At 71.1% G+C, this 57,671-nt stretch carries 45 protein-coding genes and 1 tRNA gene (2 of these 46 only partly in view); 29 read left to right on the forward strand and 17 right to left on the reverse strand.

Going from position 1 to position 57,671, the window contains the following annotated elements:
• On the reverse strand, positions 1–527 hold the 5' portion of the coding sequence (locus PV682_RS07615) for an ADP-ribosylglycohydrolase family protein (RefSeq protein ID WP_319725366.1). Its footprint begins 499 nt before the window's first position; only the first 527 of its 1,026 coding nucleotides appear in the window; the start codon lies at positions 525–527; its stop codon lies off the left edge, out of view.
• A 265-nt stretch (positions 528–792) separates the two neighbouring features.
• On the opposite strand from PV682_RS07615, the gene PV682_RS07620 reads away from it, so the two are divergent.
• From PV682_RS07620 to PV682_RS07630, 3 genes are all read left to right on the forward strand, one after another.
• A complete protein-coding gene (locus PV682_RS07620; RefSeq protein ID WP_319725369.1) occupies positions 793–1,524 on the forward strand; it encodes a VIT1/CCC1 transporter family protein in 732 nt (243 codons plus the stop codon).
• A gap of 375 nt (positions 1,525–1,899) precedes the next feature.
• Positions 1,900–6,492, forward strand: coding sequence for a glutamate synthase large subunit (gene gltB / locus PV682_RS07625; protein WP_319725371.1), 4,593 nt, complete (start codon positions 1,900–1,902; stop codon positions 6,490–6,492).
• Positions 6,485–7,945: a glutamate synthase subunit beta gene (locus PV682_RS07630; RefSeq protein ID WP_319725374.1), complete on the forward strand. Its 1,461-nt coding sequence runs from the start codon at positions 6,485–6,487 to the stop codon at positions 7,943–7,945. Before gltB ends, PV682_RS07630 begins: the two co-directional genes overlap by 8 nt.
• Before the next feature lie 141 nt (positions 7,946–8,086).
• Here the strand turns inward: PV682_RS07630 and PV682_RS07635 are convergent, their stop codons facing one another.
• Positions 8,087–8,941 (reverse strand): aldo/keto reductase, encoded by an 855-nt coding sequence (locus tag PV682_RS07635; RefSeq protein WP_319725376.1) that lies wholly within the window; start codon positions 8,939–8,941, stop codon positions 8,087–8,089.
• A gap of 60 nt (positions 8,942–9,001) precedes the next feature.
• Between PV682_RS07635 and PV682_RS07640 the strand changes: the two genes are divergently transcribed.
• The 3 genes from PV682_RS07640 to PV682_RS07650 all read left to right on the forward strand — a co-directional run bounded on the left by PV682_RS07640 (position 9,002) and on the right by PV682_RS07650 (position 12,273).
• Entirely contained in the window at positions 9,002–9,343 is a 342-nt protein-coding gene (locus tag PV682_RS07640; protein WP_319725612.1) for a MerR family transcriptional regulator, read from the forward strand.
• 63 nt (positions 9,344–9,406) lie between these two features.
• Positions 9,407–11,020: a cytochrome bc1 complex cytochrome b subunit gene (gene qcrB, locus PV682_RS07645; RefSeq protein ID WP_319725378.1), complete on the forward strand. Its 1,614-nt coding sequence runs from the start codon at positions 9,407–9,409 to the stop codon at positions 11,018–11,020.
• Positions 11,021–11,115: 95 nt separating this feature from the next.
• Positions 11,116–12,273, forward strand: a complete 1,158-nt coding sequence (locus tag PV682_RS07650; protein ID WP_319725380.1) for an acetyl-CoA C-acetyltransferase — start codon at positions 11,116–11,118, stop codon at positions 12,271–12,273.
• A 4-nt stretch (positions 12,274–12,277) separates the two neighbouring features.
• Here the strand turns inward: PV682_RS07650 and PV682_RS07655 are convergent, their stop codons facing one another.
• Positions 12,278–13,150 carry a hypothetical protein gene (locus PV682_RS07655; RefSeq protein WP_319725382.1) on the reverse strand — a complete coding sequence of 291 codons (873 nt, stop codon included), beginning with the start codon at positions 13,148–13,150 and terminating at the stop codon, positions 12,278–12,280.
• Positions 13,151–13,245: 95 nt separating this feature from the next.
• Here PV682_RS07655 and PV682_RS07660 point away from each other — a divergent pair, with 95 nt between their 5' ends.
• From PV682_RS07660 to PV682_RS07680, 5 genes are all read left to right on the forward strand, one after another.
• Positions 13,246–13,563, forward strand: a complete 318-nt coding sequence (locus PV682_RS07660; protein WP_109363058.1) for a chorismate mutase — start codon at positions 13,246–13,248, stop codon at positions 13,561–13,563.
• An 83-nt stretch (positions 13,564–13,646) separates the two neighbouring features.
• Positions 13,647–16,118, forward strand: a complete 2,472-nt coding sequence (gene pepN, locus PV682_RS07665; protein WP_319725387.1) for an aminopeptidase N — start codon at positions 13,647–13,649, stop codon at positions 16,116–16,118.
• A 147-nt stretch (positions 16,119–16,265) separates the two neighbouring features.
• Positions 16,266–17,798 (forward strand): pyridoxal phosphate-dependent decarboxylase family protein, encoded by a 1,533-nt coding sequence (locus PV682_RS07670; protein WP_319725389.1) that lies wholly within the window; start codon positions 16,266–16,268, stop codon positions 17,796–17,798.
• Positions 17,795–19,201: a lysine N(6)-hydroxylase/L-ornithine N(5)-oxygenase family protein gene (locus PV682_RS07675; protein ID WP_319725391.1), complete on the forward strand. Its 1,407-nt coding sequence runs from the start codon at positions 17,795–17,797 to the stop codon at positions 19,199–19,201. The genes PV682_RS07670 and PV682_RS07675 overlap by 4 nt, the downstream gene beginning before the upstream one ends.
• Before the next feature lie 60 nt (positions 19,202–19,261).
• Positions 19,262–20,236 carry a phage baseplate protein gene (locus tag PV682_RS07680; RefSeq protein WP_319725394.1) on the forward strand — a complete coding sequence of 325 codons (975 nt, stop codon included), beginning with the start codon at positions 19,262–19,264 and terminating at the stop codon, positions 20,234–20,236.
• A 47-nt stretch (positions 20,237–20,283) separates the two neighbouring features.
• On the opposite strand, the gene PV682_RS07685 is transcribed toward PV682_RS07680, so the two are convergent.
• On the reverse strand, positions 20,284–22,080 hold the full coding sequence (locus tag PV682_RS07685) for a bifunctional metallophosphatase/5'-nucleotidase (protein ID WP_319725396.1): 1,797 nt from the start codon (positions 22,078–22,080) through the stop codon (positions 20,284–20,286).
• A 131-nt stretch (positions 22,081–22,211) separates the two neighbouring features.
• Between PV682_RS07685 and PV682_RS07690 the strand changes: the two genes are divergently transcribed.
• Positions 22,212–22,883: an SIMPL domain-containing protein gene (locus PV682_RS07690; RefSeq protein WP_319725398.1), complete on the forward strand. Its 672-nt coding sequence runs from the start codon at positions 22,212–22,214 to the stop codon at positions 22,881–22,883.
• Positions 22,884–23,006: 123 nt separating this feature from the next.
• Complete coding sequence (pyk, locus tag PV682_RS07695) at positions 23,007–24,443, forward strand: pyruvate kinase (RefSeq protein ID WP_319725400.1); 1,437 nt, start codon at positions 23,007–23,009, stop codon at positions 24,441–24,443.
• Positions 24,444–24,522: 79 nt separating this feature from the next.
• Here the strand turns inward: pyk and PV682_RS07700 are convergent.
• A tRNA-Leu gene (locus PV682_RS07700) sits at positions 24,523–24,597 on the reverse strand.
• A gap of 100 nt (positions 24,598–24,697) precedes the next feature.
• Between PV682_RS07700 and PV682_RS07705 the strand changes: the two genes are divergently transcribed.
• A complete protein-coding gene (locus PV682_RS07705) occupies positions 24,698–25,351 on the forward strand; it encodes an ANTAR domain-containing response regulator (RefSeq protein ID WP_319725402.1) in 654 nt (217 codons plus the stop codon).
• A 70-nt stretch (positions 25,352–25,421) separates the two neighbouring features.
• Here PV682_RS07705 and PV682_RS07710 read toward each other — a convergent pair whose 3' ends face one another.
• The 7 genes from PV682_RS07710 to PV682_RS07740 all read right to left on the reverse strand — a co-directional run bounded on the left by PV682_RS07710 (position 25,422) and on the right by PV682_RS07740 (position 34,394).
• Positions 25,422–26,138, reverse strand: a complete 717-nt coding sequence (locus tag PV682_RS07710; protein ID WP_319725404.1) for an ABC transporter ATP-binding protein — start codon at positions 26,136–26,138, stop codon at positions 25,422–25,424.
• Positions 26,135–26,977, reverse strand: a complete 843-nt coding sequence (locus tag PV682_RS07715; RefSeq protein ID WP_319725406.1) for an ABC transporter ATP-binding protein — start codon at positions 26,975–26,977, stop codon at positions 26,135–26,137. The genes PV682_RS07710 and PV682_RS07715 overlap by 4 nt, the downstream gene beginning before the upstream one ends.
• Before the next feature lie 5 nt (positions 26,978–26,982).
• Entirely contained in the window at positions 26,983–28,803 is a 1,821-nt protein-coding gene (locus PV682_RS07720) for a branched-chain amino acid ABC transporter permease (protein WP_319725408.1), read from the reverse strand.
• A 5-nt stretch (positions 28,804–28,808) separates the two neighbouring features.
• Positions 28,809–29,738: a branched-chain amino acid ABC transporter permease gene (locus tag PV682_RS07725; protein ID WP_055719615.1), complete on the reverse strand. Its 930-nt coding sequence runs from the start codon at positions 29,736–29,738 to the stop codon at positions 28,809–28,811.
• A 112-nt stretch (positions 29,739–29,850) separates the two neighbouring features.
• A complete protein-coding gene (locus tag PV682_RS07730; protein WP_319725409.1) occupies positions 29,851–31,083 on the reverse strand; it encodes a branched-chain amino acid ABC transporter substrate-binding protein in 1,233 nt (410 codons plus the stop codon).
• 495 nt (positions 31,084–31,578) lie between these two features.
• Complete coding sequence (locus PV682_RS07735; RefSeq protein WP_319725411.1) at positions 31,579–32,052, reverse strand: hotdog fold thioesterase; 474 nt, start codon at positions 32,050–32,052, stop codon at positions 31,579–31,581.
• A gap of 62 nt (positions 32,053–32,114) precedes the next feature.
• Positions 32,115–34,394: an FdhF/YdeP family oxidoreductase gene (locus PV682_RS07740; protein ID WP_319725413.1), complete on the reverse strand. Its 2,280-nt coding sequence runs from the start codon at positions 34,392–34,394 to the stop codon at positions 32,115–32,117.
• 345 nt (positions 34,395–34,739) lie between these two features.
• Between PV682_RS07740 and polA the strand changes: the two genes are divergently transcribed.
• A complete protein-coding gene (polA, locus tag PV682_RS07745) occupies positions 34,740–37,466 on the forward strand; it encodes a DNA polymerase I (RefSeq protein WP_319725414.1) in 2,727 nt (908 codons plus the stop codon).
• Between the two features lie 40 nt (positions 37,467–37,506).
• On the opposite strand, the gene PV682_RS07750 is transcribed toward polA, so the two are convergent.
• Positions 37,507–38,337, reverse strand: coding sequence for a DUF4184 family protein (locus tag PV682_RS07750; RefSeq protein ID WP_319725415.1), 831 nt, complete (start codon positions 38,335–38,337; stop codon positions 37,507–37,509).
• A 313-nt stretch (positions 38,338–38,650) separates the two neighbouring features.
• Between PV682_RS07750 and PV682_RS07755 the strand changes: the two genes are divergently transcribed.
• The 3 genes from PV682_RS07755 to PV682_RS07765 all read left to right on the forward strand — a co-directional run bounded on the left by PV682_RS07755 (position 38,651) and on the right by PV682_RS07765 (position 41,706).
• Entirely contained in the window at positions 38,651–40,429 is a 1,779-nt protein-coding gene (locus PV682_RS07755) for a lytic transglycosylase domain-containing protein (protein ID WP_319725416.1), read from the forward strand.
• A gap of 145 nt (positions 40,430–40,574) precedes the next feature.
• Positions 40,575–40,709, forward strand: a complete 135-nt coding sequence (locus PV682_RS07760; protein ID WP_107103858.1) for an SPW_0924 family protein — start codon at positions 40,575–40,577, stop codon at positions 40,707–40,709.
• A 10-nt stretch (positions 40,710–40,719) separates the two neighbouring features.
• Complete coding sequence (locus PV682_RS07765; protein ID WP_319725419.1) at positions 40,720–41,706, forward strand: DUF3068 domain-containing protein; 987 nt, start codon at positions 40,720–40,722, stop codon at positions 41,704–41,706.
• 5 nt (positions 41,707–41,711) lie between these two features.
• On the opposite strand, the gene PV682_RS07770 is transcribed toward PV682_RS07765, so the two are convergent.
• Positions 41,712–44,510, reverse strand: coding sequence for an ATP-dependent RNA helicase (locus PV682_RS07770; RefSeq protein ID WP_319725420.1), 2,799 nt, complete (start codon positions 44,508–44,510; stop codon positions 41,712–41,714).
• 46 nt (positions 44,511–44,556) lie between these two features.
• On the reverse strand, positions 44,557–45,375 hold the full coding sequence (locus tag PV682_RS07775) for a class I SAM-dependent methyltransferase (RefSeq protein ID WP_319725422.1): 819 nt from the start codon (positions 45,373–45,375) through the stop codon (positions 44,557–44,559).
• Positions 45,376–45,772: 397 nt separating this feature from the next.
• Here PV682_RS07775 and rpsA point away from each other — a divergent pair, with 397 nt between their 5' ends.
• The 5 genes from rpsA to PV682_RS07800 all read left to right on the forward strand — a co-directional run bounded on the left by rpsA (position 45,773) and on the right by PV682_RS07800 (position 51,555).
• On the forward strand, positions 45,773–47,269 hold the full coding sequence (gene rpsA / locus PV682_RS07780; protein ID WP_055718046.1) for a 30S ribosomal protein S1: 1,497 nt from the start codon (positions 45,773–45,775) through the stop codon (positions 47,267–47,269).
• Positions 47,270–47,443: 174 nt separating this feature from the next.
• Positions 47,444–49,024 (forward strand): NAD(P)/FAD-dependent oxidoreductase, encoded by a 1,581-nt coding sequence (locus tag PV682_RS07785; protein WP_319725423.1) that lies wholly within the window; start codon positions 47,444–47,446, stop codon positions 49,022–49,024.
• A gap of 90 nt (positions 49,025–49,114) precedes the next feature.
• Positions 49,115–50,053, forward strand: coding sequence for a PAC2 family protein (locus PV682_RS07790; protein ID WP_055718044.1), 939 nt, complete (start codon positions 49,115–49,117; stop codon positions 50,051–50,053).
• A 405-nt stretch (positions 50,054–50,458) separates the two neighbouring features.
• A complete protein-coding gene (gene coaE, locus PV682_RS07795) occupies positions 50,459–51,064 on the forward strand; it encodes a dephospho-CoA kinase (protein WP_319725425.1) in 606 nt (201 codons plus the stop codon).
• Positions 51,065–51,168: 104 nt separating this feature from the next.
• Positions 51,169–51,555, forward strand: coding sequence for a tetratricopeptide repeat protein (locus PV682_RS07800; protein WP_055718042.1), 387 nt, complete (start codon positions 51,169–51,171; stop codon positions 51,553–51,555).
• Positions 51,556–51,616: 61 nt separating this feature from the next.
• Here the strand turns inward: PV682_RS07800 and PV682_RS07805 are convergent, their stop codons facing one another.
• Entirely contained in the window at positions 51,617–51,874 is a 258-nt protein-coding gene (locus PV682_RS07805) for a DUF6343 family protein (protein ID WP_055718051.1), read from the reverse strand.
• Between the two features lie 89 nt (positions 51,875–51,963).
• Here PV682_RS07805 and PV682_RS07810 point away from each other — a divergent pair, with 89 nt between their 5' ends.
• From PV682_RS07810 to pip, 5 genes are all read left to right on the forward strand, one after another.
• Positions 51,964–52,884, forward strand: a complete 921-nt coding sequence (locus PV682_RS07810; RefSeq protein WP_319725427.1) for an acyltransferase domain-containing protein — start codon at positions 51,964–51,966, stop codon at positions 52,882–52,884.
• 92 nt (positions 52,885–52,976) lie between these two features.
• Complete coding sequence (locus tag PV682_RS07815; protein WP_319725429.1) at positions 52,977–53,654, forward strand: class I SAM-dependent methyltransferase; 678 nt, start codon at positions 52,977–52,979, stop codon at positions 53,652–53,654.
• A 176-nt stretch (positions 53,655–53,830) separates the two neighbouring features.
• Positions 53,831–54,271, forward strand: a complete 441-nt coding sequence (locus tag PV682_RS07820) for a DoxX family protein (RefSeq protein WP_319725430.1) — start codon at positions 53,831–53,833, stop codon at positions 54,269–54,271.
• 122 nt (positions 54,272–54,393) lie between these two features.
• Positions 54,394–55,185: a uracil-DNA glycosylase gene (locus tag PV682_RS07825; protein WP_319725432.1), complete on the forward strand. Its 792-nt coding sequence runs from the start codon at positions 54,394–54,396 to the stop codon at positions 55,183–55,185.
• A gap of 37 nt (positions 55,186–55,222) precedes the next feature.
• A complete protein-coding gene (pip, locus tag PV682_RS07830) occupies positions 55,223–56,173 on the forward strand; it encodes a prolyl aminopeptidase (protein WP_319725434.1) in 951 nt (316 codons plus the stop codon).
• Between the two features lie 31 nt (positions 56,174–56,204).
• Here the strand turns inward: pip and PV682_RS07835 are convergent, their stop codons facing one another.
• Complete coding sequence (locus PV682_RS07835; protein WP_319725436.1) at positions 56,205–56,903, reverse strand: GntR family transcriptional regulator; 699 nt, start codon at positions 56,901–56,903, stop codon at positions 56,205–56,207.
• 147 nt (positions 56,904–57,050) lie between these two features.
• Between PV682_RS07835 and PV682_RS07840 the strand changes: the two genes are divergently transcribed.
• Positions 57,051–57,671: the start of an NCS1 family nucleobase:cation symporter-1 gene (locus PV682_RS07840; RefSeq protein ID WP_319725437.1), read on the forward strand. It continues 822 nt past the right edge of the window; only the first 621 of its 1,443 coding nucleotides appear in the window; it begins with the start codon at positions 57,051–57,053; its stop codon lies beyond the right edge, outside the window.

Raw genomic sequence — 57,671 nt, forward strand, 5'->3', positions numbered from 1 at the left:
GTGGCCACGCCTGCGGCTACCGCCTGGCCGCCGTAGATGCCTTCGCCCTCGTGGCTCACCGAGCCGTCGATCGCGGCGAGGCGGGCCGCTTCCGCCGGGCGGCCTGCCGCGAAGACGCCGAAGACGGCCGCGCGCATCGCGAGGCCGTCGCTCCAGGCGTGGCGGTGCTGGGCGGTGACGGGGGCGGTGAGGCCGCGGCGGAGGTTCTCGAGGGTGCCGCGTTCGCTGAAGCCGGCGCCTCGGAAGGGGCCTTCGTCGCGGTCGGCGATCCAGGCGTGCCAGGCGGATTCGACGTGGGCGGGGGTGAGGGCGGAGCCGTGGCGGGCGAGGAGGAGGCCGGAGAGGATCGCGTACTCGGTGTCGTCGGTGCCGGCGGGGGTGTCGGTGACGTACCCGGTGATGCGGCCCCAGCGGGCGCGGATCTCGGAGGGCTTCATGTTCTCCGCCGGGGCGCCGAGGGCGTCGCCCACGGCGAGGCCGAGCAGGGCGCCTCTCGCTCGTTCACGCAGCGCTGCGATGGATGCCATACGTGAACCTCCGGGGGAGAGGGGCGGGTCAGTGATCAGATCTGTCCCACCATTGGCGGTTGACCTCAGCCTGGAAGCCCCTTTTGTCACCCGGACGACTTTTGAGCGGGACCCACAACTAATGAGCGTCTGGCGGTAAAACCGCAGGTTAGCCCAGCCTTTCCTTGCTGGCGGGCGGGGAATCATCGACATAGTCTCGGTGCTGTAGAGAATTAGAACTTGTCCAAAGTTAGCTTTGGCTTAGCTTGCCCGGGATGGAAAGAACATGGCTCTCATCGACGTCGAGGCGCCGCTGCACGAGGCGCACCGCGACAACCACACCCACCGTGACGTCAACGGCGGCTGGCTCAGGCCGGCGGTGTTCGGGGCGATGGACGGGCTGGTGTCCAACCTCGCGCTGATGACCGGCGTCGCGGGCGGCGACCTGGGGCACCAGGCCGTCGTCCTCACCGGACTCGCGGGCCTCGCGGCGGGCGCCTTCTCGATGGCGGCCGGCGAGTACACCTCCGTCGCCTCGCAGCGGGAGCTGGTGGAGGCGGAGCTGGACGTGGAGCGCGCGCAACTGCGCAGGCACCCGGCGGACGAGGAGGCCGAGCTGGCCGCGCTGTACGAGGCGCGGGGCGTGGACGCGCCGCTCGCCAAGGAGGTCGCCCGGCAGCTGTCGCGCGACCCCGAGATGGCGCTGGAGATCCACGCGCGCGAGGAGCTGGGGATCGACCCCTCGGACCTGCCCTCGCCGCTGGTCGCCGCCGTCTCGTCGTTCGGGGCGTTCGCGATGGGCGCGCTGCTGCCGGTGCTGCCGTACCTGCTGGGGGCGAGCGCGCTGTGGCCGGCCGTGCTGGTGGCGCTGCTGGGGCTCTTCCTGTGCGGGGCGGTCGTCGCGCGCGTGACCGCGCGGACCTGGTGGTACAGCGGGCTGCGGCAGTTGGCGCTGGGAGGCGCGGCGGCGGGTGTGACGTACGTCCTGGGCACTCTGTTCGGTACGGCCGTAGGATAAGGGGGCTGCTAGGTATGCGAGGGACCGTATAAATAGCCGTTACTCGCTGGTTTCGGATGCGTGACCACGGGGCATGAGCCGTAAGCGCTGTGGGCAACGACGCCTGTGGCATACGCGCGGGATGGGTGAAGACGCCCCTTCCGTACTCCCCCAGGAACGACGGACACCGATCTGTCCCGCTCGCTCCCACACATTTTCAGCCGCCCCGCGCGGCACCCGCCGCGACCCCACGGCGTCCACATGTTGGAACGGTTTATCCACTTCCCGAGAACCGTCCCATCATGTAACCTGCACGAAATTTTGCACTTACGCAGAGGGCCAACGTCGTCCCTCGGCAACGCAGATATGCCACTTGAGACGACGACGGGAGAGCCGATGCGTACGCCGCGCCAGCCGTCCCAGCACTCCGCGAATGGCCAGAACTGGTCCTTCATGGATGCTCGCCCTGCCGCGCAGGGTATGTACGACCCCCGTAACGAGCACGACGCCTGCGGCGTCGGCTTCGTGGCCACCCTCACCGGCGAGGCGAGCCACACGCTGGTCGAGCAGGCGCTGACCGTTCTGCGCAACCTCGAACACCGCGGCGCCACCGGCTCCGAGCCCGACTCGGGCGACGGCGCGGGCATCCTGACCCAGGTCCCGGACGCCTTCTTCCGCGAGGTCACCGGATTCGAGCTGCCCGCGGCCGGTTCGTACGCCGTCGGCATCGCCTTCCTCCCCGAGGACGGCACCGAGGACGCCGTCTCGCGGATCGAGACGATCGCCGGCGAGGAGGGCCTCACCGTCCTCGGCTGGCGTGAGGTCCCCGTCGCCCCCGGCCTGCTCGGCGCCACCGCACGCTCCACGATGCCCGCCTTCCGCGAGGTCTTCGTCGCCGACGGCGAGTCCGAGGGCATCGTCCTCGACCGCAAGGCGTTCGCGCTGCGCAAGCGCGCCGAGCGCGAGGCCGGCGTCTACTTCCCGTCGCTGTCCGCGCGGACCATCGTCCACAAGGGCATGCTGACCACCGGCCAGCTGGAGCCGTTCTTCCCGGACCTCTCCGACCGCCGCTTCGCCTCGGCCGTCGCGCTCGTCCACTCCCGGTTCTCCACGAACACCTTCCCGTCGTGGCCGCTCGCCCACCCCTACCGGTTCGTCGCGCACAACGGCGAGATCAACACCGTCAAGGGCAACCGCAACTGGATGGTCGCCCGCGAGTCGCAGCTCGTCAGTGATCTGTTCGGCGACAAGGGCATCGAGCGGATCTTCCCGATCTGCACCCCCGACGCCTCCGACTCCGCCTCCTTCGACGAGGTCCTGGAGCTGCTGCACCTCGGCGGGCGCTCCCTGCCGCACTCCGTGCTGATGATGATCCCGGAGGCGTGGGAGAACCACGACTCGATGGACCCGGCCCGGCGCGCGTTCTACCAGTTCCACTCCACGCTGATGGAGCCCTGGGACGGCCCCGCCTGTGTCACCTTCACCGACGGCACCCAGGTCGGCGCGGTCCTCGACCGCAACGGCCTGCGCCCCGGCCGCTACTGGGTCACCGACGACGGCCTCGTCGTCCTCGGCTCCGAGGTCGGCGTCCTGGACATCGACCCCGCGAAGGTCGTCCGCAAGGGCCGCCTCCAGCCCGGCAAGATGTTCCTCGTCGACACCGCCGAGCACCGCATCATCGAGGACGACGAGATCAAGGCGTCCCTCGCCGCCGAGGCGCCGTACGCGGAGTGGCTGGAGACCGGCGAGATCGAGCTCGGCGACCTGCCCGAGCGCGAGCACATCGTCCACACCCACGCCTCCGTCACCCGCCGCCAGCAGACCTTCGGGTACACCGAGGAGGAGCTGCGCGTCATCCTCGCCCCGATGGCGAAGGCCGGCGCCGAGCCGATCGGCTCGATGGGCACCGACTCGCCGATCGCGGCGCTCTCCAGCCGCCCCCGGCTGCTGTTCGACTACTTCACGCAGCTCTTCGCGCAGGTCACCAACCCTCCGCTGGACGCCATCCGCGAGGAGCTGGTCACCTCCCTGCGCTCCTCGCTGGGCCCCCAGGGCAACCTGCTGGAGCCGAGCGCGGCCTCCTGTCGTACCGTCACCCTGCCGTTCCCGGTGATCGACAACGACGAGCTGGCCAAGCTCATCCACATCAACGCCGACGGCGACATGCCCGGCTTCAAGGCCGCGACCCTGTCGGGCCTGTACCGGGTCAGCGGGGGCGGTGAGTCCCTCGCCGCGCGCATCGACGAGATCTGCGCCGAGGCCGACGCCGCGATCGACAACGGCGCCCGCCTGATCGTCCTCTCGGACCGGCACTCCGACGCCGAGCACGCGCCGATCCCCTCGCTGCTGCTGACCGCCGCCGTCCACCACCACCTCATCCGCACCAAGCAGCGCACCCAGGTGGGCCTGCTGGTCGAGGCCGGGGACGTCCGCGAGGTCCACCACGTCGCCCTGCTGATCGGCTTCGGCGCCGCCGCCGTCAACCCGTACCTGGCGATGGAGTCCGTCGAGGACCTCGTCCGCGCGGGCACCTTCCTCTCGGACATCGAGCCCGAGCAGGCCATCCGCAACCTGATCTACGCGCTCGGCAAGGGCGTCCTCAAGGTCATGTCCAAGATGGGCATCTCGACCGTCGCCTCCTACCGGGGCGCCCAGGTCTTCGAGGCCGTCGGCCTTGAGGACGCGTTCGTCGAGAAGTACTTCAACGGCACCGCCAGCAAGATCGGCGGCGTCGGCATCGACGTCGTCGCCCAGGAGGTCGCAGCGAGGCACGCCAAGGCGTACCCCGCCTCCGGCATCGCCCCGGCGCACCGCGCGCTGGAGATAGGCGGCGAGTACCAGTGGCGCCGCGAGGGCGAGCCGCACCTCTTCGACCCGGAGACGGTCTTCCGCCTCCAGCACGCGACGCGCTCCGGCCGCTACGACATCTTCAAGAAGTACACGGACCGCGTGAACGAGCAGTCCGAGCGCCTCATGACGCTGCGCGGGCTCTTCGGCTTCAAGAGCGAGCGGCCGTCGATCTCGATCGACGAGGTCGAGTCCGTCGAGGACATCGTCAAGCGCTTCTCCACCGGCGCCATGTCCTACGGCTCGATCTCCCGCGAGGCCCACGAGACCCTCGCCATCGCCATGAACCAGCTGGGCGGCAAGTCCAACACCGGTGAGGGCGGCGAGGACCCGGAGCGCCTGTACGACCCGGCGCGCCGTTCCTCGATCAAGCAGGTCGCCTCCGGCCGCTTCGGCGTGACGAGCGAGTACCTGGTCAACGCGGACGACATCCAGATCAAGATGGCCCAGGGCGCCAAGCCCGGCGAGGGCGGCCAGCTGCCCGGTCACAAGGTCTACCCGTGGGTCGCCAAGACGCGTCACTCGACGCCGGGCGTCGGCCTCATCTCGCCGCCGCCGCACCACGACATCTACTCCATCGAGGACCTGGCTCAGCTGATCCACGACCTGAAGAACGCGAACCCGCAGGCGCGGATTCACGTGAAGCTGGTCTCCGAGGTCGGCGTCGGCACGGTCGCGGCGGGTGTGTCCAAGGCGCACGCGGACGTCGTCCTGATCTCCGGCCACGACGGCGGTACGGGTGCCTCGCCGCTGACGTCTCTCAAGCACGCCGGTGGTCCCTGGGAGCTGGGGCTCGCCGAGACGCAGCAGACGCTGCTGCTCAACGGCCTGCGCGACCGGATCGTCGTCCAGACCGACGGGCAGCTCAAGACCGGCCGTGACGTCGTCATCGCCGCGCTGCTCGGCGCCGAGGAGTTCGGTTTCGCGACCGCGCCGCTCGTCGTCTCCGGCTGCGTCATGATGCGCGTCTGCCACCTCGACACCTGCCCCGTCGGCATCGCCACGCAGAACCCCGTCCTGCGCGACCGGTTCGCGGGCAAGGCCGAGTACGTCGTGAACTTCTTCCGGTTCATCGCCGAGGAGGTCCGCGAGCTGCTGGCCGAGCTGGGCTTCCGGTCGATCGAGGAGGCCGTCGGGCACGCCGAGCTCCTTGACGTCGAGCGGGCCGTGGACCACTGGAAGGCGCAGGGCCTCGACCTGGCCCCGCTGTTCCACGTCCCCGCGCTGCCCGAGGGCGCCGTGCTGCACCAGACGGTCGCCCAGGACCACGGCCTGGAGAAGGCCCTCGACAACGAGCTGATCAAGCTCGCCGCCGACGCGCTCGCCGCCTCCGACGCGACGTCCGCGCAGCCGGTGCGCGCACAGGTCAAGGTCCGCAACATCAACCGCACCGTCGGGACGATGCTCGGGCACGAGGTGACGAAGAAGTTCGGCGGCGCCGGCCTGCCCGACGACACCATCGACATCACCTTCACCGGGTCCGCCGGCCAGTCCTTCGGCGCCTTCCTGCCGCGCGGTGTCACGCTGCGCCTCGAAGGCGACGCGAACGACTACGTCGGCAAGGGCCTCTCCGGCGGCCGGGTCGTCGTCCGCCCCGACCGGGGCGCCGACCACCTCGCCGAGTACTCGACCATCGCGGGCAACACCATCGCGTACGGCGCGACGGGCGGGGAGCTGTTCCTGCGCGGGCGTACCGGTGAGCGGTTCTGTGTCCGCAACTCCGGGGCGCTGGTCGTCTCCGAGGGCGTCGGCGACCACGGCTGCGAGTACATGACCGGCGGTCACGCGGTCGTCCTCGGCGAGACCGGGCGCAACTTCGCGGCCGGCATGTCCGGTGGCATCGCGTACGTCATCGACCTGAACCGGGACAACGTCAACTCCGGGAACCTCGGCGCGATCGAGGAGCTGTCCGACGACGACAAGCGGTGGCTGCACGGCGTCGTGCGCCGCCACGCCGAGGAGACCGGGTCCACGGTCGCCGAGAAGCTGCTCGCCGACTGGGACGCGTCCGCCGAGCGCTTCACCAAGATCATTCCCAGTACGTACAAGGCAGTGCTCGCCGCCAAGGACGCCGCCGAGCAGGCGGGACTCTCCGAGTCCGAGATCACCGAGAAGATGATGGAGGCGGCGACCAATGGCTGACCCGAAGGGCTTCCTGAACCACGGCCGTGAGGTCGCCAAGTCCCGTCCCGTCGACGTGCGCCTGAAGGACTGGAACGAGGTCTACGTCCCCGGTTCGCTGCTGCCGATCATCTCGAAGCAGGCGTCCCGCTGCATGGACTGCGGCATCCCGTTCTGCCACAACGGCTGTCCCCTCGGGAACCTCATCCCCGAGTGGAACGACTACGCGTACCGCGAGGACTGGACGGCCGCGTCCGAGCGGCTGCACGCCACGAACAACTTCCCCGAGTTCACCGGGCGGCTCTGCCCGGCTCCCTGCGAGTCGGCGTGCGTCCTGGGCATCAACCAGCCCGCCGTCACCATCAAGAACGTCGAAGTCTCCATCATCGACAAGGCGTGGGACGCCGGTACGGTCGCCCCGCAGGCGCCCGAGCGGCTCTCCGGCAAGACCGTCGCCGTCATCGGCTCGGGCCCGGCCGGGCTCGCCGCCGCGCAGCAGCTCACCCGGGCCGGTCACACCGTCGCCGTGTACGAGCGCGCCGACCGCATCGGCGGTCTGCTGCGGTACGGCATCCCCGAGTTCAAGATGGAGAAGCGGCACATCAACCGGCGCATCGAGCAGATGCGCGCGGAAGGGACCCGCTTCCGGACGGGGATCGAGATCGGCCGCGACCTCAAGGCGACCGATCTCAAGAAGCGGTACGACGCCGTCGTCATCGCTGCCGGGGCCACCACCGCGCGCGATCTGCCCGTCCCCGGGCGGGAGTTGAAGGGCATCCACCAGGCGATGGAGTACCTGCCCCTCGCGAACAAGGTGCAGGAGGGCGACTACGTGACGTCCCCCATCACCGCCGAGGGCAAGCACGTCGTCGTCATCGGCGGCGGTGACACCGGGGCGGATTGCGTCGGCACCGCGCACCGCCAGGGCGCCGCGTCCGTCACGCAGCTGGAGATCATGCCGCGCCCCAGCGAGGACCGTCCGGCCGGGCAGCCCTGGCCGACCTTCCCCATGCTGTACAAGGTGACCTCCGCGCACGAGGAGGGCGGCGAGCGGGTCTACTCCGTCTCCACGACCCACTTCGAGGGCGACGAGGAGGGCAACGTGCAGTGGCTGCACCTCGTCGAGGTCGAGTTCGTCGAGGGCAAGCTCACCCAGAAGCCCGGCACCGAGCGGAAGATCCCCGCCCAACTCGTCACGCTCGCCATGGGGTTCACCGGCACGGACCGGGAGAACGGGCTCGTGGAACAGTTCGGGCTCGACCTGGACGAGCGCGGGAACATCGCCCGCGACGCCGAGTTCCAGACGAACGTGCCCGGCGTGTTCGTCGCCGGTGACGCCGGGCGCGGACAGTCCCTCATCGTCTGGGCCATCGCCGAGGGCCGCTCCGCCGCCCGCGGCTGCGACCGGTTCCTCACGGGCGCCAGCGACCTGCCGGCCCCGATCCGCCCGACGGACCGCTCCCTGATGGTCTGACGGCCTCACAAGACGTCCCGTACAAAGGCGTACGGAACACCAGACGGCGCCTGCCCAACTGTCCCCGACCGGACGACAGGGCAGGCGTCGCCGCACGTCCGCACGAGGTCCAGGAGACCGCGCCCACGCGGGCGCGCGGCGTCATCCGATCCGCTTGAACTGTTCCTCGGTGAGCCGCAGTCGGAGCGCCGCCACGTTCTCCGCGAGGTGGGCGGGCGAGGACGTGCCGGGGATCGGGACGACGTTCGGGGCGCGGTGCAGGAGCCAGGCCAGGGCGAGTCGGGAGACCGTCGTGTCCAACTCGGCGGCCAGCGTGCCGAGTCGGGGTGCCGCGTCGCCGACGGTCACCGGGAAGTAGGGGAGGAAGGCGATGCCGTGCGCGGCGGTGTGGTCGACGACCGGTTCGTGGGTGCGGTCGGCGAGGTTGTAGAGGTTCTGGACGCTGGCGATCTCGGCCGTCTCCGAGGCTTCCGCCAGCTCCGCCACGGTGACTTCGGAGAGGCCGATGTGGCGGACCTTGCCCTCGTCCTGGAGCTGCTTCAACGCGCCGACCTGGTCGGCCAGGGGGTACTCGGGGTCGACGCGGTGGAGCTGGAACAGGTCGATCCGGTCGGTGCGCAGCCGGCGCAGGCTCAGTTCCGCCTGCTGGCGGAGGTAGGCGGGGTGGCCGTGGGTGATCCACTCGCCGGGGCTCGGGCGCAGGACGCCCGCCTTCGTCGCGACGGCCACCTCGTCGCCGTAGGGCCGCAGCGCCTCGGCGAGCAGTTCCTCGCTCTCGCCGAGGGCGTACGCGTCGGCCGTGTCGAAGAGGTTCACGCCCAGCTCGACCGCCTCGCGCAGCAGGGCGATCGACTCGGTGCGGTCGGTGGGGGCGGTCCAGATCGGGGCGGTCATGCCGGAGCGCTCGTGCGGCGCGCCGGACAGGCGCATCGCGCCGTAGCCGATCCTGCGTACGGGAAGGTCGCCGCCGATGAGGAATACGTCTGTGTCGGTCATGGCTGAGACGCTAGGACGTCACACCGGTGTGAGTTTCAAGTCGACGTGAGCGGGGTCACAGTGCGGATCGGGGAGCTGAGCGAGGAGACCGGCGTCGCCGTTCGGCTCCTGCGGTACTACGAGGAGCAGGGGCTTCTCGACGCCGGGCGCACCCCCGGCGGGCATCGCGTGTACGCCGACGACGCCCCCGTCGTCGTCCGCCGTATCCGCGTCCTGCTCGACGCCGGGCTGCCGACCCGGGTCATCCGCGAGGTGCTGGACTGCGTCTGTGGCGGCGACGCCGAGGTCGAGCCGTGCCTGACGCCGCTGCTCAGGGAGCAACTGGACGGCATCGAGGGGCGGATCGCCCGCCTGGAGGGCTCCCGCGCTTCCCTCACGAGACTCCTCACGCCTCTGACGTAACATCAACTTCCTTCTTTGATCGCCCTGTTGGCGTAACCCCTCGCTCGTGCCACCCTGTGGTTCATGGCTGACGGGGTGCGTACGGACAGCAAGGGCAAGGGCGAGGCTTTCGCCGACTGGGCCGATGGGCGGCTCGGGATATACGGGCTGGCCAAGGCCAATCTGCGGAAGGTGTTTCCGGATCACTGGTCGTTCATGCTGGGGGAGGTCTGCCTCTACAGCTTCATCGTGCTGATCCTGACCGGGGTCTATCTGACGTTGTTCTTCGATCCCAGTAGTTCCGAGGTGATCTACAACGGCAGTTACACCCCGCTGAACGGGGTGAGCATGACGCAGGCGTACGAGTCGACGCTGGACATCAGTTTCGATGTGCGGGGCGGGCTGCTGATCCGGCAGATCCATCACTGGGCGGCGCTGGTGTTCGTCGCCGGGATGCTGATCCACATGATGCGGGTGTTCTTCACGGGCGCGTTCAGGAAGCCGCGCGAGATGAACTGGGTGTTCGGGTGGACGCTGCTGTTCCTGGGGATCATGACCGGGCTGACGGGGTACTCGCTGCCGGACGACCTGCTGTCCGGCACCGGGCTGCGGTTCGCGCAGGGCGCGATCCTGGCGATCCCGGTCGTCGGGACGTACATCGCGTTCTTCCTGTTCGGCGGCGAGTGGCCCGGCGTCGACTTCATCTCGCGCCTCTACCCGATCCACATCCTGCTGCTGCCGGGGATCATGCTGGGCCTGGTCGTCGCGCACCTGATCCTGGTCTTCTACCACAAGCACACGCAGTACCCGGGCCCGGGCAAGGACGAGAAGTCCGTGGTCGGGATGCCCTTCATGCCGGTGTACATGGCGAAGGCGGGCGGCTTCTTCTTCCTGGTGTTCGGGGTGCTCGCCCTGATGGGCGGCATCGCGACGATCAACCCGGTGTGGGCGTTCGGCCCCTACCGCCCGGACCTCGTGACGACCGGCGCGCAGCCGGACTGGTACCTCGGGTTCTCGGAGGGGCTGATCCGCGTGATGCCGGCGTGGGAGATCAACGCCTGGGGCCACACCCTCCAGCTGGGCGTGTTCATCCCGTTCACCCTGTTCCCGCTGATCCTCGTGGCGCTCGGCGTCTACCCGTTCGTCGAGGCGTGGATCACCGGCGACAAACGGGAGCACCATGTCCTCGACCGCCCCCGGAACGTCCCCGTCCGCACGGGACTCGGCGTCGCCTGGCTGACGCTGTACGGCGTCCTGCTGATCGGCGGCGGCAACGACATCGTCGCCACGCACCTCCACCTGTCGATCAACGCGATCACCTGGTTCGTCCGCATCGGCGTCTTCGTCCTCCCCGTCCTCGCCTTCGTCCTCACCAAACGCATCTGCCTCGGCCTCCAGCGCAGCGACCGGGACAAGGTGCTGCACGGCAGGGAGACCGGCACGATCAAACGCCTCCCGCACGGCGAGTACATCGAGGTCCATGAGCCCCTCACGCAGGCCCAGTTGCACACCCTCACCCAGCACGAGCAGCCGGCGCCGTACGAGATCGGCGCGCGCGTCGACGCGAACGGGGTCCGGCGGCAGGTGGGCGCGGTGCAGCGGGTGCGCGAGCGCCTCGCGAGGGCGATGTTCGGACCGGGCACGCAGATCGCGAAACCGACGGTGAAGGAGTACAAGGAGCTGACGCGGGGCCACTGAACCCCGGCGCCGGGCCATGGCTCTTCCCTAGCAAGCGCTTGGTGGGTATGGTGCCCGCACCCGCCCCACGCAGGGAAGTCCGCCAGGGAGTCGCCATGGCCGAGGCATACATCGTCGAAGCGGTCCGCACACCGATCGGGAAGCGGAAGGGAGGGCTCGGCGGCGTGCACCCGGCGGATCTCGGGGCGCACGTACTGAAGGCGCTGGTGGGCCGCGCCGGCATCGACCCCGCCGCCGTCGAGGACGTCGTCTTCGGCTGCCTGGACGCCGTCGGACCGCAGGCCGGGGACATCGCCCGCACCTGCTGGCTCGCCGCCGGGCTCCCCGAGGAGGTGCCCGGCGTCACCGTCGACCGGCAGTGCGGGTCCTCCCAGCAGGCCCTGCACTTCGCCGCGCAGGCCGTCATGTCCGGGACGCAGGACCTCGTCGTCGCCGGCGGCGTCCAGAACATGACACAGATCCCCATCGCCTACGCGACCCGGCAAGCGGCCGTCGGACTCGGCTTCACCGAGGGGCCGTTCGCGGGCAGCGAGGGGTGGCGGGCGCGGTACGGGAACCGGCCCGTCAACCAGTTCGCGGGAGCCGAGATGATCGCCGCGAAGTGGGGGATCAGCCGGGAGGCGCAGGAGGAGTTCGCGCTCACCTCGCACCGCAGGGCTCTGCGGGCCGTCGACGAGGGCCGGTTCGTACGGGAGACCGTGCCCTTCAAGGACGTCGACGTCGACGAGGGCCCCCGCCGGGACACCTCGCTGGAGAAGATGGCCGCGCTCAAACCGGTCATCGACGGCGGGACCGTCACCGCCGCGTGCTCGTCCCAGGTCTCCGACGGGGCCGCCGCGTTGCTCATCGCCTCCGAACGCGCCGTCCAGGAACACGGGTTGACGCCCCGCGCCCGCGTCCACCACCTCTCCGTACGCGGCGAGGACCCGATCAGGATGCTCACCGCGCCCATCCCGGCGACCGCGCACGCCCTCAAGAAGACCGGCCTGCGGCTCGACCAGATCGACCTCGTCGAGATCAACGAGGCGTTCGCGCCCGTGGTGCTGGCGTGGATCGAGGAGACCGGCGCGGACCCGGAGAAGGTGAACGTCAACGGCGGCGCCATCGCCCTCGGGCATCCCCTGGGCGCCACCGGGGCACGGCTCATGACGACGCTGCTGCACGAACTGGAGCGCGTGGAAGGACGGTTCGGGCTCCAGACCATGTGCGAGGGCGGGGGACAGGCCAACGTGACGATCATCGAACGGCTGTGACGGCCTACGTGTCGCACTCCAGCACCGTCCGGCACAGCCCGCACCGCGCCCGCACCCGCCCCTTCACCGGCACCCGGATGCGCTGGTAGCACGTCGGGCACGGGAACGTCACCCGCAGCGGACTGTCCGCCGAGAACGAGTACGGCGTGTCCGGAGCCGTCCGCACCAGGCGCCGGTCCCGGGCGTACCGGCGCCGCCCCGCCCAGCCCGCCGCCGTCAGCGGAGGCTGGCGCCCGTCGAGCAGGGCGCGGGCGAGGCCCGCCTCGTACGCCGTGTACGCCTGCGGGCTCGTGAACCATGTCCGCGGGTCCTCGCCGAAGAACAGGGAGCGCTTGGCGAGGACGTACCCGAACTCCTCCGGCGTGAGGTAGCCGAGCTTCTGGGACGCCTCGCCGTGCTCGCGGTAGGCGTCCAGGAGGAGCCAGCCCGCGCCGAGGTAGGTGGCCGCCGTGTCCGTCAGGATCTCGTTGTCCCGGGTGCCCGGGAAGGACAGGTCCAGGCGGTGCAGGTACACATGCATGATCTCGTGCGCCAGGGCCGCGCCGATGTCCTCGCGGTGGGTGCGGAAACGGTCGTTCAGCTCGACGAAGTACTCCGGGCCCGCCGTCAGCTCGATGTGCGCCGCGTGCTCCATCTCGCGGAAGCCGACGATCAGCCGGGCGTCCGGCAGCCGGTAGTGCCGGATCAGCTCCCGCGCGACGCGCTGCGCGCCCAGGTGCAGGTCGTCGGCGTCCGCGAACGCGACGTCCACCGGCGGCACGCTCGCCCCGAACGCGCACACCGTGTCGTACGACAGGCGCCTGTACAGCGCCGTCACCGCCGCCCGCACCGTCTCCAGGTGCGGGAAACCGTGCTCGACCGGCCCGCCGTCCGCCACGCCGCACCCCCTCCGACGTCTTGCACTCTCTTCTTACTGTACGAGTGGTGGACACCCCGGGCCCTCCGGGACCGGACGGATTAGGGTGAACGGCCATGACCACCAGCAACACCGTCGGCCCCGAGGTCCAGGAAGAGCTGACGCGCCTGCGCGACAGCATCGACAACATCGACGCCGCCGTCATCCACATGCTCGCCGAACGCTTCAAGGCCACGCAGCAGGTCGGCTACCTCAAGGCCCGCCACCACCTCCCCGCCGCCGACCCGGCCCGCGAGGCCCGCCAGATCACCAGGCTGCGGGGCCTCGCCGAGAGCGCCAAACTCGACCCCGCCTTCGCCGAGAAGTTCCTCAACTTCATCGTCGCCGAGGTGATCCGCCACCACGAACGGATCGCGGAGGACACGGGAGCCTGACACCGGGCCCGCACAGAGGCGGACGAAAGGTGTGTACCGATCCGCCTCTGTGCGCCGTACCGTGAATCAGGCAGCATGGGCCCATGTCCGTACTGACGCGCGACGAAGCGCTGAGCCGTGCCGAACTCCTCGACGTCCTCGGCTATGCCGTCGACCTCGACCTCACCACCGGAGACGAGACCTTCGAGTCCCACACCGTCATCCGCTTCACCGCGCGCACGGGCGCGGACACCTTCGTCGAGCTGAAGCCGGCCGAACTGCGCTCCGTCACCCTCGACGGCAAGCCCCTCGACCCCGCGAAACTCTCCGGCAACCGCTTCCCCCTCAAGAAGCTCAAGGCCGGCGAGCACGAACTGCGCGTCGAGGCGACCATGCGCTACTCGCGCACCGGCGAGGGCATGCACCGCTTCACCGACCCGGCGGACGGCGAGACGTACCTCTACACGCAACTCTTCCTGGACGACGTCCAGCGGATCTACGCCGCCTTCGACCAGCCCGACCTCAAGGCGACGTTCGACGTCACGGTCCAGGCCCCCGACGGCTGGACGGTCCTCGCCAACGGCGTCACCGAACACCTCGGCGAGGGCCGCTGGCGCGCCGCGACGACCCCGCCCATCTCCACGTACCTCATGGCCGTCGCCGCCGGCCCCTGGCACTCCGTACGGACCGAACACCAGGGACTCCCCTTCGGCCTGCACTGCCGCCGCTCCCTCGCCGCGCACCTGGACGCCGACGCGGACGAACTCTTCGAGATCACCCGCCAGTGCTACGACCGCTACCACGAGCAGTTCACCGAGCCCTACCCCTTCGACTCCTACGACCAGGCGTTCGTCCCGGAGTTCAACGCGGGCGCGATGGAGAACCCCGGACTGGTCACCTTCCGCGACGAGTTCGTGTACCGCTCCGCCGTCACGGAGACCGAACGCCAGACCCGCGCCATGGTCATCGCCCACGAGATGGCCCACATGTGGTTCGGCAACCTCGTCACCCTGCGCTGGTGGGACGACATCTGGCTGAACGAGTCCTTCGCCGAGTACATGGGCTACCGCACCACCGCCGACGCCACCCGCTTCACCGGCCCCTGGACCGAGTTCGGCGTCTCCCGCAAGGCCTGGGGCTACGACGCCGACCAGCGCCCCACCACCCACCCCGTCGCCCCCGACGCCGTCCCCGACACCGCCTCCGCCCTCCTCAACTTCGACGGCATCTCCTACGCCAAGGGCGCCTCCGCGCTCCGGCAGCTCGTGGCCTGGCTCGGCGAGGACGACTTCCTCGCCGGCATCAACACCCACTTCACCCGGCACCGGTTCGGCAACGCCACCCTCGCCGACTTCATCGACAGCCTCGCCTCCGCCACCGACCGCGACGTCCACGCCTGGGCCGACGCCTGGCTGCGCACGACCGGCGTCGACACCCTCACCCCCGTCGTCGCCGGCACCGGCGCCGACCGCACCCTCACCGTCGAGCGCGCCGGCACCCGCCCGCACCGCATCGCCGTCGGCCTGTACGACGAGGACGCGGGAACGCTCGTACCCCGCCCCCGCGTCCACCTCGACGTCCCGCAGAGCGCGCCGCACGACCTCGGCAAGAAACCCGCGCTGCTGCTCCTCAACGACGGCGACCTCAGCTACGCCAAGGTCCGCTTCGACGCCGACTCCGCCGACACCGTCCGCAGGCAACTCGCCGCCCTCCCCGACCCGTTGACGCGGGCCGTCGTCTGGAACGCGCTGCGCGACGCCGTACGCGACGGTGAACTCCCCGCCGCCGCCTACCTGGAGACCGCCCGCGCCCACCTCCCCCACGAGACCGACCTCGCCGTCACCGAGGCCGTCCTCACCTTCGCGACCACGGAGCTGGCGGGGCGCTACCTCACGCCCGAGGAGCGGCCCGGCGCGCTGACCTCGCTGTGCCTGCTGTGCAAGGACGTCCTGCGGCGCACCGAGGACGGGGACAGCCCGGGGCTGCGGCTCATCGCCGTGCGGCACTTCATCGACGTCGCGCAGCACCCCGACACGATCGCCGCGTGGCTCGCCGACGGGACCGTGCCGGGCGGGCCCGAGCTGGACCCCGACCTGCGGTGGCGCATCCTCGGGCGGCTCGCCGTGCTCGGGGCCACCGACGAGGCCGCCATCGCCGGGGAGTTGGCGCGCGACCCGTCCGCGACCGGGCAGGAGGGCGCCGCGCGCTGCCGGGCCGCGCTGCCCGACGCCGACGCCAAGGCGCGCGCCTGGGACGCCATGTTCGCCTCCGACGACCTCTCCAACTACCTGTTCACCGCCACCGCGCAGGGCTTCTGGCAGCCCGAACAGGCCGAGCTGCTGCGGCCGTACGTCGCCCGCTTCTACGCCGACGCCGTACCCGTCGCCGAACGCCGGGGGCCCGCCATCGCCGCCGTCATCGGCAAGTGGGCGTTCCCCGTGCACGCCGTCGACACCGAGAACCTGCGCCTGGGCGAGGCGTGCCTCGCCGACGCCGGGCCGAGCCCCGCGCTGCGGCGCCGACTCGCGGATCAACTCGACGATCTGGGACGGGTGTTGAAGGCGCGCGGCATCTAGCGGGCGGGGGGCGGCGGGCGCCGGATCGTAGAAGCAGATTTTCTCCGGGCGCCCGTACCACTTTCGGGTCTGATCGCTCGGGTTTCCGGGTCCGGGGGCCCAGGGCGGGACATGCTGGAGCCCTCCGCCCCCGGAAGGACCCCCCGCATGAGCCTGCCACCCCTCGCCCACGACGCGGACGCGCTCAGGCCCCTGCTGGCCACGGTCCTCGACGCGCTCACCGAGGGGGCCCGGGAGAGGCGCGGCCCCCTCCCGGCGGGCGGCCCGGAGACGGTGGCGTCACACGTACGGGACGCGGTGGGCGCCCTGCTGCCGGCGCAGGGCGACCCCAAGGCCCTGCCCACGATCGTCCGAGCCCTCGCCGCGAACTCCGCCGACCCCGCCGACCCCCACTGCGCGGCCCACCTCCACTGCCCACCCCTCGCCCTCCCCGTGGCCGCAGACCTGGCAGCCTCGACCCTGAACCCCTCCCTCGACTCCTGGGACCAGGCACCGGCCGCCTCGGAGCTGGAGGCACTGGTGGCGGGGGTGCTGGCGGGCGAGGTGTACGGGGCCCCCGACACCGGAGCCACCGAGGCCGACGCGCTCGGGGCCGGGGTGGCTTGCGCCGGCGGGCTCGGGGCGGATGGGGTGCCCGACGCCGGAGCTGCCGAGTCTGGCGCGCTCGGGGCCGGGGCGGCCCGGGCCGGTGTGTTGGGGCGCGAGGCGGCGCTCGCCCCCGGCGCTGCGGCGGCCCCCACCCCCGATGCCCTCGTCACCACCGGCGGTACCGAGTCCAACCACCTCGCGCTTCTCCTCGCCCGTGAAGCTCACGGTGCCTCCCTCCGGCTTCTCTGTGGGGCCAACGCGCATCACTCCCTGTCCCGGGCCGCCTGGCTTCTCGGGCTGCCCGAGCCTCTTGTCCTTCCCACTCCCGCGGGGGTCCTCGATCCCGTGGCCGTCGGTGAGGCGCTCGACCGTCTCGACGGGCCCGTTCTCGTCGCCGCCACCGCCGGGACCACCGATGCCGGGGTGATCGACCCTCTTGCCGAGATCGCCGCCCGCTGTGCGGTGCGCGGTGCGCGGCTGCATGTCGATGCCGCGTACGGCGGGGGGCTGTTGTTCAGCGCGCGGCACCGGGGGAAGCTCGCCGGGATACGGGCCGCCGACACCGTCACCCTCGACCTGCACAAGATCGGCTGGCAGCCGGTCGCGGCGGGCCTGCTCGCCGTACGGGACCGGGCGGATCTCGACGTCCTGCACCACCGGGCCGACTACCTCAACGCGGACGACGACACCGAGGCGGGCCTCCCCGACCTCCTGGGCCGGTCCCTGCGCACCACCCGCAGGCCGGACGTCCTGAAGATCGCCGTGACGCTGAAGACCCTCGGCCGCAGGGGGCTCGCCGAACTCGTCGACCAGGTCTGCGACCTGGCCCGGCAGTTCGCGGACCGCGTCGCAGCACGCCCCCGCTTCGAGCTGTACGCCCGCCCGGTCATCAGCACCGTCCTGTTCCGCCCCGTAGGAGCGGACGTGGCCGCCGTCCGCCGCACCCTCCTGGAACAGGGCACCGCCGTCCTCGGCAGGGCCCGTACCGGCGACGGACGGCTCTGGCTGAAGGCCACCCTCCTCAACCCCCACACCAGGCCGGCCGACCTCGACCGCCTCTTGGACCTCGTGGAAGGAACCACCCCCACATGACCGACGCCCCCACACCCCCCGACACCCCGCATGACCTCGTCGGGATCGGCATCGGCCCCGTCAACCTCTCCCTCGCGGCGCTCGCCCACCCCCTCACGGGCCTCGACGCCGTCTTCTACGAGCAGCGCCCCGGCTTCGACTGGCACCCCGGCCTCCTCATCGACGGCGCCCGCGTCCAAGTACCCTTCCTGGCCGACCTGGTGACCCTCGCCGACCCCGCCAGCCCCTGGACGTTCCTCAACTACCTCAAGACCCGCGACCGCCTCTTCCCCTTCTACTTCGCCGAGCGCTCCCACATGCAGCGCGCCGAGTACGACGCCTACTGCCGCTGGGTCGCCGGCAACCTCCCCGGACTCCACTTCCGCCACCAGGTCGACGCCGTCCGCTGGAACCCCGAACGCGCCCTGTTCGAGGTCGACTTCACCCACCTCGACGCCGAGGGCGAGGCCGAGGCACTCGGCCGCGTGTACACCCGCAACGTCGCCCTCGGCGTCGGCACCGAACCCCACATCCCCGACGTCCTGCGCCCCCTCGTCGACGCCCCCGGCGTCCCCGTCGTCCACGCCGCCGACTACCTCGACCACCGCGCCGCGTTCCTCGCCGCCGACCACGTCACCGTCGTCGGCACCGGACAGTCCGGCGCCGAGATCTTCCTCGACCTGCTCCGGGGCCGCCCCAAGGGCCGCGAACGCCTCCACTGGATCGGCCGCAGCGAGGCCTTCGCCCCCATGGAGTACTCCAAGCTCGGCCTCGAACACTTCACCCCCGACCACACCCGCTACTTCCACGCCCTCCCCGAACCCGTCCGCGACGAACTCCTCGCCAGACAGGGCCACTTGCACAAGGCGATCGACGCCCGCACCCTCGCCGACATCCACGACGAGCTGTACGACCGCACCCTGCACGGCGGCTGGCCCGACACCGTCCTCACCCCCGGCGTGCGGGTCCGCACGGCCGGCCGCATCGCCACCACCAAGGTCGAACTCCACCTCGACCACGTCCAGCAGGGCACCCGCTCCCGCCTCACCACCGACGCCGTCGTCCTCGCCACCGGCTACCGCGAACGCCCCCTCGACCGCCTCCTCGCCGGACTCGACCCCTACCTGCGCCGCGACAACGCCGAACGCCCGCGCGTCGACGAGGAGTTCCGCCTCGTCCTCGACCCCGCCGTCACCGGAAACGTGTACGTCCAGAACGCCGAACGCCACACCCACGGCGTCGGCGCCCCCGACCTCGGCCTCACCGCCTGGCGCAGCGCCACCATCCTCAACTCCCTGACACAGAAGGAGATCTACCAGCTCCCGGCCCGAACGGCGTTCACCACCTTCGGACTTGAGACGAGCCCCCGCGTACCCGCCGCCCGCCGGCCCCGCACCCTCACCCCCCTCGTCGAACCACGCTGACCGCACACCCCCGTGATGCAATGCTCCGGCATCCACGACATCACGGGGGAACAAGCACACGTGAACCGACGACAGATACTCCTCGCGGCGACCGCCCTCGCCCTCACCCCGGCCGGCCCGGCCACCGCGGCCGTCCCCGCCTCACCCCGCCTCGACCTCACCACCACCAGGCCCTGGCTCCACGAGATCACCCTCAGCGAAAGCCGCGTCCTCCAGTCCTTCGCCTTCGACAACGCCAACAGGCGCCTCTACACAGCCCAGTTGACCCAAGGCGGACGCACCCTCACCGGCGAGACCGCGCCCGTCACCGGCGCCGAACGCTCCCGGAACGGCGACCTCTGTATCACCCGCCTCGACTGGACCGGCGCCATCACCGGCCGCATGTACCTCAAGGGCTTCGGCCACGGCGTCTCCATCGCCGCCGAACCCGTCGGCACCAGCACCTACCTGTGGACCGAGACCGACGCCGTCCCCGACAGCCAGGGCAACGGCTACGGCACCAGCGTCGCCCGCTTCCGCTTCACCGACGGCGCCGTCCTCACGACCGGCTCCACCCAGCTCCTGCGCTTCGAACCCGCCCCCGGCTCCGACCACAACACCGTCGCCCTCGACCCCGCGGGAAGCCGCATCGCACACCGGAGCCGGACCGGCGGCGTCTGGACCTACACCCTCCACGACCTCGCCACCTTCAAGGCGGGCGTCTTCGACCCCCTCGCGGCCATCACCCAGCCCGCCGTCCTCACCGGGCCCGTCTTCCAGGGGTACGCCACCCTCGGCCGCCACCTCTACACCCTCGACGGAACCTCCTTCGGCGACGTCCACCTCACCGCGACCGACTGGAACACCGGAGCCGTACTCGACCGGCAACTCACCGACGCCGGGGCGGACTTGTTCTACCGCGAACCCGAAGGGATGGCGATTCAACTCCCTGACGCCACGTCACCAGCCCGGCTGCACTTCGGACTTGCCTCGGAGGAGTCGCTGACCGAGACCGACAAGAAGGCCAGCTTCTACTACACGGACACAGCCGTCTGAAAAAGGGGGGGACCGCTTCAAAAGCGGTCCCTCCTCTCAACTCCCGCCTAGAACACCGGCGTTCCGTTCCGCGTCAGCTTCCAGTCCACCGACGCGAAGTCCTTCGGGTCCAGCACACCCTTCGCCGTCACCCACTCCGCGATCCGCGTCCGGATCTCCGTCGACTCAGCCCACAGCTCCTGCGCGGACGCCACGTGCGGGAACGCCCCGCCACCGTTCGCCCGGTAGTTGTTCACCGCGAACACGAACTGCTGCGCGTCGTCCAGCGCCGCACCCTGGTAGGTGAGGTTCTTGATCCGCGAGCCCGCCGGCTGCGCGATGTCGATGTCGTACGAAAGCCCCGACACGTAGTCGTAGTTGTAGTCCGGACGCCCGCCCGCGTTCGTCAGCTTCTCCACGTCCACGACCGCGTCCGGCGCCGTCTGGACGAAGTACTGCGCCGAGTACTCCAGGTACGCCTTGATCTGCGCGCCCGTCAGCAACTTCGCGACCAGCGTGTTGTCGTACACGTACAGGCTCGACAGGTCCCGGATCGTCACGTCCCCGGCCGGGATCTCCGACGTCCGCGAGAACGGCGACGCCTGCGAGATCACCGGCAGCGACGCGTGCGCCGTACCCGCCAGCGCCGCCTTCACGACGTCCTCCTGGACCTTCGTGATCAGGTCGATGATCGGGGCGTCCTTGTAGCGCGCCTCGACCGTCGTCAGCGTCGCCGTGGCCGTGCCGACGACCTGGTTGACGTACTTCACGACCTTCGCGTGCTCGTCGCTCAGCAGCCGCGTGATCTTCGGGTCGTCCGCGACCGAGTTCGAGTTCAGGACCTTCGACGAGACCGACTCGACGCTCCAGCGGCCCTTCTCGCGGACCAGCTCGATGTCGAACACCGACAGGCGCTCCGCGTACGCCAGCGGCTCGGAGAGGATCACGGTCTTGCCGGTCTTCTCGTTGACGACCTTCAGCTCCGGGATCTCCACGTGCGCGTGGCCGACCAGGATCGCGTCGATGCCGGGGACCTGCTTCGCGACGTTCGCCGCCGCGTTCTCGACGTACGGCAGCTGGTCGCCGTACGACGAGGTGCCGGAGGAACCGGAGTGCGCCGACACGATCACGACGTCCGCGCCGAGGGAGCGCAGCTTCGGGACGTACTTCGCGGCCTGCTCCTCAAGGCCCGGGAACGCCAGCTTGCCCTGGACGTACGCCTTGTCCCAGATCGCGATGCCCGGGTTCGTGAGACCGAGGATCGCGACCTTCACCGGCGGGGCGCCCTTGGGGCACACCGTCTTGATGACGTACGGCGGGAAGGCGGGGCGCAGCGTCTTCGCGTCCACCGCGTTCGCGCCCAGCAGCGGGAAACGCAGCTGCGACTCGAACTTGCGCAGCGTCTCGATGCCGTAGTTGAACTCGTGGTTGCCGAGCGCCGCCGCGTCGTACCCGATCGCGTTCATCGCCTGCGCCATCGGGTGCACCGGGCCGCCCTTGGCGGTGATCGGGTCGACCTTCGCGTAGTAGTACGTCAGCGGGGTGCCCTGGATCGTGTCGCCCGCGTCGATCAGGAGCGTGTTGTGGCGGCCCTTCTCCGCGCGCAGCCGGTTCACCAGCGTCGAGATCCGGGCCAGGCCCTGGGCGTTGCCGGCCGCGTCCTTGTACTCCGCGTCCTTGAAGTAGTCCCAGTTGAAGACGTGACCGTGCAGATCGGTGGTGCCCATGACGGTCAGCGAGTACCGCTTCTTCGCCGGGGACTTCTTCGGCGCGGCCTGTGCCTCAGCCGCCGCCGTACCCGCGATCGCCACCCCCGCCCCGGTCACGGCGGACTTCTTCAGGAACTTGCGGCGGTTCAACGGCATATCTCGTACTCCTCGGGGAATCGTCAACGACGCGCGTAGATTCTGACCCGTCCATGACCGTCCGCAACAGGTCCGGAAGGTTGCGATCAGGTGACCTGACGGGGTCGGCCGGACATGCGAGAGTGTGCCGTATGACGAACGGCACCGCTGAGGCACCGCTGCTGACGGTCCGGGGCGAGGCGGGCATCGAGACGGACCCCGAGGTCGCCCGCGTCGGCGTGAGCGTCGGCGCGGAAGGACTCGACCGACGGCAGGTCCTCGACGACCTCACCCGAGCCAACACCCTCGCCCTCGACCTGATCGCCTCCTACGGCGACGCCGTCGAACGCGTCGCCACCGGTGGCCTCTCCGTCGCACCCGCCTTCGTCCTCGACGACCGCGGCCAGGTCATGGGCTATCAGGGGCGCGTCCACATCGGCGTCCGCGTCACCGACTTCACCGCCCTCGGCGAACTCGTCACCCGCCTCGCCGACCTCGACCTCGTCTCCGTGGAAGGCCCTTCCTGGGAGCTGCGGCACGACTCGCCCGTCCCCGGGGAGGTCCGCCGCGCCGCCGTCCGCGAAGCCGTCCGGCGCGCCCGCGAGTACGCCGACGCGCTCGGCACCACCCTCGCCGCGCTTCTCGAACTCTCCGACGAAGGGGGGCACGCGGCCCGCCCCCGCGCCGAGGCCGCCTTCGGGCGGCGGGCACGGAGAGTGTCCCTCGGGGAGCCCGCGCCCCTCGATCTCGAACTGCCCCAGCTCTGGGTCGAGGCCGCCGTCGTCGCCCGTTTCGCTCTCCATCCGCCCGCCCTCGACGCATGAAATACGCTCATCGGAGCGGCCATACGCACACTTCGTGACTTGTCAATAACCCTTCACGCAAAGGTTGTTGAGTAGTCATGCGCGGCCCATGGCCTACCCGGCGGTAGGGCCTAGGCTCGGACCATGCGCCGAGCGAAGATCGTCTGCACCCTGGGGCCCGCCACCGACTCGTACGACCAGATCAAGGCCCTGGTCGACGCCGGAATGGACATCGCCCGCCTCAACCTCAGCCACGGCAGCCACGCGGAGCACGAGGACCGGCTGAACCGCGTCCGCAAGGCCGCGGAGGAGACCGGGCGGGGCGTCGGCATCCTCGCCGACCTCCAGGGACCCAAGATCCGCCTCGGCACGTTCACCGAAGGCCCCGTCCTGCTGGAGCGCGGCGACACCTTCACGATCACCGTCGAGGACGGCGCCCAGGGCGACGGCCACTCCTGCGGGACGACCTACGCCGGGCTCGCCGCCGACGTCACTCCCGGTGAGCGCATCCTCGTCGACGACGGCAAGGTCTGCCTCCAGGTCACCTCCGTCGACGGACCCCGCGTCCACACCAACGTCCTCGAAGGCGGCATGGTCTCCGACCACAAGGGCCTCAACCTCCCCGGCGTCGCCGTCTCCGTCCCCGCGCTCTCCGGCAAGGACGAGGCCGACCTCCGCTGGGCGCTGCGCAATGGCGCCGACATCATCGCCCTCTCCTTCGTCCGCAGCGGCAAGGACATCGACGACGTCCACCGCATCATGGACGAGGAGCGCCGCCGCCTCCCCGTCATCGCCAAGGTCGAGAAGCCCCAGGCCGTCGACGCCATCGAGGACATCGTCGCGGCGTTCGACGGGATCATGGTCGCGCGCGGTGACCTGGGCGTCGAAATGCCCCTGGAACAGGTCCCGTTGGTCCAGAAGCGCGCCATCAAACTCGCCAAGCGCAACGCCAAGCCGGTCATCGTCGCCACCCAGATGCTCGACTCGATGATCGACAACTCCCGCCCGACGCGCGCGGAGGCGTCGGACGTCGCCAACGCGGTGATCGACGGCACGGACGCGGTGATGCTCTCCGGCGAGACCAGCGTCGGCAAGCACCCCATCGAGACCGTCCGCACGATGGCGAAGATCGTCGAGGCGGCCGAGGAGGACATCCTCGCGAAGGGCCTCCCGCCCCTGACGGACCACAACAAACCCCGCACCCAGGGCGGCGCCGTCGCCCGCGCCGCCGCCGAGATCGGCGACTTCCTGGGCGCCAAGTACCTCGTCGCCTTCACCCAGACCGGCGACACGGTCCGCCGCCTCTCCCGCTACCGCTCCCCGATCCCGGTCCTGGCCTTCACCCCGGTCGCCTCCACCCAGGCCCAGCTGAGCGTCAGCTGGGGCGTGCGGACCCTCCTCGGCCCCTGGGTCGACTCCACCGACGCCATGGTCGAACAGGTCGACGAACTCCTCCTGAAGCACGGCCTGTGCCAGAAGGGCGACGTCGTCGTCATCACGGCCGGCTCGCCGCCCGGGGTGTCCGGCTCCACGAACATGGTCCGCGTCCACCACATCGGCGAGGACGACAGCCCGCGGTAGGGGGGCACGGCAAAAAGCGGGGGACCACCGGACGGTGATCCTCCGCTTTCAAGTCGCTTCCTTCGAATCGAAGGAAAAGTGCCCCGGGTCGGACTCGAACCGACACTGTATGGGTTTTGAATCCATTGCCTGCTGCCAATTGGGCTACCGGGGCCCACAGAATCGAAGGTTTCCCCTGACCTGCTGTGCCCCCACCTTACCGCAGCTAGGTACGCTCTTGTCAGCAGTACCCCTGCCCCGACCAAGGAGCCCCCGTGACCGCCGAGTCGCCCCAGCCCGTAGACGCGCCCGACGACGACAAGTCGCACGTGCCTCCGCTGACGACCCGGGTCGTCATCGCGGAGGACGAGGCGCTGATCCGTCTCGATCTGAAGGAGATGCTGGAGGAGGAGGGGTACGCGGTCGTCGGGGAGGCCGGGGACGGGGAGCAGGCCGTCGAGCTGGCCCGCGAGCACCAGCCGGACCTGGTCATTCTCGACGTCAAGATGCCGAAGCTGGACGGGATCTCGGCCGCCGAGAAGATCGCCGAGGAGCGGATCGCCCCGGTGCTGATGCTGACCGCGTTCTCGCAGCGGGACCTGGTCGAGCGGGCGCGGGACGCGGGGGCGATGGCGTACCTCGTGAAGCCGTTCAGCAAGAGCGACGTCGTCCCGGCGATCGAGATGGCCGTCTCGCGGTTCACCGAGCTGAAGGAGCTGGAGAAGGAGATCGCGGACCTCTCCCAGCGCCTGGAGACCCGCAAGCTGGTCGACCGCGCGAAGTCGATCCTCCAGACCGAGTACGGCCTGACGGAACCGGCCGCTTTCCGCTGGATCCAGAAGACCTCCATGGACCGCCGCATGTCGATGCAGCAGGTCGCGGAGGCGGTCATCCAGGACGCGGACGAGAAGAAGGCGTCCAAGGGCTAGACGGTACGACGATGGCGGGCACCCCCGGCGCCGGGGGTGCCCGCCATCGTCGTATCCGGAGTACCCGGGGTCAGTCCTCGCCGAGGTACGCCTTGCGGACCGACTCGTCGTGGAGGAGGTCCTGGCCCGTGCCGGAGAGGACGATGTTGCCGACCTCCATGACGTGGCCGTGGTCGGCGAGGGAGAGGGCGGCCTGGGCGTTCTGTTCGACCAGGAGGATCGTCGTGCCCTGGGACTTCAGCTCGGCGATCGTCGCCATGATCTTCTGCATCATGATGGGGGACAACCCCATGGAGGGCTCGTCCAGCATCAGCAGCTTCGGCTGGGACATCAGGGCGCGGCCCATGGCCAGCATCTGCTGCTCGCCGCCCGAGAGGGTGCCCGCCGCCTGCTTGCGGCGTTCACCGAGGATCGGGAAGAGGTCGTAGGCGCGCTGGATGTCCTGTTCGATGCCGGGTCTGTCGTTGCGGAGGAAGGCGCCGAGGCGGAGGTTGTCCTCGATGGTCATGCGGGGGAAGATGTGCCGGCCCTCGGGGGAGTGCGCGAGGCCGAGGGAGACGATCTGGTGCGCGGGGATCTTCTTCAGCGACCTGCCGTTGAAGCGGATCTGGCCGCCGACCGGCTTGAGGAGCCCGGAGAGCGTGCGCAGGGTGGTCGTCTTGCCGGCGCCGTTGGTGCCGATGAGGGTGACGACCTCGCCGGCGTCGACGGTGAAGGAGATGCCTTTGACGGCCTCGATCTTGCCGTAGGCGACGCGGAGGTCTTCGACTTCGAGCAGCGCGGTCACTTCGCGCCTCCTTCGGTGGTGCTGTGGGCCTCCGCCGCTTCGACCTCGGCGACTTCCTCGGCGCCGGGCGCGTTCTCGAAGGGTTCGCCGAGGTAGGCGGCGACGACGCGTTCGTCCCCCTGGACGGTGGCGCTGTCGCCCTCGATGAGCTTCTCGCCCTGGACGAGGACGGCGACGCGGTCGCAGAGGTTGAAGATGAACCGCATGTCGTGCTCGATGACGAGGACGGCGATGCCCTGGTCGCGGATGGCGAAGACCAGCTCTTCGGTGGCGCGGGTCTCCTGGGGGTTCATGCCGGCGGTGGGCTCGTCGAGGAGGAGCAGCCCGGGTTCGCTGGCCAGCGCCCGCGCGATCTCCAGCTTGCGCTGTTCGCCGTAGGGCAGGTTGCGCGCGAGGTGGTCGGACTTGTCCGCGAGGCCGACGAACTGGAGGAGTTCCATGGCGCGTTCGCGGGAGGCGGCCTCGGCCTTGTGGAAGGAGGGCAGGCGCAGGACGGCGGACCAGAACCCTTCCTTCGTCCGGGTGTGGCGGCCGACGAGGACGTTCTCCAGGACGGTCATGTTGGCGAAGAGCCGGATGTTCTGGAAGGTCCGCGCGATGCCGGCGGCGGTGACCTTGAAGGACTTGGCCGGCAGGACGGTGTCCTTGTAGCGGACCTCGCCCTCGGTGGGGACGTACAGCCCGGTGAGGCAGTTGAAGAAGGTCGTCTTGCCGGCGCCGTTGGGCCCGATGAGTCCGACGATCTCGCCGCTGTTGACGGTGAGGTCGACGCCTCGTACGGCGGTGAGGCCGCCGAAGCGCATGGTGACGCCGCGTGCGTCGAGGACGGTGTTCGTCATGGTCGTCAGGCCCCTGCCTTGCTGAGGACGGTGGGCGCTTCGGCCTCTTCGTGGAACTCCAGTTGGCGGCGGCGGTTGGGGATCAGGCCTTCGGGCCGGAAGCGCATGATGAGGATGAGGGCGACGCCGAAGCTGAAGAGCTGGAACTCCCCGAGGAACTGGAGCTTGTTGGGGATGAGGAAGAGGAGCGCGGCGCCGACGAGGGGCCCACTGATGGTGCCCATGCCGCCGAGGACGACGGCGGCGAGGAGGAACGCGGAGTTGGGCGGGGAGGAGCTGGCGAAGACGTACTGGTCCGGGGTGACGGCGTAGCTGACGTGGGCCTGTACGGTGCCGGCGAGCCCGGCCAGCGTCGCGCCGACGGCGAAGGCGATGAGCTTGACGCGGAAGCCGTTGATGCCCATGGCGAGCGCGGCGGTCTCGTCCTCGCGGATGGCGATCCAGGCGCGGCCGATGCGGGAGTCGCTGCTGCGCCGGAAGACGACGATGACGACGGCGGTGATGAGGAGCATCAGCAGGAAGTAGTTGGCGAACCGGCCGATGGTGAAGCCCGCGATGTCGTGCGGGGTGCCGAGGTCGAAGCCGAAGATCTTCAGGTCGGGGATGGAGACGACGCCGTTGGAACCGTTGGTGACCTTGGGACCCGAGGTGCCGTCGAGGTTGTTGACGGTGATGCGGAAGATCTCACCGAAGCCGAGGGTGACGATGGCGAGGTAGTCGCCGCGCAGCCTGAGGGTCGGGGCGCCGATGAGGACGCCGAAGACGAGGGAGGTGGCGGCGCCGACCAGGACGGCGGCCCAGAACGGGAAGTGGACGTCGATCGGCGAGGTGGTGCTGCCGGAGACGAGGGCGGCGGCGTAGGCGCCGACGCCGAGGAAGGCGACGTAGCCGAGGTCGAGGAGTCCGGCGAGGCCGACGACGATGTTCAGGCCGAGGGCGACGGTGGCGAAGATGAGGATCTGGACGCCGAGGGTCGCGTACTGGTCGTCGGTCTGGGTGAAGGGGAAGAGGGCGGCGGTGATGAAGCCGCCGGTGATGGTGATGCTCTGGTGGCGTGCGGTGATCTGGGAGGCGTGGGCGACGAGGCCGGCCTTGTTGAGGGCGGCGAAGCCGAACCCCGCCGTGATCAGGAAGCCGATGAAGAGTTCGTCGTACTCGGTGCCGATGCCGTAGGTGAAGACGGTGAGGCCGAGGGCGAGGACGGCGATGACGATGAGGATCTCGGCGTACGAGGGGAGCGCGCGGACCGGCTTCGGGGCGTCGGCGGTGAAGGCGGCCTTGACGGTCGTCCACTGGTGGCGGGCGCGGTGCTTGGCCTGTTCCCAGCCGCTGTCGTCGGGGTCGGCCGGGTCGGGCGCGGGGTGCTCGAAGGGCAGGGCGAGGGCGCCGACCAGGGCGATCAGGGTGGCGGCGGCGACGAGGTAGCCGCCGGGTTCGAGGTTGACGACGCCGCCGAGGTCGACGCTGATCGCGAGGACCGTGTACCAGGCGGTGGCGAAGCCGGCGAGGGCGGCGAACTTGACGGCCGCGTCGCCGCCCGCCGGGGTGAGCCAGCCCAGGCCCTTCACCCCGTACGAGGAGAGGGTGAAGAGGGTGGCGAGGGCGGCGGCGACGAGGACGAGGACCTGGAGGCCGCCGGGGTAGCCGTAGACGGTGAGGTCGCCGGGGAAGTCGCCGGTCCAGGTCCAGGCGAGGAAGGTGGAGATGACGGCGAGCGCGCTGCCGCCGAGGGCGAGGGCGCGGCCGGTCTTCTCGGGGAGGCTGATCAGACCGGCGGGCGCGGGCGCGGTGTCCGGGGTCTTCGGTGCGGTGGTCTGTGTCGTCATGGAGGTCACGCCCTGTCCGCGACGCGCTCGCCGAGCAGGCCCTGGGGCCTGAACAGCAGTACGAGGATGAGGAGTACGAAGGCCCAGACGTCGGCCCAGGACTGGCTGCCGAACTTGTCCATGCCGGGGATGTCGGCGACGTAGGCGGTGGTGAGGGTCTCGGCGACGCCGAGGACGACGCCGCCGATCATGGCGCCGTAGATGTTGCCGATGCCGCCGAGGACGGCCGCGGTGAACGCCTTGAGGCCGAGGAGGAAGCCCATCTTGAAGTCGATCTGGCCGTACTTGAGGCCGTAGGCGACGGCCCCGACGGCGGCGAAGGCGGCGCCGAGGGCGAAGGCGAGGACGATGATGCGGTCGGTGTTGACGCCCATCAGCTTCGCGGTGTCGGGGTCCTGGGCGGTGGCCTGCATGCCGCGGCCGGTGCGGGTCTTCATCACGAAGTAGGCGAGGAAGGCCATCGAGAGGGGGGCGGCGCAGAGCAGGAAGATGTCACCGGTCTGGATGGTGACGTCGCCGAGTTCGAAGGGGCCGCCGGGGATCTCGGGGAAGGTGCGGGCCGACTTCGCGTCGGGGTACCAGGCCCAGACCGCCTGCTGGAGGGCGAGGGAGAGGCCGATCGCCGTGATGAGCGGGGCGAGGCGGGGGCCGCCGCGCAGGGGGCGGTAGGCGAAGCGTTCGGCTCCGACGGCGATGGTGACGGCGACGACGATCGCGCCGACGATCATCAGGGGCAGGGCGAGCCACATGGTCGTGCCGCTCGGGAGCCAGAGCCAGACCGTGAGCGCGCCGAAGCCGCCGGTCATGAAGATCTCGCCGTGGGCGAAGTTGATGAGCTGGACGATGCCGTACACCATCGTGTAGCCGATGGCGACGAGCCCGTACATGGCTCCTAGTAGCAAGCCGTTGACCAGCTGCTGCGGCAGTTCGTTCACCGCATGTCCTCCGAGACGGTCGTGTGTGACGGTGGCCGGATGCGAGTGCGCGCGGGGCGCTGTTGGAACAGCGCCCCGCGCGGCTCTCGTGAGGGGGGTGTGGCTGGGCGGGTCAGCCGCCGTTGTAGGTGCCGGAGGTGACGGTCTTCCAGGCGCCGGCCGTGACGGAGTAGACGGTGAGCTGCTTGTTGGTGGCGTCGCCGAACTCGTCGAAGGAGACCTTGCCGGTCACGCCGTCGAAGGAGACGTTCTGCATGGCGGCGAGGACCTTGGCGCGGGGGTTGTCGGGGAGCTTGCCGCCGTTGTCGTCGACGACCTTCTTGACGGCCTCGATGATCGCCCAGGCGCTGTCGTACGAGTAGCCGCCGTAGGCGGAGTAGCCGTCGGAGTAGCCGCCGGCCTTGTAGTCGTCGATGAACTTCTTCGCGGAGGGCAGCTCCTCGACGGGGGCGCCGACGGAGGTCGCGATGTCGCCGTTGCCGGTGGCGCCGGCGAGCGCGATGAACTTGTCGTCCTTGATGCCGTCGCCGCCGACCAGCGGGATGTTCGCGCCGGCCGCCTTGATCTGCTTGGAGAGCGGGCCGGCCTGCGGGTACTCGCCGCCGTAGTAGACGACGTCGGCGCCGGAGCTCTTGACCTTGGCGGCGACCGCGGAGAAGTCCTTGGCGTCGGGGTTGATGTGCTCGGTGCCGACGACCTGGCCGCCGAGCTTCTTGAACTCGGCGGTGAAGGTGCCCGCGAGGCCGGCGCCGTACGCCTTCTTGTCGTCGATGACGAAGACCTTGGTCTTCTTCGCCGTGTTGTGGACGTACTGCGCGGCGAACGGGCCCTGGATGGCGTCCGTGGTCGCGGTGCGGAAGAACGACTTGAACTGGCGGACCTTCTTGGTCGCCCAGTTCGGGCCCTGGGTCAGGATCGGGCCGGTGGTGGCCGGGGAGACCTGGACGAGGCTCGCGGCCTCGAAGATCTTCTGCATCGAGACGGCGACGCTGGTGTTCAGCGGGCCGACCACGCCGATGACGTTCTTGTCGGCGACGAACTTCGTGGCGTTCTGCTGGCCGGGGGCGGACTGGCCCTGGTCGTCGAGGGGCTCGATCTTGAAGTTGACGCCCTTGACGAACTCCTGCTTGTTCGCGATCTTCGTCGCGAGGTCGGCGGCGTTGCGCATACCGAGGCCCATGGCGGACAGGTCGCCGCTGATCGGGGCGTCCAGGCCGATGGTGACGGTGGTGGTGCCGCCCGCGTCGGACTTGTCACCGCTGTCGTCGCGCGAGCCACAGGCGGTCAGAGTGAGAGAGCCCGCCGCCAGTGCGGCGGTGATGGCGATGAACGAGCGTTGACGCACGATCCAGTCCTTTCCCTGGCACGGCCCTCCCCCCTGGAAGTGGCCGAGTCGGGCGTCTGACCGGAGGGGTATTCCGGCCGCGCCGTGACTGGCCGTGACTCTAAGCGGGTGTGGATAGCTGGAGGAGAGTCTGGCCAATGCTGTGACGCTCTTGTTATGACACGAGGTAATGCAGAGCGGTACTGGAAGGGCGGAACAGTGGAATTCGAGCCGATTCGTTCCGTCCGCATGGTGAGAACGCGCAGGACCGGGCGGGTGTGGTTCAGGAGTCTGGGGCGTTTTGCTGATGACGGAATTCGTTGCCGCAGGCTCTTGTCCGGCGGGCGCCGCTTTATTGCGTCCTCATTACGCAGGGTTACGTCCATGAAAGGGAATCGGACGTTCCTGATCGCTTTTCCGTATTCCGCCCCTCGTATCGGGCCGCGAAAAACACCGCAGGTCCGCACCCCGGGGCGGGGTGCGGACCTGCATCGATATGCGGCGGACGGTGACCGGCTACCGGACGGACGGCGCCTCGGCGCCCGCGCCGACGTCACGCAGCAGACACGTCAGCCGCGCCGTGCACACCCGCCGTCCCGCCTCGTCCGTGATGACGATCTCGTACGTCGCCGTCGAGCGCCCCCGGTGCACCGGCGTGGCCACACCGGTCACCGTGCCGGAGCGCACGCCCCGGTGGTGCGTGCAGTTCAGGTCGACGCCCACGGCCAGTTTCGTGCTCCCGCCGTGCAGCATCGCCCCGACCGAGCCGAGCGTTTCGGCCAGCACCGCCGAGGCGCCGCCGTGCAGCAGCCCGTACGGCTGGGTGTTGCCCTCCACCGGCATCGTGCCCACCACCTGGTCGGCGGACGCCTGGATGATCTCGACGCCCATCCGGGTGCCGAGATGGCCCGCGGAGAACAGGGACGGCAGGTCGACGCCGAGTGCGGCGTACTCGTCGACGACCTCTTGCGGGAACGTCTGCTCGGCCATGGGCCCGGCTCCGTTTCGTGGTGGCGTGTCTCGGCTCGGTGCGACTGGTGCTGAGCAAACGCTCAGTCGGCCGCCGATTGTTCCAGACGCACCACCACGGACTTGCTGGCCGGGGTGTTGCTGGTGTCCGCCGTCGCGTCCAGCGGGACCAGGACGTTCGTCTCCGGGTAGTACGCCGCCGCGCAGCCGCGCGCGGTCGGGTAGACGACGACCCGGAAACCCGGCGCGCGCCGCTCCACGCCGTCCTTCCACTCGCCCACGAGGTCGACGTACGCACCGTCCCTGAGCTTCAGCCGCTCGGCGTCCTCAGGGTTGACCAGGACCACCCGGCGGCCGTTCTTGATGCCCCGGTAGCGGTCGTCCAGGCCGTAGATCGTGGTGTTGTACTGGTCGTGGCTGCGCAGCGTCTGGAGCAGCAGGCGGCCCTCCGGCAGCTCGGGGAACTCCACCGGCGCGGACGTGAAGTTGGCCTTGCCGGTCGCCGTCGGGAAGCGGCGCTCGTCGCGCGGGGCGTGCGGGAGGGCGAAGCCGCCGGGGTGCGCCACCCGCGCGTTGAAGTCCTCGAAGCCGGGGATCACACGGGCGATGCGGTCGCGGATCGATGCGTAGTCCTTCTCGAACTCCTCCCAGGGGGTGGCGGTCCGGTCCTTCAGGACGCGGCGGGCCAGGCGGCACACGATCGCCGGTTCCGACAGGAGCTGCGCGCTCGCCGGCTTCAGACGGCCCCGGGAGGCGTGGACCATGCCCATCGAGTCCTCGACGGTCACGAACTGCTCGCCGGAGCCCTGGAGATCGCGCTCCGTGCGGCCCAGGGTGGGCAGGATCAGCGCCCGCGCGCCCGTGACCACGTGCGAGCGGTTCAGCTTCGTCGACACGTGCACCGTCAGGCGCGCCTTGCGCATCGCCGCCTCCGTCACCTCCGTGTCCGGGGACGCCGAGACGAAGTTGCCGCCCATCGCGAAGAACAGCTTGGCCTCGCCGTCGCGCAGGGCGCGGATCGCGCGGACGACGTCGTAGCCGTGCCCGCGCGGGGGCGCGAAGCCGAACTCCTTCTCCAGGGCGTCCAGGAACGCGGGCGCGGGGCGCTCGAAGATGCCCATCGTGCGGTCGCCCTGCACGTTCGAGTGGCCGCGGACCGGGCACACGCCCGCGCCGGGGCGGCCGATGTTGCCGCGCAGCAGGAGGAAGTTGACGACCTCGCGGATCGTCGGCACGGAGTGCTTGTGCTGGGTCAGGCCCATCGCCCAGCAGACGATCGTCCGCTCGGAGGCGAGGACCATGCGCAGGGCCTCCTCGATCTCCGCGCGCGTGAGACCCGTCGCCGTCAGGGTCTCGTCCCAGTCGGCCGCCCTGGCCGTCTCGGCGAACTCCTCGAAGCCGTGGGTGTGTTCGGCGATGAAGTCCTCGTCGACGGCGTTCTCCGTTTCGAGGATCAGCTTGTTCAGGAGGCGGAACAGGGCCTGGTCGCCGCCGAGGCGGATCTGGAGGAACAGGTCCGTCAGGGGAGCGCCGGTGGTCATGCCCTTGGCGGTCTGCGGGTTCTTGAACTTCTCCAGGCCCGCCTCGGGCAGCGGGTTGACGCTGATCACCTTCGCGCCGGACGCCTTCGCCTTCTCCAGCGCGGAGAGCATGCGCGGATGGTTCGTCCCCGGGTTCTGGCCCGCGACGATGATCAGGTCCGCCTGGTAGAGGTCCTCCAGCAGGACGCTGCCCTTGCCGATGCCGATCGTCTCCGACAGGGCCGAGCCGCTCGACTCGTGGCACATGTTCGAGCAGTCCGGGAGGTTGTTCGTGCCCAGCTCCCGCGCGAACAGCTGGTACAGGAACGCGGCCTCGTTGCTCGTGCGGCCCGAGGTGTAGAACACCGCCTCGTCCGGGGAGTCGAGGCGGTCGAACTCCTCGCCCATGATCTCGAACGCGCGCTCCCAGGAGACCGGTTCGTAGTGGTCGGCGCCCTCGGGGAGGTACATCGGGTGCGTCAGCCGGCCCTGCTGGCCCAGCCAGTACCCGCTGCGCGTCGCGAGGTCGTCGACACTGTGCCCGGCGAAGAACTCCGGGGTGACCCGGCGGAGCGTCGCCTCCTCGGCGACGGCCTTGGCGCCGTTCTCGCAGAACTCGGCGGCGTGCCGGTGATCAGGCTCGGGCCAGGCGCACCCGGGACAGTCGAACCCCTCCTTCTGATTGACCCGCAGCAGCGTCAGCGCGGTCCGCTTGACGCCCATCTGCTGCTGGGCCATCCGCAGCGAATGCCCCACGGCGGGCAGCCCCGCCGCCGCATGCTTCGGCCCACCGACCCGCGGCGCGTCCTGAACCGGATCACTCTTCGGCGCCTTCCCGGCCATCCCACACTCTCCTTCGCAACCGCAAGCGGAGTCCTTGTTCGATCCTCCCACGGGGGAGTGACAGTTGGGATGGGGCGGGGGATCGGGAGAGGCGGGCGGGGCTGAGGGGGCGAGGGGGGAGGAGCGAGGGGGAGGGTGGCTGGGGTGCGGGTGCGGGTGCGGGTGCGTTGCGGCTGGTCGTTCGGCTGCGGGTGCGTTGTGGCTGTTCGCGCAGTTCCCCGCGCCCCTGAGGCCGGCATGCTCGCCCGGGTCGCCAGGGCGCCGGAGCGCTGAGCACCCTCGGCACAGCTCGTGGCAGCGGTCCGTGGCGGGGCGTTGTCAGTGGCGCGTGGCAGGATCGGGGGCGTGGCAGAGACAGCATCGAAGACGAACGAGACGGCAACCGGCGAGGGCAGGCCGCGGCTGATGCTCATGGACGGGCATTCGCTGGCGTACCGCGCGTTCTTCGCGCTGCCGGTGGAGAACTTCACGACGGCGGTGGGGCAGCCGACGAACGCGATCTACGGGTTCGCGTCGATGCTGGCCAACACGCTGCGTGACGAGGCGCCCACGCACTTCGCGGTGGCGTTCGACGTGTCCCGCAAGACCTGGCGCTCCGAGGAGTTCACCGAGTACAAGGCGAACCGCTCGAAGACGCCGGACGAGTTCAAGGGCCAGGTCGAGCTGATCGGCGAACTGCTGGACGCGATGCACGTGTCCCGGTTCGCGGTGGACGGCTTCGAGGCGGACGACATCATCGCGACGCTGGCGACCCAGGCGGAGGCCGCCGGGTACGACGTCCTGATCGTGACCGGCGACCGGGACTCGTTCCAGCTGGTCACGGACCACACGACGGTCCTGTACCCCACCAAGGGCGTCTCGGAGCTGACCCGGTTCACCCCGGAGAAGGTTTTCGAGAAGTACGGATTGACGCCCGCCCAGTACCCGGACTTCGCGGCCCTGCGCGGCGACCCGTCGGACAACCTCCCGGGCATCCCGGGCGTCGGCGAGAAGACCGCCGCGAAGTGGATCAACCAGTTCGGCTCGTTCGCGGAACTCGTCGACCGCGTCGAGGAGGTCAAGGGCAAGGCGGGCCAGAACCTCCGCGACCACCTGGACGCCGTGAAGCTGAACCGCCGCCTCACCGAGATGGTGCGGACGGTCGAGCTGGACAAGACGGTCCCCGACCTGGAGCGCGCCCCGTACGACCGCTCGGCCGTCGCCCTCGTCCTGGACACCCTGGAGATCCGCAACCCGTCCCTGCGCGAGCGCCTGCTGGCGGTCGACCCGGGCGGCGTGGAGACCGACGCGCCCCCGGCCGCCGCGGCGGGCGTGGCCGTGGACGGCACGCTGCTGGGCACGGGCGAACTGGCCCCCTGGCTCGCGCAGCACGAGACCGGCACGCTGGGCGTGGCGACCGTCGACACCTGGACCCTGGGCGTCGGCTCGGTCGCCGAGGTCGCCCTGGCCACCGCCGACGGCCCGGCCGCCTGGTTCGACCCGGCGCAGCTCGACGAGACCGACGAGCGCGCGTGGGCGGCCTGGCTCGCGGACCCCGCCCGCGCCAAGGTCTTCCACAACGCCAAGGGCGCCATGCGGGTCTTCGCCGAGCACGGCTGGACCATCGAGGGCGTCACGATGGACACCGCGCTCGCCGCCTACCTCGTCAAGCCGGGCCGCCGCTCCTTCGACCTGGACGCGCTCTCGCTGGAGTACCTGGGCCGCGAACTCCAGCCCGCCGCCGCGGCCGACGGCCAGCTCGCGTTCGGCGCGGACGACGGCGCGGAGAGCGAGGCCCTGATGATCCAGGCCCGCGCGATCCTCGACCTCGGCGAGGCGTTCCGCGAGCGCCTGGAGGAGGTCGGCGCCACCGACCTGCTGCGGGACATGGAGCTGCCGACGTCCGCGATCCTGGCCCGCATGGAGCGCCACGGCATCGCGGCCGACCGCGCGCACCTGGAGGCCATGGAGCAGATGTTCGCCGGAGCCGTCCAGCAGGCGGTGAAGGAGGCGCACGCGGCGGCGGGCCACGAGTTCAACCTCGGCTCCCCGAAGCAGCTCCAGGAGGTCCTCTTCGGCGAACTGGGCCTGCCGAAGACCAAGAAGACGAAGACGGGCTACACCACCGACGCCGACGCGCTGGCGTGGCTCGCCACCCAGACGGACAACGAACTGCCGGTCGTCATGCTCCGCCACCGCGAGCAGGCCAAGCTGCGCGTCACCGTCGAGGGCCTGATCAAGACGGTCGCGGCGGACGGCCGTATCCACACGACGTTCAACCAGACCGTCGCCGCGACCGGCCGCCTCTCCTCCGTCGACCCCAACCTCCAGAACATCCCGGTGCGCACCGAGGAAGGGCGCGCGATCCGGCGCGGGTTCGTCGTCGGCGAGGGCTTCGAGTCCCTGATGACCGCCGACTACAGCCAGATCGAGCTGCGCGTCATGGCCCACCTCTCCGAGGACCAGGGCCTGATCGACGCGTTCACCTCCGGCGAGGACCTGCACAACACGGTCGCCGCGCAGGTCTTCGCCGTCGACAAGGACGCCGTCGACGCGGAGATGCGCCGCAAGATCAAGGCCATGTCGTACGGCCTGGCGTACGGGCTGTCCGCGTTCGGCCTCTCCCAGCAGCTGAACATCGACGCGGGCGAGGCGCGCGCGCTGATGGACACGTACTTCGAGCGGTTCGGCGGCGTGCGGGACTACCTGCACCGCGTGGTCGACGAGGCGCGCGCGACGGGCTACACCGAGACCCTCTTCGGGCGCCGCCGGTACCTCCCCGACCTCAACAGCGACAACCGCCAGCGCCGCGAGACGGCGGAACGCATGGCGCTCAACGCCCCCATCCAGGGGACGGCGGCGGACATCGTCAAGATCGCGATGCTGAAGGTGGCCGTGGCGATGGAGGAGGCGAAGCTGACGTCCCGTCTGCTGCTCCAGGTCCACGACGAAATCGTCCTGGAGATCGCGCCCGGCGAGGCGGCGAGGGTCGAGGAACTGGTCCGCCGGGAGATGGCGGACGCGGTGCACCTGCGGGCCCCGCTGGACGTGTCGGTCGGTTCCGGCCAGAACTGGGAGGCGGCGGCTCACTAGACGCCACGGGGAGGCGAGCGCGCTCACTTCACGAGCGCGCTCACTGAACGAGGGCGCTCGCCTCTTCCCGTACGTACGGCCGCGACAGCCGTACGACGACCGCGTACACCACGACCCCCACGACCAGCCCCGCGCCCGCCCCGAAGCACAGTGTCGGGACGATCTCCCAGGGCTTGGCGCCGCGCTCTCCCCAGTACGCCCACCAGCGGGCCACCCGCGCCCCCGCCCCCACCACCGCGCACCCGCCCAGCAGCGCCCCCGCGAGCCACCGGTCCCGCGCCGACAGCACCGGCAGCCCGCTCACCGCCCCGGCGGGCGCCCGGCGCAGCGCGTACGCCAGGAACACCGCGATGACGACGGCGGCGATCAGCGACCCCCCGTACTGGAGGTACCAGTACAGCGGCGACCCGGCGATCTCCTCCCCGAGGACCGGGAACAGCCGCATCCCCCACCGGTCGAGATGGGTGAACGCGTCCCAGACGACATGCGTGAGGGCCCCGGCGACGGCGGAGACGTACCACCGCGCCACCAGCCCGCCGCTCACGCGCGCGCGGGGGACACCGCAGCGCGTGAGCGCGGCGACCCGGCCCCGCCCGGCGGCGGGCAGCAGCGCGGCCAGCGGCTCGCGGACGACGAGCCACAGCCCGACCAGCGCCCACGTGAGCAGCACGTCGACCGTGAACACCCCGGCGAAGGAGTGCGTGACGTCGCCGAACCGCATCGCGTCGGGGGCGGCGCTCGCCGCGTAGTACGTGAGGTCCGGCGCGAAGGACCCGGCCACGAGAACGGCGGGAATCAGCCGACCCCGGCCGCTCCCGTCGCCCCGCACCGCCGGCAGTACGGCGGCGGCGTGGCTCAGGGTGAACGGCACAACTGCTCCTCAGGCGGGAACCGGACGGGAAGACGATCACGGCGACACGGTGAGGACGCCTCCGGCGCGGGGCGCGGTTCCCGGCCGCCCCTAGATGAGGGGCGGATGAAAACAGCCCCCGACGGGTGCCGGTGTCAAGGGAGTTGACGTAGGGTCGCCGTACCCGCCGGTACGCCCGGTGTACGCGGGGCGAGCGGTGACAGCGGGACGGGAATCGGCTGGAGGGGCAACCTCCCGGGCCGTCCGTTCGTCACACAGGTGAGCACGGCAGACAGAGACGGGCGCTCGGGCGTCCACGGGAGGGGTTCACTTCATGTCGGCGCATTTCGGCAGGAGGCTGCGCAAGAGCGCGGTCAACACCACCGTGGCCGCCGTCGCGGTCGCCGCCCTGGCCGCGTCCCAGGCACCGGAGGTCGTCGCGGGCACCACCCAGGACAGACCCGCCGACACACCCGCGGCGGCGGGTGACCCGGGACCGACGGCCGGCGGCGCCACCGGCAACTCGCCGTACTACACGGACCTGCCGCCCCTCAACAGCCCGAGCCCGGTGCCGGTTCCGGGCACCACCCCGATACCCGGGACACCCGGCACCGGCGCGACCGGCACCGTCTCGGAGTCGGGCATCCCCGCGACCGTCCTGGACGCCTACAAGAGGGCCGCGACGGCCCTCGCGGCCGACAAGCCCGGCTGCAACCTCCCCTGGGAGCTCCTCGCCGCGATCGGCAAGGTCGAGTCGAGCCACGCGAGCGGCGGGAACGTCGGTGCGGACGGCACGACGGTCACCCCGATCCTCGGCCCGCCCCTCAACGGCGTCGGCTTCGCCCACATCAGCGACACGGACGGCGGCGCCTACGACGGCGACAGTCTGTACGACCGCGCCGTGGGCCCCATGCAGTTCATCCCCTCGACCTGGGCGTGGGCCGGCCGCGACGGCAACGGCGACGGCCGCAAGGACCCCAACAACGTCTACGACGCCGCCCTCGCCGCAGCGCACTACCTGTGCCGCAACAACTGGGACATGAACACGGCGTCGGGCCTGCGCAGGGCGATCCTCAGCTACAACAACTCGACGGTGTACTACAACACCGTCACCTCGTGGCTGGAGTACTACCGCAAGGGCACGCACGAGATCCCCGACGGCACGGGCGCCCTGCCGGGCAACCGCAGCGACAACCCGGCGACCGGTCCGGGCACCGGCGGTACGAAGCCGACTCCGCCGAGGACGAACACCCCGCCGAAGACCCCGGCGCCCCCGAAGCCCACCCCGCCGAAGACCCCGCCCACCACGCCGCCGCCCGCCCAGACGCCCACGGACACGGTCCGCCGCCTGGAGGACGCCGGCACGGGCAAGCTGACCGCGACCGCGGGGAGCGCCTTCGCGCAGCGGATCGGCACACGCGCGGAGACCGCCGACGGCAAGGCCGTCGCCAAGGTCCGCGTCCGCTTCCTGATCATCGGCGACACGGACACCACGTTCACCGGCGGCGAGAAGCTCGCGACGGTCACGACCGACGCGAAGGGCGTCGCCACGGCGCCCGCGCTCCAGGCGGGCGAGAAGACCGGTTCGTTCATCGTCCGCGCGCTGGTCATCGGCCGTACGGTCGACCCGGTCGACTACACGGCGAGCGTCGAGGCCCGCTCCGCCGACCTGATCTCGAACCTCCTGAACGGCCTGCTGACCACCGTCGCGGGCGGCGAGTTCACCGACCAGGTCCAGGTCAAGGCCACGCGGAAGGGGGCCGCCGCCGGGAAGGTCGCCGCGACCGCCACCCTGGTCGCCGCAGCCGGCGACACCGCCGCCAACGACAAGGGCCCGTACTTCAAGGGCGCCGACGGCAAGCCCGTGCGCACGCTGACCGGCCTGACGACGGACGCGCTCGGCGTCCTGAAGCTGCCCAAGCTGTACGCGGACGACAACGCCGGGACGTTCCTGCTGAAGATCACGACGACCGGGGGCGCGAGCCTCACCGTCGAGCTGACGGTCACGGCGGTGCCGACGGCCACCCCGGACCCGGAGCCCGAACCGAGCGGTTCGCCTTCTGCGAGCCCCTCGCCGAGCGGATCGACCGAAGCCTCACCCTCGGCCTCCTAGGCCCGCACAGGCCCGTACAGCAGCCTCGGCGCCCCCCTCCCGGTCTTCGGGACGGAGGCGCCGGGGCTGTTCTCATCTCGGCCACCCGTTGCTACGGTGCCGACACCTGACAGGCCGTCAGGTCCGTCAGGTCCGGGAGGTCCGTATGCGCGCCCTGATCGCCGCCGCGGCCGGTCTGGCCGTCGCCCTCGCCCTCGTCCTGACGATCAGCGCCGTCGGCGCGCCCACCGGCAGGACGTCGCCGAAACCGCTGCTGACGACCGTGCCCGCGCACCCGTGAGGAGGGCGCGATGCGCCGCAGAGCCGCCCTGATCCTGCTCGCCCTCGCCGTCTTCTTCGCGTCCCTCGCGCCCCTGCTGCGCTGGTACGCCTTCCCCCGGCTCGCCAAGATCCCCGCGAACACCTACCAGGCGACCGTCCTGGAGGCCCGGAACGCGACCCTCCTCGACTACGGCACCCTGCGCGCGCGTACGGTCCCGAAAGTCACCATCGTCCAGACCCTCAAGGGCAACGTCGAGGAGTCCGAGCGCGTCGAGAAGACCGCGGGCAAGGACGTCGTCGTCTGGGACGGCCTCTCCTACGTCGTCGGCCCCGACGGCAAGATGGTCTCCAAGGTCCCCGAGCGGTACATCTTCGACGCGCACACGCAGGCGCCCGTCCACGCCGACGGCGAGATGGTCGACGGCGACCCCGTCACCCGCCGGGGCATCGAGTTCAAGTGGCCCTTCCTCGTGGAGAAACGGGACTACGAGTACTTCGACGCGCAGACCCGTACGTCGGCCCCGATCCACTACAAGGGCACCCGCACGTTCCGCGGCCTGACGGTCTACTACTTCGAGCAGACCGTCCCCTGGACGCAGGTCCCCATGCCGAAGACGATGCCGGTCGCCGGGATCACCCCCGAGACCATCGCCTCCACCGGCACGACCCGCTGGTACACCACCGTCCGCAAGTTCTGGGTCGAACCGCTCACCGGGGCACCGGTCAACGGCGAGGAGGTCCACAAGGAGGAGCTGCGCGGAGGGACGCTCCTGGGCGGGCGCGAGAAGGTCACCGCGTTCGCCGGAGAGGTGAAGATGCGGGAGGACTACATCGAGCACGCGGTCGACCTGGTCAAGAGCAACCGCACGCTCGTGCTGCTGATGACGTCCTACCTGCCCTGGGGGTTCGCCGCACTGGGGCTGTCGCTGCTGGCCCTCGCGCTGCTCCTGGAGGCCAGGGGGAGACGCCCGTTCACCCCGCGCGCGGAGCCGTCGCCCGAGCCGGTCGGCGTCTGAGGCGTTCAGCGTCTGAGGCGGGCGTTCGTGTGGCGGGTCGGTTCGGCCGTCGCCGGGTCCTCGGGCCACGGGTGCTTGGGGTACCGGCCGCGCAGCTCCGCGCGTACGCCCCGGTAGCCGTCCCGCCAGAACGACGCGAGATCCGCCGTGACGGCGACCGGCCGCCCCGCCGGGGACAGCAGATGGACCACCACCGGCACACCGGCCACCCGGGGCGACTCCTGGAGCCCGAACATCTCCTGCAACTTCACGGCCAGCACGGGCCGTTCGGGATCCCCGTAGTCGACGCGGACGCTCGACCCGCTGGGTACGACGATCCGCTCCGGCGCCAGCGCGTCCAGCTTCCCGGCCTCCCCGGACGCCCACGGCAGCAGCCGCCCCAGCGCGTTCCCGGCATCGATCCGCGCGAGGTCCTTGCGCTGCCGGGCCCTCCCCAGCTCCGGCTCCAGCCACTCGTCCACGCGCGCGTGCAGTGCCTCGTCGGAGACGTCCGGCCAGGGCTCCCCGACCCGCGCGCGCAGAAACGCGAGCCGCTGCCGCAGGCCCGCCCCCGCGTCGGACCACCGCAACACGCCGAACCCTTCCTGCCGCAGGCCCTCCAGGAGGGCGGCGCGTACGAGCCCGGCGTCGGCGTTCCTGAGAGGCCGCACCGCCAACTCGACGGCCCCCAGCCGCTCCACCCACCGCGCGACGACGTCCCCGCCGGCCCACCGGACCTCCTCCCGCTCGTCGAGCAGCGCGCCCGCCGCCCACCGCGCGGTGTCCTCGTCGACGACCGCCGCGAGCTGTACGCGCGCGTGGCCCTTTCCGACGGGGCGGTCGGCCACGGCGATCGCCAGCCAGGGGGACGGACGGAGGGGAGAGCCCTCGCGGAGTTCCGCGCGGGTGCCGGAGAGCATGAGGTAGGTGCCGCCGTCGAGTCTGGCGAGACGTTCGGGGAAGGCGAGGGCGGCGATCAGGGCCGGGGCGCGGGTGTCGTCGGCGGAGGCCGAGGGGGCGGGCGAAGCGGGGCTTGCGGTGGACGGGTTCGGGTTGGCCTCGGTGGTGATGGCCGTGGGCGTTCCGGCTGCCGCCCGCGAGCCCCGCGGGCCGGGGGCGGGCGAAGCCGGGCCGGTGGCGGCCGGGTTCGGGGCGGTCGTGGGCGTCGCGCGGGCCGGTGACGGCCCCTGCGTGCCGGCGGCGGGTGAAGTGCCGCTCGTGGCAGTCGAGTTCGCGTGCGGCCCGGCGTCCGCGGGCGCTTCGGACGCCGGGGACGAGCCCCGCACGTCGGGGGCGCCGCCGGGCGCCGCCCCCGTGCCTCCGGACGCGACCCCCCGCAGCCGCCGTACCTCCGTCCGCCAGCGTGAGCTGTACGCGTCGCCCCCGCGCCGGGCGGCCCGCAGCGCGGCGGCGAGGTCGTCGCCGTACTCCCGGGGGGCCTCCTCGCTCAGCAGGGCCACCACCTCGGCCGCCGGGTGCGTGCCCAGGGCCGTGGTGCCGTCCAGGAGGGCCCGGCCCAGGCGGGGGTGCAGGCCCAGGCGGGACAGCCGGACGCCGCGTTCGGTGGCCCGGCCCGTGGGGTCGACCGCGCCGATCGCCGTGAGGAGGTCGCGGGCCGCCGCCATCGCGCCCGGCGGTGGCGGGTCGAGGAGTGCCAGCGAAGTGGCCCCAGGATCGCCCCAGCAGGCCGTCTGGAGGGCGAACGCGGCGAGGTCGGCCACTTTGATCTCGGGCGCGGGAAAACGCGGGAGGCGGGCGTTCTCGGCCTCCGGCCAGCAGCGGTAGACGGTGCCGGGCGCCTCACGGCCCGCCCGGCCGGCCCGCTGCCGTGCCGACGCCTGGGACGCCCGTACGGTCGCCAGCGCGCTCAGCCCGCGCGCGTGGTCGACCCGAGGCTCACGCGCCAGCCCGGAGTCCACGACCACGCGCACCCCAGGAACCGTGAGCGACGACTCCGCGACGGACGTCGCGAGGACGACCCTGCGCCGCGTACCGGGTGAGAGCACCGCGTCCTGCACGGCGGCCGGCGCGCGCCCGTGCACCTGGAGAACCTCGACATCCCCGCCGTCCCCGCCCAACTGCCCCGCCACCCGCGCGATCTCGCCCACGCCGGGCAGGAAGCACAGCACGTCCCCCGCCCGCTCGGCGAGCGCCCGCCGCACCACCGACGCGACGTGCGCGAGCAGCGCCGGATCGACCCACGTGCCGTGCGGCGGCCGTACCCCGCGCGCGGGCGGCGCCCACACGGTCTCGACCGGGTACGACACCCCCCGCGCCTCCACCACGGGGGCCCCGCCCAGCAACTGGGCCCACCCCTGCGCATCGGTCGTCGCGGACGCCGCCACGAGCCGCAACTCCGGCCGCAGCGCCTCCCGTACGTCCCACAGGAACGCGGCGGCGGTGTCCGCGTCCAGATGCCGCTCATGGCACTCGTCCAGCACGACGACGTCGACCCCGGCCAGCTCCTGGTCCCGCTGGAGCCGTTGCAGCAGCACCCCGGTCGTCACGACCTCGACCCGCGTACGCCGCCCGACGACCCGCTCCCCGCGCACGGTGTACCCGACGCGTTCCCCGGCCTCCTCCCCGAGCAGCCACGCCATCCGCCGGGCGGCGGCCCGCGCGGCGATCCGGCGGGGCTCGGCGACGACGACCGTGCGCGCGGGCCCCTCCCCGAGCAGCCCCGCCAGCGCCAACGGCACGAGCGTCGTCTTCCCCGTCCCCGGGGGCGCCACGAGAACGGCCGTCCCGTGCGCGTCCAGGGCGTCACCGAGCGCGGGCAGCACGCTGCGGACGGGGAGGGCGTCGAGGGCGTCGTAGCGGATCACGGGACCCAGTGTCGGCCACGCGCGCGGACGCCCCCGTCACGTCACCTCAGTCGCGCTCGCACGTGAAGATCGCCGTCCCCGGGATCAAGTTGCCCCGCAGCGGCGACCAGCCGCCCCACTCGGACGTGTTCCAGGCCGGCCACTCCGGCTCGGTGAGGTCGACGAGGCGGAAGCCGGACGTGACGATGTCGCGGACGCGGTCGCCCAGGGTGCGGTGGTGCTCGACGTAGACGGCGTTGCCCTCGGCGTCCTGCTCGACGTACGGGGTGCGGTCGAAGTAGGAGGCGGAGACCGTCAGGCCCTCGGGGCCGGGTTCGTCGGGGAAGGCCCAGCGGATCGGGTGGGTGACCGAGAAGACGAACCGGCCGCCCGGGCGCAGGACGCGGCGTACCTCGCGCAGAACCTGGGCGGGGTCGGCGACGAACGGCAGGGCGCCGTACGCGGAGCACGCGAGGTCGAAGGAGCCGTCCGCGAAGGGCAGGACGCCCGCGTCGGCGCAGACGAGGGGGACGGAGCCGCCGATGCGCAGGGAGTGCTGGAGCTGGCGGTGGGAGATGTCGAGGGCGACGGGCCGGGCGCCCTGCGCGGCGAGCCACCGCGAGCACTGGGCGGCGCCCGCGCCGATCTCCAGGACCGCGAGGCCCGCCAGCTTCTCGGCGGGGCCCAGGAGTTCGGCCTCCACCTCGTCGAGCCCCTCGGGGCCCCACACGAAGCGGTCGTCGCCGAGGAACGTGCCGTGCTCGACCTGGTACTCGTCCGCGTTGCGGTCCCACCAGCCCCGGTTCGCGCGGGCGCTCTCCGTGACGCCCGCGGCACGCCGGGTGGCCTCGGAGTCGGATTCGGGGTCGTGGTCCACGGCGGACATCGTTGGCTCTTGGATGATCGGCTCCCTCGTCGTACTCTTCCGTCACCCTTTTTCGGGGACAGGCGCCCGCGCGGATGTCACGGAAGGGGTCTCACGGGCCTGCGTTGGCCTCCAGAGACGCTTCTTGTGCCGGGTATGCGGCGATCCGCCCCGGGTGTGCGCCTTCGCGCATTGACCCCGTCCGGCTGCCCCCGTATGCTACAAGTTGCGCTGCGGGCCTGCGCTCCTCAGACGTAGCAGGCTGCGCTCGCATCTGTTGTAGTCCCCTCGGTTTTCGAGGCGTTGCCGGGTCTCCCGGTGTGCCGTCTCTTTGGCTGTCCGGCTTCTTCAGAGCGATACGGGCTCCCGGCGTAGCAGTACCTACGACTTTCTGTCCGTAACCGGAGCCCTTTCCCACATGACGAGCAGCACCGAGACCACCGCCACCACCCCGCAGGTTGCGGTCAACGACATCGGTAACGAGGAAGCCTTCCTCGCCGCGATCGACGAGACGATCAAGTACTTCAACGACGGCGACATCGTCGACGGCGTCATCGTGAAGGTCGACCGGGACGAGGTCCTGCTCGACATCGGTTACAAGACCGAAGGCGTCATCCCGAGCCGCGAACTCTCCATCAAGCACGACGTCGACCCGAACGAGGTCGTCGCCGTCGGTGACGAGATCGAGGCCCTGGTTCTCCAGAAGGAGGACAAGGAAGGCCGTCTGATCCTGTCCAAGAAGCGCGCGCAGTACGAGCGCGCCTGGGGCACGATCGAGAAGATCAAGGAAGAAGACGGCATCGTCACCGGTACCGTCATCGAGGTCGTCAAGGGTGGTCTCATCCTCGACATCGGCCTCCGTGGCTTCCTCCCGGCCTCCCTCGTCGAGATGCGTCGTGTCCGCGACCTCCAGCCGTACGTCGGCAAGGAGCTCGAGGCCAAGATCATCGAGCTGGACAAGAACCGCAACAACGTGGTCCTGTCCCGCCGCGCCTGGCTGGAGCAGACCCAGTCCGAGGTCCGCCAGACGTTCCTCACGACCCTCCAGAAGGGTCAGGTCCGCTCCGGCGTCGTCTCCTCGATCGTCAACTTCGGTGCCTTCGTGGACCTGGGCGGCGTCGACGGTCTCGTCCACGTCTCCGAGCTGTCCTGGAAGCACATCGACCACCCCTCCGAGGTCGTCGAGGTCGGCCAGGAGGTCACGGTCGAGGTCCTGGACGTCGACATGGACCGCGAGCGCGTCTCCCTGTCGCTGAAGGCGACCCAGGAAGACCCGTGGCAGCAGTTCGCGCGCACGCACCAGATCGGTCAGGTCGTGCCCGGCAAGGTCACGAAGCTCGTTCCGTTCGGTGCGTTCGTCCGCGTCGACGAGGGCATCGAGGGCCTGGTCCACATCTCCGAGCTGGCCGAGCGCCACGTGGAGATCCCGGAGCAGGTCGTCCAGGTCAACGACGAGATCTTCGTCAAGGTCATCGACATCGACCTGGAGCGTCGCCGGATCTCGCTGTCCCTCAAGCAGGCCAACGAGTCCTTCGGCGCCGACCCGGCCTCGGTCGAGTTCGACCCGACCCTGTACGGCATGGCCGCGTCCTACGACGACCAGGGCAACTACATCTACCCCGAGGGCTTCGACCCCGAGACCAACGACTGGCTCGAGGGCTTCGAGGCTCAGCGCGAGGTGTGGGAGAACCAGTACGCCGAGGCGCAGTCCCGCTTCGAGCAGCACCAGCAGCAGGTCATCAAGAGCCGCGAGGCCGACGCCGCTGCCGCTGCCGAGGGCGGCGACGCCGCGGGTGCGGCTCCGGCCGCGGGTGGTGGCTCGTACTCCTCCGAGGGCGCGGACACGTCCGGCGCGCTCGCCTCGGACGAGGCGCTCGCCGCCCTGCGCGAGAAGCTGGCCGGCGGCCAGAGCTGAACGCAGGCTCACTGAGCGGTAGTTGTTGACTGAGGGGCCGTACCTTTCGAGGTGCGGCCCTTCAGTCTTCCCCGGCCTCTGCGAAACCCACCGGACACAGCGGTAACCACCGTGCCGTAACTGGGAGTTGAGACGCTTCCCGACAGTTGTTCATGATCGGGAAGGGGCTCAGTCATGGCACGTGCACAGAACCGGCGGACGTTCCTGCGGGACGTGGGCATCACCGGCGGAGCGGGGGCGCTCTTCGCCACCATGGGCGCCCTCGGGCTCGCCCCCACCGCGCGCGCCGAGCCGTACCGGCCGCCCCGGAGCGGCGACCTGGGCGTCACCGGCCGCGGTGCGGCCAAGGTGGTGGTGATCGGCGGCGGGATCGCCGGACTGACCGTCGCCTACGAACTCGGCAAGGCCGGCTACGACTGCACGGTCCTGGAGGCGCGGGCACGGACGGGCGGCCGGAACTTCACCGTGCGCGGCGGGGACCGCACGACCGACCTGTACGGCCACACGCAGACCGCCCGCTTCACCGACGGGCAGTACCTGAACGCGGGCCCCGCGCGGATACCCCAGTGGATGGTCACCCTGGACTACTGCCGCGAACTCGGCGTCCCCGTCGAGGTGTTCACCAACGCCAACGCGGACGCCTACCTCTACAACGAGTCCGCCGGGATGACCGCGCCGGTCCGCTACCGCACCGCCAAGGCCGACGTGTACGGGTACGTCGCCGAACTGCTCGCCAAGGCCACCGACCAGGGAGCACTGGACGAGCGCCTCACCAGTGCCGACCGGGAACGGCTCACCGAGTTCCTCAAGGACTGGGGCGAACTCGGGGACCGGCTGACGTACGCGGGCGGGGAGCGACGCGGATACGCGACCGTACCGGCCGCCGCCGGGACACCCGGAGTGCCGTTGGGGAACGTGCCGAGCGCCTCGGAGGTGTTCGCGAGCGGTGTCGGCCGGTACTTCTCCTTCGAGTTCGGCTTCGACCAGGCGATGCTGATGTTCCAGCCGGTCGGCGGCATGGACCGGATACCGCTGGCGCTCACCCGCGCGGTGGGGGCCCATCGCGTGCGGACGGGAGCGGTCGTGTCGCGGATCACCGACACCGGCCGGGGCGTCACCGTCACCTACACCCAGGCGGGTCGCGCGAAGGCCGTCGACGCCGACTACGCCGTCGCCGCGCTCCCGCCCAACATCCTCGCCCGGGTGCCGCACAACCTCGGCCCGGCGGTGCAGTCCGCGCTGGAGGCGATCACCCCGTCGTCGGCCGGGAAGATCGGCCTGGAGTACCGGTCGCGGTGGTGGGAACGGGACCACCGGATCTACGGCGGGATCACCGAGACCGACCAGGACGTCGTGCACATCTGGCACCCGTCGTACGGGTTCGGCGGCGAGCGCGGCGTCCTGGTCGGCTACTACAACTACGGCGCGAACGCCGACGCGTACGCGCGCCTGCGGCCCGAGGAGCGCGAACGGCGCGCGGTGGCCGCGGGGGTGAAGATCTACGGCGAGAAGTACCGGAGCGAACTCGTCTCGTCGTTCTCGCACCACTGGCGTCAGACGCCCCATCTGGAGGCCGCCTGGCACTCCACCCCCGGGGGACCCGACGACGTCCGCTACAAGCCGCTGAACGAGCCCGCGGGCCGGGTCTGGTTCGCCGGCGACTGGCTCAGCCACACGGACGCCTGGCAGCACGGTGCGTTCACCTCCGCGCGCAGGGCGGTGACCTCGCTCCACGCGCGCGTGCTCGCGTCCTGAGGGGATTCACCCGACCGAGGGTGCGGGGACCGGGAATGTCCGGGCCCTCCTGGACGTTGTGCGATACGAACACGAGGAGGAGCGGTCCAAGTGCTTGATCCGCAGGGTTTGTACGCATGGGAGCCGAAGGGGCTGGCGGTCGTCGACATGGCGCTCGCCCAGGAGTCGGCCGGACTTGTCATGCTCTACCACTTCGACGGATACATCGACGCCGGCGACACCGGCGACCAGATCGTGGAGGGCCTCCTCGACGGGCTGCCCAACCAGGTGGTGGCCCGCTTCGACCACGACCGGCTCGTCGACTACCGGGCGCGGCGCCCGCTGCTCACGTTCAAGCGCGACCGCTGGCAGGACTACGAGGAGCCGTCGATCGACGTACGCCTCGTGCAGGACGCCACCGGCGCGCCCTTCCTCCTGCTGTCGGGGCCCGAGCCGGACGTCGAGTGGGAGCGGTTCGCCGCGGCCGTCAAGCAGATCGTGGAGCGGCTCGGCGTACGCCTGTCGGTGACGTTCCACGGCATCCCCATGGGCGTCCCGCACACCCGCCCCGTCGGCCTCACCCCGCACGGCAACCGTACGGACCTGGTCCCCGGCCACCGCAGCCCCTTCGACGAGGCGCAGGTGCCCGGCAGCGCCGAGGCGCTCGTCGAGTACCGCCTCATGGAGGCCGGCCACGACGTCCTCGGCGTCGCCGCGCACGTCCCGCACTACATCGCCCGCTCCGCCTACCCGGACGCCTCCCTCACCGTCCTGGAGGCCATCACCGCCGCCACCGGCCTCGTCCTGCCCGCCCTCGCGCACACCCTGCGCACGGAGGCCCACCGCACCCAGACCGAGATCGACCGCCAGATCCGCGAGGGCGACGAGGAACTCACGTCCCTCGTGGAGGGCCTTGAGCACCAGTACGACGCCGTCGCGGGCGCCGAGACCCGCGGCAACATGCTCGCGGAGCCCGTCGACATCCCCTCGGCGGACGAGATCGGCAGGGAGTTCGAGAAGTTCCTCGCGGAACGGGAGGGGGAGGGCTGAGAGCCGCTCCCACGGGGTGGGCCGGGGGCGATGGCGTCGCCGCCCGGCCCGCAGGCGCGCGGGTGTTCAGGGCGCGGGGCTCGACCGGCAGCGGCTCGCTGCGCGGGCGGGTGTTCGCCGGCTCTCTACGGCTGCCTGCGGCTGGTCGTCGCCGCAGCCGCGCGTGGGCGGACGTCCGGGCGGCGGCGTGGTGCGCGGTGCTGGTGAGGGCGCCGCAGCCTCGCGCGCGGGCAGGAGGCGGAGGACGCCAGCGAAGGACCCGCGGACGCCGCCGCAGCCTCGCGTGGGCGGGCGGGCAGGCGTTCGTCCGTCGGCTCGGGGCGCGTACGGACGTGGCCGGGGCCGCCGTCGGTCCGCGCTCCCTGGCCGGGGCCCGATGTCAGTGGCGGGATCTAAGCTTTCACCATGCTGACAGTGGGGCTGACCGGCGGCATCGGGGCCGGTAAGAGCGAGGTTTCGCGGTTGCTGGTCGAGGCCGGAGCCGTGCTGGTCGACGCGGACCGGATCGCGCGGGAGGTGGTCGCGCCGGGGACGGACGGGCTCGCGGCCGTCGTGGAGGCGTTCGGGGAGGGGGTGCTGGGGGAGGACGGCGCGCTGGACCGCCCGAAGCTCGGGGCGATCGTGTTCGCCGACCCCGAGAAGCTGGCCCTGCTCAACTCGATCGTCCATCCCCTGGTCGGCGCCCGGTCCCGTGAGCTGGAGGCGGCGGCTCCGGCGGACGCGGTCGTCGTGCACGACGTCCCCCTCCTCGCCGAGAACGGGCTCGCCTCGCTGTACGACCTCGTGATCGTGGTCGACGTCGCGCCCGGGACGCAGCTCGACCGGCTCGTGCGGCTGCGCGGGATGACCGAGGACGACGCCCGCGCGAGGATGGCCGCGCAGGCCACGCGGGAGAAGCGCCGGTCGATCGCCGACATCGTGATCGACAACGACGTACCGCTGGCGGAGCTGGAGCGGCGGGTGCGCGAGGTGTGGGGCGAACTGGTGCGCAGGGCCCGGGGGGAGGGGTGAAAGCGCAGGTCCTGGCGGTGTGCGCGGTCCGGTGTGGCCGCGTCGTAGGAATAGCGGGCCCCGTGCGGGGCGTTGAACGCTGTCAGTGAGGGAAGGACCTTTCCGTGCCCGAAACCAGCGGTTCGACCGGACGTTCTCCGGAGACGCATGTCATCGACTTCCGCGCCGCCGAGCAGTTGCTCGCCGCGCGGGACCCGCGGGGCGCGGTGAAGCTGCTCGACGGGGTCATCGCCGCGCACCCCGAGAACACCGCCGCCCGCCTCCTGCGCGCGCGTGCCTTCTTCGCGGCGGCGCAACTGCGCCCGGCGGAGCTGGAGTTCACGATCGTCCTGGAGCGCGAGCCGGACAACGCGTTCGCCCACTTCGCGCTCGCGCGCACGTACGAGCGGCAGGGCCGCGACGACCAGGCGAAGCGCCACTTCCGGCTGGCCGCCGCGCTGGACCCGAACCCGGAGTACCTGAAGGCCGCGCGGTTCGACGCGCAGGGCTGACGGCCGCGACCCGCCCCGGCTCCGGTGACAGGCGCCCGCGCACAGGGTCCGCGTGCGGATCTCAGTGCTCCGGCGGCCGGTACGGCGGCACGTCGCGGCCCGGCTGCCAGTGCGGGCCCTGCCGGATGTGCCGCAGGATCAGCGTCAGGTCGATCATGATCACCAGCCACAGCGCACCGCAGGCCGCGGCCCAGCCGGGGCGGCCCGCCAGCGCGAACGCGGCCGTACCGAAGACGGCCCAGGCCAGACCCCACAGGCTCAGCCACAGTCGCATCCGCAGCGCACTGCGCGCGGTCGTCGGCTCACTGCCCGTACGCATCAGGATCACCACTCCTGCCTGAAACGTACTCTTCGGTGGAGACGTTCTCCAGAGGTGCCGGTTCTTCCGGAGCTACAGGGGGTGTGTTCGTGGAACTCAGGGACGGTGTGTCCGTGCTCGCCGACACCGACGGGCTGGTGGAGGCGCTGCTCGATCTCGGGGTGTCGCACCAGGACATCGAGGAACCGGTCCGGCTGAGCCGCCAGGTCCTCGGCGACGACCTCGCCCGCGAGGCCCTGGAGCGCGGGGCCGCGGAACTCGTCCGGGACATGGGGACGGTGACCGGCGGCGTGGATCTGCCCCGGTACCCCGGCGCGTCCCGGGCCGTCGCCCGGTGGTTCCCGCTGTACGTCTTCGTCGTCGCGCTGCCCTTCGTGCGCGCGTACCACCAGGAGCGCGGGATCTCCGCCGAGGTCGGCCGGCGGACCCTCGTCGACATCGGGCGCGGGGTCGCCGTCCACCGGCGGTGGCACGGGACCGGGGGGATCATGACCGCGCGGTGGCTCTCCCTCCATCTGCGCGGGGAGCTCTACCAGCTGGGGCGGTTGCAGTTCCAGCGGGGGGTCGTTCCCGAGGTGCTGAGGGAGTCCGTCACCGCCGCCGGATTCTCCGCCGGGGAGCCCGCGCTCGGGCTGCACATCCCCGACTTCATGGGCCCGCTCAGCCCCGAGTCCTGCGACCGGTCCCTCGCGCGCGCCCGCGAGTTCTTCGCCGCGCACTTCCCCGAGGAGCCGTACCGGATCGCCACGTGCGGGTCCTGGCTGCTCGATCCCCAGCTGAAGCGGTACCTGCCGGCCGACTCCAACATCGTCCGCTTCCAGGAGCGGTTCCACGTCCACCCGCTGGAGGAGGAGCACGACATGACGCCCGTGCGCTTCGTGTTCGGGTCCACGCAGGTGGAGCTGGCGGAGCTGCCTCGGCGGACCGTCGTGGAGCGGGCCGTGGTGGAGCATCTGGAGGGGGGCGGGCACTGGTACGGCGGGGAAGGGTGGTTCCCGCTGGAAGGTTGAGCGCGGGGCGGGGGAACACTCGAACGGGTGAAGCGGTGGGGGTGGGGAACTGGGGTTCGGGGGCGGGGAGTTGGAGGGGTATGGAGATGAGGATGAGGGATGGGTACGAGGGGACGGGGCCCGGGGCGATCACGCCGGACGGCTGTGCGGTGGAGCTCTACGCGCGGCTGCCGGTGGGTGCGGAGCCGGGCGTGATCGCGGGGGCCGTGCCCGTGGGGGCGCGGATTCTGGAACTGGGGTGCGGGGTGGGGAGGATGACCCACTCTCTGGTGGAGCGGGGGTTCCAGGTCACCGCGGTCGACGAGTCGGCGGAGATGCTGGAGCGGGTGCGCGGGGGGCGGACGGTGCGCAGTCCCATCGAGGAACTGGACCTCGGCGAGACCTTCGACGCCGTCCTCCTCGCCTCCTTCCTGGTGCACGCCGGGGACGCGGAGGTGCGGCGGGGCCTGCTGCGCACCTGCGCCCGCCATGTCGCGCCGGGCGGCAGCGTCCTGATCCAGCGCGAAGGCGCCGACTACCACACCGACGTGCCCCGCGAGCGGGTCGACCCCAGCGGGTTCACCGTGCGGATACGGTTCTCGACGCCGGTCGGGGACGGGGTCCACTCGGTTCGTGCCGAGTACGAGTTCGCGGACGCGGTGTGGACCCATACGTTCCTGGCACGGCCGATGAACGAGCGACAGTTCGAGGAGGCGTTGGCGGAGGCGGGGTTGAGGGTGGACGAGGTGCTGACGGAGGACGGGGTGTGGGTGAGGGCGGTGGTGGCGTGAAGGGGGGGAGAGCAGGGGACGCGTGGAAAGGAGTGTGAGGGGGCGGGGCCGGTGGCGGCGCGAAGAGGGCGCGGCGGGGCGCGGGCGTGAAAAAGGGAGTGGGGCGGCGATGAGAAACGGCACCGGGTGCGGTCTACCTCTCGACCGTAACGAGACCGCTCACCAGGGAGAACGCCATGTCCGAAACCACCGTGCCCGTCGCGACCACCCCTTCCCCCACGTCCGCTGTCCGGCCCCGGCGAGCCCGTGCCGTCCTGCGCGGCGTCCAGATCCTCCTCGCGCTGTTCTTCGGTGTCGCCAGCGCCCTGCCCAAGCTCATCGCCCACCCCACGGCGGTCGAGTCCTTCGACCGGATCGGCTGGGGCACCCCGGCGATGTACACGATCGGCGCGCTCGAACTCGCCGGAGCCGTCGCCCTGTTGATCCCGGTACTCCAGTCGCTGGGGGCGGCTTCCCTCGCCGCGCTGATGGTGGGCGCGTTCATCACGCAGGTGACGGTCTTCGACGGGGAGAACGCGGCGACTCCACTGATCGTGGGCGCTCTCCTGGCGGCCATAGCGTGGGCGCGGCGGGGCACGCTGATGGAACTGGCGGGGCTGGTGCGCCGACAGGGCTGACCGGGGCGGAGCCGAGGCGAGGCCCACGCTTCACCGCGAGGGCGATGGACCCGAAGCGCGGGCGTCACCGCGAGGCAGAGCCCCCGACAGCGAGGCGGGGCCGCCCGCTCTAGGGTGAACGCATGGAGGAACTGGACCGGCAGGGCACGACCACCCCGCCCACAGGCCCCCGGCGCACTCGCAAGGAGCCGGGCGCCGACCACCCCGAACCCCCGCACCCCGAACCCCCCGACCCCCTCGCGGCCCTCGACGCCCGGATCGCCGGCTGCCGAGCCTGCCCCCGCCTGGTCGACTGGCGGGAGCACGTCGCCCGCGTCAAGCGCGCGGCCTTCGCGGAGTGGACGTACTGGGGCCGGCCCGTGCCCGGGTTCGGCAGGGGGGACGCGCCATTGCTGATCGTCGGCCTCGCTCCCGCCGCGCACGGCGGGAACCGGACCGGCCGGATGTTCACCGGAGACAGGTCGGGGGACGTGCTGTACCAGGCGCTGTACGACGTGGGGCTCGCCTCGCAGCCGGAGGCCGTGTCCGTGGACGACGGACTGGAGCTGCACGGCGTACGGATCACCGCGCCGGTGCACTGCGCGCCGCCGGAGAACAAACCGACGCCGGGGGAGCGGGACGCGTGCGGGGCGTGGCTCGTGGAGGAGCTGGAGGTGTTGCGGCCGGGGCTCAGGGCGATCGTCGTGCTGGGGGCGTGGGGGTGGCAGGCGCTGTGGCCCGCGTTGGCGGCGGCGGGGTGGGAGGTGCCGAGGCCCAGACCGGCGTTCGGGCACGGTGCGCGGGTGGAGCTGGACGGCGTACAGGTCTTCGGGTGTTTCCACGTCAGTCAGCGCAACACCTTCACCGGCAAGCTCACGCCGGAGATGCTGCGGGAGGTGCTGCGGACGGCGGCGGGGGCAGCGGGGCTGAAATGAGGTGAGGGTGACAGGGCGGGCGAAATAGCGTGCGGGGATGGGACTGTATCCGGAGACCGAACCGTACGACCACGGCATGCTCGACGTGGGCGACGGCAACCACGTGTACTGGGAGACGTGCGGGAACCCGCGGGGGAAGCCGGCGCTGGTGCTGCACGGCGGGCCGGGAAGCGGCTGCGGGCCGTACTTCCGGCGCCTGTTCGACCCGGCGCGCTACCGCGTCGTCCTGCTGGACCAGCGCGGCTGTGGCCGCTCCACCCCGCACGCGGCCGAGTACGGCACGGACATGAGCGTCAACACGACCGACCACCTGATGGCCGATCTGGAGCTGCTGCGCCGGGAGCTGGGGATCGAGCGCTGGCTGGTGTGGGGCGTGTCGTGGGGGTCGGTGCTGGGGCTGCGGTACGCGCAGACGTACCCCGGCGTCGTGTCCGAGCTCGTGCTGACCGGCGTGGCGACCGGCTCCGACGCGGAGGTGGCCCTCCTCACCCGGAGCCTCGGCCGGGTCTTCCCGGACGCGTTCGCGGAGTTCCTCGCGGGCCTGCCGGAGGACGACCGGGAGGGCAACCTCGCCGCCGCCTACAACCGGCTCCTGGAGTCCCCCGACCCGGATGTCCGCGAGCGCGCGGCCCGCGCCTGGACCGACTGGGAGACGGCGATGGTCTCGGAGCCCCCGCGCTCGGTGCAGCGGTACGAGGACCCGGTGTTCCGCATGGGCTTCGCCCGCACGGTCACCCACTACTTCGGCAACGACCACTTCATGGAGACGGACGCGGTGCTGCGCGACGCGCCTCTCCTCGCCGGGATTCCCGGGAGCCTCGTCCAGGGCAGCGTCGACCTCGGCAACCTCACGGGCGTCGTCTGGCGGCTGCATCACGCCTGGCCGGGCAGCGAGTTGACGGTCGTCGACGAGGTGGGCCACTCGATCGGCCCCGACGCGATGGTGGAGGCGCTGGTGGCGGCGACGGACAGGTACGCCGACCGCTGAACGCCGGTTCGCGGAAGGGGCGCCGGGGGGCCTACACGCCGTCGTCCCCGAACAACCGCCGTACCGTGGACCGGTAGTTCGTCTGGACGTGCGTCAGCGCATGGCTCCGGGCCCGCTCGGGATCGCCGGACGCGATCGCGTCGTACAGGTCCTGGTGCTCCGTCAGCAGTTGGGCCCAGTCCTCGTTCTGCCGGGTCAGCCAGCGCAGGCGGCCGTCGACCGGCTCCATGACGGAGCTGAGGAGGCTGTTGCCGGCCATCGCGAGCACGCGGTCGTGGAACCGCGTGTTGATGTCGGTGACGGCCTCCGCGTCGGCCGCCGCCGTCGCCTCGGCCGCCTCTTCGAGGAGCCCCCGCAGCTCCCCGAGCGCCTCCGGCGTGGCCCGCGCCGCCGCGAGCCCCGCCGCGTACACCTCCAACGCCTCGCGCAGCTCGAAGAGTTCCCGTACGTCGTCGCGGGTGAGACCGCGTACGGCGGCCCGGCGCGCGGACGCGAAGTGGACGAAGCCCTCGGCGACCAGCGCGCGCACGGCCTCGCGGACGGGGACGCGGGAGACGCCGAACCGCTCGGCCAGCTCCCGCTCCACCAGCCGGTCCCCGGGGGCGAGGCGCCCGGCGATGATGTCCTGCCGCAGCGTCGCGAGGACGCGTTCGCGGACCGCGCCGAGGGGTTCGCCGTTCGCGGTGTCCCGCGGCGGGGCCTTCGTCGCGGTCTTCGTCGTGGAGCCCATGCGGCCATTTTCTCCGACGCGGAGAGGTCTTTTACCTAGCTGTAACTGTGGAGACATCGACACGGGTGCTCGGCAGCGCGACCATGTCCGCACTTTGGTATACCAAAAGCCGCCCGGCGTCCCCGAGTTCTCCCCTCTGGAGCCCCTTTGTCCGTCGCCGACAGTGTCGAAGCGCCCGCGTTCACCCCCGACCCCCGGCTCGTCAACGAAGACCTCGCGCCCGCGAAGAAGCGCAACTGGAAGGTCTTCGACCTCTTCGCGATGTGGATGTCCGACGTCCACAACCTCGGCAACTACACGTTCGCCGCAGGACTGTTGGTCCTCGGCATGAACGTCTGGCAGGTCTTCACCGCCCTCCTCGCCGGCTTCGTGCTGATCTACGTCGGCATGAACTGGATGGGGAAGATCGGCCAGCGCCACGGCGTGCCGTTCCCCGTCGTCAGCCGGATCAGCTTCGGCGTCTGGGGCGCCAACATCCCCGCGCTGATCAGGGCCGTCATCGCGATCATGTGGTACGGCATCCAGACGTACCTGGCCTCCGTCGCCGTCAACGTCATGCTGCTCGCGGCCTGGCCCGGGCTCGAGTCCTGGACCAAGCACTCCTTCCTCGGCCTCGACGCGCTCGGCTGGGTGTCGTTCATCGCGCTCTGGCTGATCCAGGCGCTGATCATCCGGCAGGGCATGGAGGCCGTCCGCAAGTTCCAGGACTTCTGCGGACCCGCGATCTGGCTCGTCATGATCGCGCTCGCCGTGTGGATCCTCGCCAAG

It is taken from the genome of Streptomyces niveiscabiei (assembly GCF_033794345.1).
In the GTDB taxonomy this organism is placed as follows: domain Bacteria; phylum Actinomycetota; class Actinomycetes; order Streptomycetales; family Streptomycetaceae; genus Streptomyces; species Streptomyces niveiscabiei.

Excerpts from the sequence above, each read along its gene's own strand:
- PV682_RS07765 (WP_319725419.1), top strand. The coding sequence starts at position 40,720 with ATGCGCCGCAGAGCCGCCCTGATCCTGCTCGCCCTCGCCGTCTTCTTC.
- PV682_RS07820 (WP_319725430.1), top strand. The coding sequence starts at position 53,831 with ATGTCCGAAACCACCGTGCCCGTCGCGACCACCCCTTCCCCCACGTCC.
- gltB (WP_319725371.1), top strand. The coding sequence starts at position 1,900 with ATGCGTACGCCGCGCCAGCCGTCCCAGCACTCCGCGAATGGCCAGAAC.
- PV682_RS07760 (WP_107103858.1), top strand. The coding sequence starts at position 40,575 with ATGCGCGCCCTGATCGCCGCCGCGGCCGGTCTGGCCGTCGCCCTCGCC.
- PV682_RS07670 (WP_319725389.1), top strand. The coding sequence starts at position 16,266 with ATGAGCCTGCCACCCCTCGCCCACGACGCGGACGCGCTCAGGCCCCTG.
- PV682_RS07675 (WP_319725391.1), top strand. The coding sequence starts at position 17,795 with ATGACCGACGCCCCCACACCCCCCGACACCCCGCATGACCTCGTCGGG.
- PV682_RS07620 (WP_319725369.1), top strand. The coding sequence starts at position 793 with ATGGCTCTCATCGACGTCGAGGCGCCGCTGCACGAGGCGCACCGCGAC.
- PV682_RS07635 (WP_319725376.1), bottom strand. The coding sequence starts at position 8,941 with ATGACCGACACAGACGTATTCCTCATCGGCGGCGACCTTCCCGTACGC.
- PV682_RS07690 (WP_319725398.1), top strand. The coding sequence starts at position 22,212 with ATGACGAACGGCACCGCTGAGGCACCGCTGCTGACGGTCCGGGGCGAG.
- PV682_RS07740 (WP_319725413.1), bottom strand. The coding sequence starts at position 34,394 with ATGGCCGGGAAGGCGCCGAAGAGTGATCCGGTTCAGGACGCGCCGCGG.
- PV682_RS07775 (WP_319725422.1), bottom strand. The coding sequence starts at position 45,375 with ATGTCCGCCGTGGACCACGACCCCGAATCCGACTCCGAGGCCACCCGG.
- PV682_RS07685 (WP_319725396.1), bottom strand. The coding sequence starts at position 22,080 with ATGCCGTTGAACCGCCGCAAGTTCCTGAAGAAGTCCGCCGTGACCGGG.
- PV682_RS07785 (WP_319725423.1), top strand. The coding sequence starts at position 47,444 with ATGGCACGTGCACAGAACCGGCGGACGTTCCTGCGGGACGTGGGCATC.
- PV682_RS07805 (WP_055718051.1), bottom strand. The coding sequence starts at position 51,874 with ATGCGTACGGGCAGTGAGCCGACGACCGCGCGCAGTGCGCTGCGGATG.
- qcrB (WP_319725378.1), top strand. The coding sequence starts at position 9,407 with ATGGCTGACGGGGTGCGTACGGACAGCAAGGGCAAGGGCGAGGCTTTC.
- PV682_RS07815 (WP_319725429.1), top strand. The coding sequence starts at position 52,977 with ATGAGGGATGGGTACGAGGGGACGGGGCCCGGGGCGATCACGCCGGAC.
- pip (WP_319725434.1), top strand. The coding sequence starts at position 55,223 with ATGGGACTGTATCCGGAGACCGAACCGTACGACCACGGCATGCTCGAC.
- PV682_RS07650 (WP_319725380.1), top strand. The coding sequence starts at position 11,116 with ATGGCCGAGGCATACATCGTCGAAGCGGTCCGCACACCGATCGGGAAG.
- PV682_RS07825 (WP_319725432.1), top strand. The coding sequence starts at position 54,394 with ATGGAGGAACTGGACCGGCAGGGCACGACCACCCCGCCCACAGGCCCC.
- coaE (WP_319725425.1), top strand. The coding sequence starts at position 50,459 with ATGCTGACAGTGGGGCTGACCGGCGGCATCGGGGCCGGTAAGAGCGAG.
- rpsA (WP_055718046.1), top strand. The coding sequence starts at position 45,773 with ATGACGAGCAGCACCGAGACCACCGCCACCACCCCGCAGGTTGCGGTC.
- PV682_RS07660 (WP_109363058.1), top strand. The coding sequence starts at position 13,246 with ATGACCACCAGCAACACCGTCGGCCCCGAGGTCCAGGAAGAGCTGACG.
- pyk (WP_319725400.1), top strand. The coding sequence starts at position 23,007 with ATGCGCCGAGCGAAGATCGTCTGCACCCTGGGGCCCGCCACCGACTCG.
- PV682_RS07835 (WP_319725436.1), bottom strand. The coding sequence starts at position 56,903 with ATGGGCTCCACGACGAAGACCGCGACGAAGGCCCCGCCGCGGGACACC.
- pepN (WP_319725387.1), top strand. The coding sequence starts at position 13,647 with ATGTCCGTACTGACGCGCGACGAAGCGCTGAGCCGTGCCGAACTCCTC.
- PV682_RS07715 (WP_319725406.1), bottom strand. The coding sequence starts at position 26,977 with ATGACGAACACCGTCCTCGACGCACGCGGCGTCACCATGCGCTTCGGC.
- PV682_RS07735 (WP_319725411.1), bottom strand. The coding sequence starts at position 32,052 with ATGGCCGAGCAGACGTTCCCGCAAGAGGTCGTCGACGAGTACGCCGCA.
- PV682_RS07755 (WP_319725416.1), top strand. The coding sequence starts at position 38,651 with ATGTCGGCGCATTTCGGCAGGAGGCTGCGCAAGAGCGCGGTCAACACC.
- PV682_RS07720 (WP_319725408.1), bottom strand. The coding sequence starts at position 28,803 with ATGACGACACAGACCACCGCACCGAAGACCCCGGACACCGCGCCCGCG.
- PV682_RS07630 (WP_319725374.1), top strand. The coding sequence starts at position 6,485 with ATGGCTGACCCGAAGGGCTTCCTGAACCACGGCCGTGAGGTCGCCAAG.